Source organism: Arthrobacter tecti, assembly GCF_054511355.1.
The window spans coordinates 1-56464 of the sequence record NZ_JBTNCT010000004.1 but is presented as its reverse complement, the minus strand read 5'-3'; the positions used below and the strand labels follow the sequence as shown (position 1 = coordinate 56464).

Genomic DNA, 56464 nt, shown 5'->3' with positions numbered 1-56464 from the left:
GGCGACAACAGCGTCCAGCCCGCCGCCGACCAGGCCAGCCGCCGGAAGGACATCGAAACAAATGGGAGGGCCAGCAGAAACAGCACTCCGTAGTGGAAGAGAATGACCGCGATATTGGTCTCCAGGCCGCCGAGCATGAGCCCAACCATCGCGATAACGACGGCGCGCGCCGCGATACCGCGCCTGTCCCGGGTGAGCGCGGTGCCCTGGTGCGGCCGGTTACCCCCGGTCAGCAGCGCGAGTCCGATGCCGGCCACGACGGCGAACAGGGCGGAAGAACGTCCTGAGAACGTTGCGCCTATCCACGATGCGGAGGAAGTTCCCTCGACGTACAGCGGAAACACATGCGTGGACATCATGCCGAAAAGGGCGATTCCCCTAGCCGCGTCGATACCGCTCAGTCGGCCGGAGGTTTGCGTGATGGCCATGATGGAATGTTCTCACGTGCGCTGCAAAGGGTAAGTTTGACCCATGGCTGACTCCGATATTCGTTCGCTTCCTTTCGGCTCCCTCGTAACTGCGATGGTCACCCTCTTCACCCCGGACGGAGCGGTGGACCTGGACGCAACGGCCGCACTCGCGGTGCGCCTGGTCGACAACGGATGTGACGGCCTGGTGGTGTCAGGAACCACGGGTGAGACCTCAACCCTGGAGGACCAGGAAAAGGAAGACCTGTTCCGAGTGGTAGCCGAGGCGGTCAGCGGACGTGCCAAGGTCATCGCTGGTACAGGCACCAACCACACCTCCCATTCAGTCGAGATGGCCGAGCGCGCCCGGCGTGCCGGCGTGGACGCCCAATTGGTGGTTACGCCGTACTACAACAAGCCCACCCAGGCGGGAGTGCTGGCGCATTTTGATGCGGTGGCGGCGGCAACGGACCTACCGATCATGATCTATGACATCCCCGGCCGGGCCGGGATCCCGATCAGCACCGAAACCATGATCCGGCTCGCTGACAATCCGAAGATCCTGGCCCTCAAGGACGCCAAGGCTGACTACGCAGCCGTGACGCGGGTGTTGGCGAATACTGCGCTGGACGTTTACGCAGGTGATGACGGGCTGACGCTTCCGTGGATGGCGGCGGGGGCCGTCGGCGTCGTAAGCGTAAGCGCGCATGTGGCGACTGCGCAGTTCCGCGCGCTCGTCGACGCGGCTGCGGCTGGCGACTTCGGCACTGCCCGCAAAATTCATTTCGAACTGGACCCGGTTGTCAGGGCAGTTATGACCCACGTCCCCGGCGCGGTGTCGGCCAAGCAAATCCTGCGCATGCAGGGCGTGCTGTCCAATGCGGTGGTGAGGCTGCCGCTTGTGGAGCCCACCGCCGTCGAAATGGAACCCGTGCTCACCGACCTCGCTGAAGCCGGCTGGGAATTTTGAGGTCAGTCGTAGTCGGCAACATCCGAAAGGTTGAAGTATGACCGAATCCGCAGGTACCGCACTCATCGCCCCACCACCGCTCTCCGAGGGAACCTTGCGGATTGTCCCGCTCGGCGGACTCGGGGAAATCGGCCGCAACATGGCCGTCTTCGAAATCGGTGGAAAGCTGCTGATTGTGGACTGCGGCGTTCTGTTTCCTGAGGAAACCCAGCCGGGCGTCGACCTGATCCTGCCGGACTTCTCCTACATCGAGGACCGGCTGGATGACGTGGTAGGCGTTGTCCTCACCCACGGCCACGAGGATCATATAGGCGCGGTCCCATACCTTCTGCGGCTCAAGAACGACATCCCGCTGATCGGTTCGCAGCTGACGCTTGCGCTGATCGAAGCCAAGCTCCAGGAACACCGGATCCGGCCTTTCACCCTTACCGTGGCCGAGGGACAGGTGGAGCAGTTCGGCCCCTTCGAATGCGAGTTCGTCGCTGTCAACCACTCCATTCCCGACGCACTGGCCGTCTTCATCCGCACTGCTGCCGGCACAGTTTTGCACACCGGCGACTTCAAGATGGACCAGTTACCCCTCGATGGCCGTATCACCGATCTCCGCGCATTCTCCCGGTTGGGTGAAGAGGGAGTCGATCTGTTCATGGTCGATTCAACCAACGCTGACGTCCCGGGGTTCACAACCGCTGAGCGCGAAATCGGCCCTGAACTTGATCGGCTCTTCGGACAGGTGCGGAAGCGGGTCATTGTGGCGTCCTTCTCATCCCATGTGCACCGGGTTCAGCAGGTTTTGGACGCGGCAGAATCCCACGGGCGTTTTGTGTGCTTCGCCGGCCGTTCCATGGTCCGCAACATGTCGATCGCTGCCAAACTGGGTTACCTGCGGGTGCCGGAAGGCATCCTCGTGGACGTGAAGAACGTTGACAACCTGCCGGATGACAGGGTTGTCCTCATGTCCACAGGATCCCAGGGAGAACCTATGGCCGCGCTATCCCGCATGGCAAACGGCGATCACCCAATCAGGGTGGGTAAGGGAGATACCGTCATCCTCGCCTCGTCCCTGATCCCGGGCAACGAGAACGCCGTGTTCCGCGTCATCAATGGTCTGCTCAAACTGGGGGCGGATGTCATCCATAAGGGCAACGCACGTGTTCATGTGTCAGGCCATGCGGCGGCGGGGGAGCTGCTCTACTGCTACAACATCCTCAAGCCGCGCAACGTCATGCCTGTCCATGGGGAGACAAGGCACCTGATAGCCAACGGCAAGCTCGCCATCCAGACGGGCATCCCGAGCGAAAACGTCCTGCAGACGGACGACGGATCTGTTGTGGACCTGTTGGACGGGGTCGCGCGGGTAGTCGGGGCGGTGGAATGCGGATATGTCTATGTGGACGGCTCGAGTATCGGCGAGATCACCGATGCGGACCTCAAGGACCGCCGCATCCTCGGCGAAGAAGGCTTCATCTCGATCATCACGGTTGTTAACCGGAGCACCGGCAAGGTTGTCTCCGGGCCGGATATCCATGCCCGCGGGTTTGCAGAAGATGACTCCGTCTTCGATGACATCAAACCGAGGATAAATTCCGCGCTCGAGGAAGCCGTCATGAGCAACAAGGACCACACCACCTACCAGTTGCAGCAGGTCGTCAGGCGCGTCGTCGGAACGTGGGTCAACCGGCGCCACAGACGTCGTCCCATGATCATTCCTGTGGTGCTGGAGGCCTGAGCGGGCGCGCAAATCCACGGAACCGGGGGTGGGGTCCGGTAGCGTAGCCAGTATGGCGACTCGTACTTCCCCCACAGCGCCGCGAGGTTCTAAACCGCGAGGTTCACAACAGTCGCGCACCCGTAACACTCCGACGGGCGGCCGCGGAACTTCGAGCCGAGGCGCCACAAAGGCACAGCCGGTGCAGGATGAGCGTCCCGCGCTGCCGTTGCGCGCCGTACGCGGAATGTGGATGGGCATGGCCCACCTTGTTGCCGGCGGGATCCGCAAATTCGGGCACGACGTACAGCCGCAGAAGGATCTGCGTCGAGACGGAACCGGATTCTTTCTGTTCCTGTGCGCAGCGGCCGTCGCGACCGTTGAATGGTGGGCTCTCAGCGGCCCCGTCGCGGACGCTGTGCATGCCGTAGCAGGCGGATCCCTGGGCTGGATGGCATTGCTGCTGCCCAACATGCTGCTGATCGGTGCAGTGCGGCTCTTCCGTCACCCGGAGAGCCCGCGAGCGAACAACCGCGTCGGCATTGGCCTGACCGTGATGGCGTTCGCCGGAGCGGGCATTGGGCATCTGGTGGGTGGGCAACCTGAGCTGTCCGCAGGACTTGATCCCTTGTGGCAGGCCGGGGGAGTGATCGGTTACCTCGTCGCGGGTCCGGCCACCGCCATCCTCCCGGTGTGGCCAGTCGCCGTCGTTCTTAGTTTCCTGCTCTTCGTCAGTGTCCTGATCGTCACAGCGACACCGTTCCGCCACATTCCAGAGCGGCTGCGGGCGCTGTACGAGCACCTGATGGGACAGGATCTCTCCGACCGCGAGCAGGCAGAGCAAGACGAACACGACCAAAGCTACCTCTCCGACCGCGAGCGTGCGGCGCGTGAGAAGCCGAAGAGGAAATCCCGCTTCTTCGGAGGTAGGAAGAACACCGTGCAGGACGAGGAACCTGACGGTTTCGTGGGGGACGAGGCCTTTGAGCGGGCTGTGCTCGACGACGACGACGCCTCTGCCGCCGCCCCTGCTGCTCCTCCGGCGATTCCACCCGGTGTGCGCCGCCCCACCCAGCAGGAACTCACCACGCAGAAGATCAAGCAAAACCAGGGCATTGGGGGCGCCGAGCCGGAGACCGAGGCCATGGCGGTGTTGCCGGCAGCGGCCAACACCGCGCCCGTCCCGTCCAACCCGGTGCAGCCGCAGGCGCCGCTCACTCCCATTCCGCAGCGCACCGAGCAGCTGTCCCTTGCCGGGGACGTTACGTACACGCTACCGCCGTCGGATTACCTGCCTGCGGGCAGTCCGCCGAAGGAGCGCTCTGAAGCTAATGACGCCGTCGTCGCCGCGCTGACGCACACGCTTGAGCAGTTCAATGTCGATGCGAAAGTGACCGGGTTCTCCCGGGGTCCCACGGTTACCCGTTATGAGATCGAGCTTGCTTCGGGCACAAAGGTGGAACGGGTCACCGCTCTCTCCAAGAACATTTCCTACGCCGTCGCCAGCTCGGATGTGCGGATTCTTTCCCCCATTCCCGGCAAGTCCGCGATCGGCATCGAGATCCCCAACACAGACCGCGAGACCGTTTCCCTCGGCGACGTTCTGCGGTCAGGCAACGCGCGCAAAACGGACCATCCCATGGTGATGGGCGTCGGGAAGGATGTCGAGGGCGGCTTCGTCGTCGCGAACCTCGCCAAGATGCCCCACCTCCTGGTTGCAGGTGCAACGGGAGCAGGAAAATCTTCGTTCGTGAATTCGATGATCACGTCCATCCTTATGAGGTCCACGCCTGATGAGGTTCGCATGATCATGGTGGACCCCAAGCGGGTGGAACTTACAGCCTACGAAGGCGTGCCCCACCTCATCACGCCCATCATCACGAACCCGAAGAAAGCTGCCGAAGCACTGCAGTGGGTTGTACGTGAGATGGACACCCGGTATGACGATCTCGCGAACTACGGCTACAAGCACATTGACGACTTCAACAAGGCCGTACGCAACGGCAAGGTTGTTCCGCCCCCGGATTCCAAGCGGGTCGTGCGGCCATACCCGTACCTGCTGGTGATCGTAGACGAGCTGGCGGACCTGATGATGGTGGCCCCGCGCGACGTCGAGGATTCGATCGTCCGGATCACGCAGCTTGCCCGCGCGGCCGGTATCCACCTTGTGCTGGCTACACAGCGTCCATCCGTTGACGTGGTCACCGGACTGATCAAAGCCAACGTACCGTCGCGGATGGCGTTCGCTACCTCGTCCGTCACGGATTCCCGCGTGGTCCTGGACCAGCCGGGAGCCGAGAAGCTCATCGGCCAGGGTGACGCTCTCTTCCTCCCGATGGGTGCGTCGAAGCCGATGCGTGTCCAGGGCGCCTGGGTCACTGAGTCCGAAATCCATCGTGTGGTGGAACACGTCAAGGAACAGTTGAAGGCCGTCTATCGGGACGACGTTGCCGTTGAGGCGCCCAAGAAGCAGATCGACGACGACATCGGCGACGACCTGGAGGTACTGCTGCAGGCCACGGAGCTGGTTGTGACTACGCAGTTCGGATCCACTTCCATGCTCCAGAGAAAGCTGCGGGTTGGCTTCGCCAAGGCCGGACGCCTGATGGACCTCCTGGAATCCAGGGGAGTTGTCGGCCCTTCGGAGGGGTCCAAGGCCCGTGACGTGCTGGTGAAGCCTGACGACCTCGCTCCGGTGCTCGCAGCAATGCGTGGTGATGAACCGCCGGCGCCCGCCGCTGCATCGAGCCCGCCTGCTGGACAGGGGACGCCGGACCTGGTTGCAGAGGATCTGGATTCCCGCCCCCAGGCAGTTGACTATAACGACGACGTCGAGGATGAAGACGGGTCCGAAGACGCCTGGGGACTGACCGGCAGGTAGCCTTGTCGCGTGAGCAATTCAGACGCTGCACCGGTCCCGGTCCTCAACGTAGCGAACATCCTTACTGTCGTGCGCATTGTCCTGGTGCCCTTCTTTGTCTGGTTCCTCCTCGTCGACGCAGGTGAAGGCGGACTGTTTCGATGGCTGGCGGTTGTGACGTTCGCTGTAGCCATTTACACGGATAAACTCGATGGTGACCTGGCGCGCAGCCGCGGGCTCATCACTAACTTCGGGAAGATCGCCGACCCGATCGCTGACAAGCTCCTCATCGGCTCGGCTCTCGTCCTGCTGTCGGTGCTCGGTGAGCTCTGGTGGTGGGTAACGGTCGTTATCCTGGTTCGTGAACTCGGCATCACACTGCTGCGATTCGCAGTTATCCGGTACGGCGTCATGCCTGCCTCACGCGGCGGGAAGCTAAAAACCGTGATTCAGACGCTTGCAATCTTCCTGTATCTGATACAGGCCGCGCTCGGTGAATGGGCATGGTGGCCGGCCGTCTTGGTGATGATGGTCGCTGTGCTGGTCACGGTCGTGACCGGCGCCGACTACGTTCTGCAGGCCATTCGTCTCCGCCGAAGCGCGCAGAGAATGGGCTCTTGATACCGGTGGGCGATGGAAAAACCGCGCATAGCGCAGTGGACCTTGCCCGCAGACTCGGATTCACCCTCGCAACCGCGGAGTCGCTTACCGCCGGGATGGTTTCGGCCCTGCTCGCAACAGTTCCTGGCGCATCAACCGTACTGCGAGGTGGGATCGTCTCCTACCATCGTGATCTGAAGGAGACCCTGCTCGGAGTTGATCCTGACCTTCTTGACTGCGTAGGCGCCGTCGATCCGCAGGTGGCGACACAAATGGCCGAGGGCGCCCGGAAGATCTGCGGTGCCGACGTCGGTATTGCTACAACGGGAGTCGCCGGGCCCGAGCCGCACGAGGGCAAAAGCGTTGGTACGGTCTTCATTGCCCTCGCCATTCCGGGTGGGTCAGTGGTGCGTGCGTTCAGCTTTACCGGTAATCGCAGCCAAATCCGCGAAGCTTCCTGTGAGGCGGCTCTGAATACGCTGTATGAAACCCTCACAGCGAGCGCCGCAGGAACAAACGTAGTACCGCAATAGTTATCAATACTGTCAGCCGCTCGCAGTGGCGACCGGCTAGGCTTAAAAGCAGAAGGCTGCTCCTGCAGCCAGAAGAAGGAGTTGGGCGATACACATGGTTAAGCAACCCGTATCCGTAAACGGTGTGGTCCGTTGGCGCGATGTGGGGTTGGCAGAAGATCCGCAACGTAAGCCGAAGGAGCGCAAGATGGTCGTACTACGCCACGAAATCGGAGACGTCCTGCGTGACGTGCGCCAGCGCCAGGGCCGCACCCTCCGGGAGGTGTCGCACAGCGCACGAGTGTCTCTGGGATACCTCAGTGAGGTGGAACGAGGCCAGAAAGAAGCCTCCTCGGAACTGCTTTCCTCAATCTGCACCGCGTTGGACGTGCCCCTTTCCCTGATGCTCCGCGAGGTGAGTGACCGCCTGGCAGAGGCCGAGGGAGTTGCGGTACCCGACACGGTTCCGCAGGAATTTGCACAGGAGTTCGGCGGCGATATCCCTGAGGGGTTCAAGGACGGGTTCAGCCGTGACCTCGCGGCAAGCAAAAGCTAACCGCGTTCTATCGCCTGTATAACATGCAAAGGGCCCGCTAATGCGGGCCCTTTGCATGTCAGGATACTTATTCGCCTCGATCTTCCGACGGAGTACGGGCTTTCACCAGTTGTCCTTGGTGTAGGTCTCGTTGAGCTGGGCTATGAGATTGCCGAGGGTTGTTACATCCCCAAGACTCCAGTCTTCCATCAGGTGATGGAAGGCCTCTTTTCGGGCCGACTGCGCAGTGGAAAGCTGACGGGAGCCGTCTTCCGTGAGACTGATGGATTGGGCGCGGCCATCGAGCGGATCGGCAGTCTTCTCCACCAAACCAAGTTGTTCCAGCATGGCGATTTGCCGGCTGACTGACGGTTTTCCTACGCCGATGCTCGCTGCGAGGTCAGTCAGGCGCATGGAACCCTCCCGCTGTAGGATGACGAGCAGCCCGTAGGCGGCTGGCTCCATGTCTGGATGCACGCGCCGAGCTACCTTGTAGGAGTTGGACCGCGCACGCCTCCAAAGCATGCTGAGCTGTTGTTCCAATGCCTGAATGGCAGCATCAACGGAGGCATCGGGTTCATGGCGGTCTGCAGTCATGCGTTTCATTCTATGGTTTATGTACGAAAGGGCTGATTTGGCATGCGTATCAGTGATTTCTGGCGTTTGATGGATGATGAGTTCGGGCCCGCCTATTCGCGTACGCTCGCGTCCACATTGCACCTGGCGGAGTTGAAAGACCGTACACCCGAGGACGCCTTGCGTGCAGGTATTGACCCCAGGACCGTGTGGCTGTCAGTGTGCGCAATGCAGGAAGTTCCCGAGCACCGCCGGCTAGGGCGCGATGTGAAGCCCCGGTGACCCTGCGTTTATGCCGAACACGCCGATTGATTCAATCGAATATGTGTTCGGTTCAAGGATATGCTTGAGTCAGCAGAAACCGAGTGCACTTGTTCTCCACAATCACGCAAAATGCTGCGAGATGTCCACATGCGCCGAGATGCTCGGCAAATTGTCGGAGGCGTTCACTACGGTCAAGAGGAACATAAAACGGGCCCTGGAGGCCATGAGAAAGCCGAGGTAGATGATGGCCGCACCAGCGGATCGAGAAAAGGCTCTTGAAGCAGCTCTTGCCCAGATTGATAAGCAGTACGGCAAGGGTTCCGTGATGCGACTGGGGGATGAGACCCGTGCACCGATAGAAACAATTTCCACCAGCTCCATTGCACTGGATGCTGCCCTCGGTATAGGAGGCCTTCCCCGGGGGCGGGTTGTGGAAATTTACGGTCCTGAATCCTCCGGTAAAACCACAGTGGCGCTTCATGCCGTGGCCAATGCGCAGCGTAACGGCGGCATAGCCGCGTTCATCGACGCTGAGCATGCTCTGGACCCGGAGTACGCCAAAAGGCTGGGTGTCGACACTGACGCGTTGCTTGTGTCCCAACCGGACACCGGAGAACAGGCTCTGGAGATCATGGACATGCTCGTGGGCTCGGGATCCATTGACATTGTGGTCATCGACTCCGTGGCAGCGCTTGTTCCCCGTGCCGAGATTGAAGGCGAGATGGGGGACAGCCACGTCGGGTTGCAGGCGCGGCTGATGAGCCAGGCGCTGCGTAAGATCACTGGGCGGCTGAGCCAGACCAAGACCACGGCTATCTTCATCAACCAGTTGCGCGAGAAGATCGGTGTCTTCTTTGGCAGCCCGGAAACCACCACGGGCGGTAAGGCACTGAAGTTCTACGCTTCGGTGCGAATTGACGTGCGCCGGATCGAAACCCTGAAGGAAGGCACCAATCCCGTTGGCAACCGGACCCGCGCCAAAATCGTAAAGAACAAGATGGCGCCGCCCTTCAAGCAGGCTGAATTCGACATCCTGTATGGCCACGGAATTTCCCGCGAGGGCGGTCTGATTGATGTCGGCGTTGAGAACGGCCTTGTAAAGAAGTCTGGAGCCTGGTTCACCTATGACGGAGATCAGCTGGGACAGGGTAAGGAGAACGCCCGCAAGTTCCTGATGGATAACCCCGACCTCGCTGACGAGCTGGAGCAGCGCATTCGGGAGAAGCTTGGCGTTGGTGGTGCTGTGGAAGCTGAACCCGCGCCGGACGGCCCCAAGCTGAAGGCTGTAGGCGGCGAAGGTCGCTAGCAGGCAAAGTGGTCGGTGAGGAGGAAGTTATCTGGGGCGCCGCGGTAGAACGCGGCGCCCGCTCTGGCCGAACTAGTCAGCGACGTGGGTCGCAGCGATCCCGGCCGCGTGCCGCTGACGCCGACGCGAAGCGCGACGAAGATCCGTACGAAGTCGCGAGGTCCATCGTCCTCAGGCAGCTCTCGATGGCGCCCCGGAGTCGCCATCAACTGTTCGGCAAGCTCGCGGAGCGTGGCGTGTCCGAACACATTGCGGTGGAGATCCTCGACCGTTACGAGGAAGTGCAGCTGATTGATGACGCTGAATTTGCGAGGATGTGGGTGCGAAGCAGGGCACAAACACGCTCGCTTGCCCGAGGCGCACTCAAGCGTGAGTTGACGGAGAAGGGCATTGCCGGCGACATTGTCGAAGATGCTCTCGCGCAGCGGACGGATGAGGATGAGCTGGCTGCTGCTGAGGAACTCGTGCGCAGGAAATTACGTCCGCTAGCGGATCCTGGCGACCGCGCCGGCCGCGACAAGCAGGTGCGTCGGCTTGTCGGCATGCTGGCCCGCAAGGGATATCCACCCGGGATCGCTTTCTCTATCGTGAAGCGCGTGATGGCAGAAGGCTGAACGCGGGCACTGCTGACCTTTCCGCAGACCTAGCAGTTCACAGTGCGGCGCTGTAGTGTAAACCTTCGTGTTGAAGTTGAGCTTGAATCTGTTGCGGTGTGTCGCGTCGGCGGCGATCTTGGTGATGTTCCTGGGGTCGGTCTGGATGCCTTCTGCTGTGGCTGCATCCGATGACACTTTTCCCACCTGGGACCAGGTACGGGCCGCGAAGGGCGATGAAGCCGCTGTCCGCGAACAAACCGCGACGCTCGATGAGCTCATGGGCACGCTACGGTCAGAAGCCGGTGCACAAGGCGACGCAGCGGTTGATGCTGCCGCACGTTTTTCGCAGGCGAGGGCTGCTCGCGAGGCTGGTGAGCGTGCTTTGCAGACTTTGGATGAGCGTCTCCAACGGGCTGAGGCCGAATCTGCAGCGCTGTTGCAGGAAGTGGCGGCTGCCGCTGCCGCTTACTACAAGACGGGTCAACCGGTCGACGGGCCGCTGCTCGTTCTGGCCAATCCCGGGCGCGTGCTCGACGTGCTTGACGGCATGCGAACGTTGCAGGTCGTCGGAGAGCACCGCTCCGTTTCATATTGGGAGGCCGAGGAAGCCGTACAGGCGGCAGAGGCCCTTCGCGCGCAGGTTGAGGTGGCCACCGTAGAGCGCGAGAGGCTCGCGGCGGAAGCTGCATCACAACGTCAAACGGCTGAGCAGAAGGCTGTCTTGGCTAATGAGGCCGTGCAACAGTACGAGCAGCGGGCGAGCCAACTGCTTCAGCAGTTAGCTGAGTTGAAAGACACAACAGTTGCCCTGGAAGCTGAACGTCAGCAGGGTCTCGCGGCAGAGGCTGCCTATGCAGAACAGCAGCGCCTCGCCCAACTCGCAGCGCAGCAGGCATCCTCGCGTGCATCAGCCGAGAGTCAACCCGTTACTGTGGTGAACCCGCTGCCGCCGGTGTCCGGTCCGCTTCCGGAGCGCCCTGAGGGTGTGCCCGGCCCGCCGGTCAACAACACTCCCTCGGAACCGGTACCCCCTCAACCCCCCACACCGATTCCGCAACCAACCGATCCACCTGTTGTCCAGGTCCCGGCACCGCCGCCAAGTAGCTCGCCCACTGAACCCCCTGCGCCGGAACCACCGCCCGCACCGGAACCGCCGCCGATCGTCGTAGTGGATGACCCCGCGGGCGCCCAGGCCTACGCGGCCGGCCGGGTTGCGGCATACGGGTGGGCATCGGACGAGTTCACTTGCCTGGTGAACCTGTGGAATCGGGAATCGGGCTGGCGGACAAGCGCAGACAATCCCTACAGCGACGCCTACGGGATTCCGCAGGCGCTACCCGGAAGCAAAATGGCCAGCGCTGGGCAGGACTGGCGTACCAGCTACCGCACGCAGATTGAATGGGGGCTCGGCTATATCGCCCAGCGATACGGGACGCCCTGCGCTGCGTGGGACCATTCCGAACGGAACAACTGGTACTGAGTCCGATGAAGTCCGCGTGTCCAGATCGGCCTCCGGTTGGGCACAGGGGTACAGGGCCGTACCCTTAACTGGTGAGTTTCACCCCGCTAACCGCAACAGTCCAACCGGACGAGCAGACGCATGCACCGCAACGCACCTACGAGGTGCGCACTTTCGGTTGCCAGATGAACGTGCATGACTCCGAGCGCATCGCGGGGCTCCTGGAGGACGCCGGATACGCCGACGCCGCAGGAGGCCAGGCCGACGTCGTTGTTTTCAATACGTGCGCGGTGCGCGAAAACGCAGACAACAAGCTGTACGGCAACCTGGGTATGCTGGCGTCGGTCAAGGACGCCCGCCCCGGGATGCAGATAGCCGTCGGCGGGTGTCTGGCGCAGAAGGACCGCGAGACTATTCTCCGCAAGGCACCGTGGGTGGACGCTGTTTTCGGTACCCACAACATCGGCGCACTTCCCGCCCTGTTGGATCGGGCACGCCACAATGACGAGGCACAGCTTGAGATCCTCGAATCTCTCGACGTTTTTCCTTCCACTCTGCCCACCAAACGCGACTCGGTGTACTCCGGCTGGGTATCGATCTCAGTGGGGTGCAACAACACGTGTACCTTCTGCATCGTCCCGTCTTTGCGCGGCAAGGAAAAGGACCGGCGGCCCGGAGAGATCCTGGCTGAAATCGAAGCACTTGTAGCGGACGGCGCGATCGAAGTTACGCTGCTGGGCCAGAACGTGAATTCCTACGGGGTCGAGTTCGGCGACCGCGGCGCTTTTGCCAAGCTGCTGCGTGCCTGTGGAGATATCGAAGGGCTGGAACGCGTCCGCTTCACGAGCCCCCATCCGGCAGCCTTCACCGATGACGTCATCGACGCTATGGCTGAAACGCCCAACGTCGCTCCGCAATTGCACATGCCGCTGCAATCGGGTTCGGACCGGGTTCTGAAGGCGATGCGCCGGTCCTATCGCTCGGAGAAGTTCCTTGGAATTCTGGACCGAGTACGTGCGCGGATGCCGCATGCGTCCATTTCCACGGATATCATCGTCGGCTTCCCCGGTGAGACAGAGGAGGATTTCCAGGAAACCCTTCGCGTCGTCGAGCAATCACGCTTCGCCACCGCTTTCACGTTCCAGTACTCGAAGCGCCCGGGTACGCCCGCCGCTGACCTCCCGGATCAACTGCCGAAGGCCGTGGTCCAGGAGAGGTATGAACGGTTGACCGCGCTGCAGGACCGGATCTCCGGGGAAGAGAACGCGGCCCAGATCGGGCGGCAGGTGGAAGTGCTGGTCACTGCCCAACAGGGCCGCAAGGCACATGAAACTCATCGGTTGAGTGGGAGGGCGCGGGATCAGCGCCTGGTGCACTTCTCGGTGCCCGAAGGTGCGGAGCAGCCGCGTCCCGGTGACCTCGTTACCGTTCCGGTCACACAGGCTGCGCCCTTCCACTTGATCGCTGACCCCCAAGCGGCGGACTACGTGTTGAGGCGATCCCGTGCGGGCGATGCGTGGGATCGCGCACAGGCAGACAGTTGCGGAGCGCTTGCACCGGGAAGCGGCACGGGAGTTTCGCTGGGTATGCCGTCGTTGCCGTTACGCACAGCTTCCACGTGACCGAAGGCGCAGCTGTGTGGACATTACCGCCCCTGATCGCCGTTGTCGGGCCGACTGGGTCCGGTAAGTCGGACCTGGGCGTTGCGCTGGCACAGGCCCTGCAGGGCGAGATCATCAATGCCGATGCCATGCAGTTTTATCAGGGCATGGATATCGGCACCGCCAAACTGCCGCTCGAGGATAGGCAGGGCGTACCGCATCACCTGCTCGACATACTCGACATCCGGGAGGAAGCGAGCGTAGCGAAGTATCAGCGTCAGAGCAGGAAGCTGATAGGGGAGATCCGGTCCCGCGGGAACGTGCCGATTCTCGTTGGCGGATCGGGGCTGTACGTCCGGGCTGCCCTCGACGAGCTGGAGTTTCCGCCGACTGACGCAGCGGTGCGGTCCCGTCTCGAGATGGAGAAGTCTGAGGACGGCCTAGGCGCGCTCAGGCAGCGCCTCGCGCAGGTGGACCCAACCTCGGAGGCACGCCTGCACGATGAACGCCGTGTCATCCGCGCCCTGGAAGTTCATGAGCTGACTGGAAGACCCTTCAGCTCATACATGCCTAGCCGCATCTACCATCAACCGGCCCTCCAGTTGGGCCTACGGGTGGACCGCGAGATAATCCGTGCCCGCCTGGCCACGCGGGTTCACGCAATGGTCGAGAGTGGGCTCCTGGACGAGGTGCGTGCCCTCGATCACAGAGGACTGCGTGAAGGACGAACCGCTTCCCGTGCACTCGGCTACACCCAGTTCCTCCGCGTGCTCGACGGCGAATGGTCGGCTGCGGAGGCAGTCGAGGACACCATTGGGGCGACCCGCCGCTTTGCCCGCAGGCAGCTCACCTGGTTCAGGGCGGACGAGCGTGTGCAGTGGCTCGACTGGCAGGATGCGGCGCTTCACGAACGTGCACTGGAAGTTCTCCGGCAAACTCTCCGCCTATCCTAGAAGGGTGAGCACACAACCCGACGCAGCACTGGCTGCCAGCACGCCACTGTCCGGCCTGTCCTTCAGCAAGGGTCATGGAACAGGAAATGACTTCCTTCTGCTGGCTGACCCGGATGGTTCCATCGAGCTCGGCGTGGAAGAAGTCGCCGCGGCATGCGACCGTCACCGTGGCTTAGGGGCAGACGGGCTGATCCGGGCGGTGCCGTCGTCGTTGGTTCCCGAAGGTCGTGCCCTGCTCCAGAACAACCCGGAAGCCGAGTGGTTCATGGATTACCGCAACGGTGACGGGTCCGTGTCGGAGATGTGCGGCAACGGCGTCCGCGTTTTCGTGCACTTCCTCATTGATCGCGGGTTGCTTTCCCTGGACGAGGGGGCGGCCGCTGCTGTCGGAACCCGCGGCGGTATTAAGGTGATCGAACGCTCGCCCGACGGTTATTCAGTGGACATGGGCCCCTGGGAGTTCATTCATCCCGAGAAGGCTGCCGCGCGGGCGATGGACGCCCTCGTGGAAGCAGATGGTCTCGAAGTTCCCCGGCCCGGTCTCTCCATCAGCATGGGCAACCCGCACACGGTAGTGGCGTTGGCGGAAATGGCGGAACTGGACGCCACGAGCCTCAGCGCTGCGCCGCGGGTGGACCCGGTTCCACCGAACGGCACCAATGTCGAATTCGTCGTTCCGCACGATCCGCTGGTTCATGACGGCATCGGCCAGGTCACCATGCGCGTTCACGAGCGCGGTGTGGGCGAGACACTTTCCTGTGGCACGGGAGCATGCGCGGCAGCGGTGGCCACGAGATACTGGGCAGGAGCGGATGCCCCTGACCATTGGGCAGTCTCTGTCCCAGGGGGGCAGGTAGGGGTGCAATTCCACGTCGGCCCGGATGGCCGGGAACACGTACACCTGAGTGGTCCGGCGGTTCTCATCGCCAGCGGGACGTTTGCCTAGAGTCGCGAGTCGCGCCTGATTACGCGCAGGATTCGGAAGGATTTCGAGGTAGCCGCGCGGTCGACGTCGTACCCTTCACCCAATTCGGCGGCAAGCCAGCGCTGCAGCGAGTCGGCCCCCAGGTTTTTCTGTACGACCAGCCATGCGGTGCCGCCTGGCGCGAGGCGCGGCAGCCAGGTCAGCAGCAATCCGTGCAACGCCTCCTTGCCTATTCGGATCGGTGGGTTTGACCAGATTGTGTCGAAGATCTGGTCGGCGGCAACATCGTCGGGCACAGCGGCGCTGAGATTGTCCAGTCCCAGGCGGGAAGCGTTCTCGCGGACAAGGTCGAGTGCGCGCTCGTTCACATCGACGGCAACCACGCGCGCTTTGGGTTCCTGCAGCGCCATGGTCAGCGCGAGCGGACCCCAGCCGCAGCCGATATCCAGGAGAGTTTGTCCTTCCGGCGGCGACACCTCGGCGAGGAGGATCGACGTCCCCTTGTCCACGCCGTCGGGACTGAAGATCCCCCCTGCAGTCACCAGTTCGCGCAGGCGGCCGTCGAGGACCACCCGTAGGGGCCGTCGCTGCTCCGGCCCGGCGGGTGTCGCGCTGAAGTAGTGCTGCGATTCCATAGTGCTCCAGCGTAGTCGGCCTACCGCACGGCTTCTTCCAGGCCGAAGCCGATTGTGTTGCGCGCTCAGAGAATTTGAGGACCTAATCGGGCTGTACGGACTACCATGGGAGGACAGTCACCAAGGGAGAGCATGACCACACATCACGGAGCGTCGTCAACGCCCGAGCCGGAAATGGGTCCGGAAGAAATCCAGGCAGTCATTGACCGGATACTTGCCAAGGATCCCGCGGCATCCCCGTCGGCGGGTAAGGCCGGGTCCGGAGTTGCCAAGCGCGGCAAGGCGCAGGCCCTTTCGGAGCTCGACGAAGAGCATTCCGCATACGACGGCGAACAGCAGGACCTTCAGGAGCGCCGCGCGCTTCGCCGCGTTGCAGGGTTGTCCACGGAACTTGAAGACGTCACAGAGGTCGAGTATCGGCAGCTCCGTCTTGAGCGGGTGGTTCTCGCCGGAATCTGGAGTGAAGGTACCGCGGAGGAAGCCGAGAATTCGCTCCGTGAGCTCGCCGCACTCGCCGGGACGGCCGGGTCGGAAGTACTGGACGGAATTATCCAGCGCCGGTTGAAGCCGGATCCCGGCACGTTCCTGGGTGCGGGTAAGGCTGAAGAGCTCAAGACCATCGTCACGGCCACAGGGGCGGACACCGTCATCGTCGACAGCGAGCTCGCACCCTCCCAACGGCGTGGGCTCGAGGACATCGTCAAGGTGAAGGTCATCGACCGTACCGCACTGATCCTGGATATTTTTGCCCAGCACGCCAAATCGCGTGAGGGCAAGGCGCAGGTCGAACTGGCCCAGCTTGAGTATCTCCTTCCGCGCCTGCGCGGTTGGGGCGAATCGATGTCGCGTCAGGCCGGCGGTCAGGTAGGCGGTGCCGGCGCGGGTATGGGTTCGCGCGGCCCCGGTGAGACGAAGATAGAGCTCGACCGGCGAAAGATCCGCACCCGCATGGCAAAGCTGCGGCGCGAGATCGCGGGCATGAAACCGGCCCGCGAAACCAAACGGGCCAACCGTCGTCGTCGGGAGGTTCCTTCCGTCGCGATTGCCGGCTATACCAATGCGGGCAAGTCCTCGCTGTTGAACCGTTTGACCGATGCCGGAGTGCTGGTTGAGAACGCCCTGTTCGCAACCCTGGATCCGACAGTCCGGCGTGCAGAAACCCCGGACGGCCTGGAATACACGCTCGCCGACACCGTCGGATTCGTTCGCTCACTGCCTACGCAGCTGGTCGAGGCATTCCGCTCCACGCTTGAGGAGGTGGCGGATTCCGACCTCATCCTCCACGTGGTGGATGCGTCGCATCCTGATCCCGAGGGGCAGATCGCAGCTGTGCGGCAGGTCCTTGCGGACGTCGACGCCCGCAAGGTCCCTGAGATCATCGTGTTGAATAAGGTGGACGCGGCGGATCCGTTCGTCATCGAACGACTGCGCCAGCGCGAACCGCGCCATGCGATCGTCTCCGCGCGTACAGGGCAGGGGATCGAGGAGCTGCTCGCACTCATCAGCGATTCGATTCCGCGGCCGAGCGTCAAACTGAACCTTCTGGTTCCCTATCAGCGCGGCGATGTCGTCAGTCGCCTGCACCAGGCGGACGCGGAGATACTGCACCTGGAGCACGTTGAGGACGGCACGCAGGTGGACGTCATGGTCCGCGAAGGACTCGCAGCGGAACTGGAACCGTTCGTCAGGCATGGCTGAGGGGCGAATAGACCCCCTGGAACTGCTTGACCATGTCGTTGAATCGATGGGCGGTCAGCGGCGCAGCGGGCAGCACGAGATGGTGCGGCACGTTGCACAGGCCATCACGGAGGGGGACCACCTGCTGGTGCAGGCGGGCACTGGAACCGGTAAGTCGCTCGCCTACCTGGTACCGCTGATTGCGCACGCGATGACAAGCGACACCGCCTCAGTGGTATCCACCGCAACTCTTGCCCTGCAGGCACAGATCGTCAAACGGGATCTTCCGCGCCTCCTGGATTCACTGGGGGATTCGCTTCCGCGGCCGGTGGACGTGGCGCTTCTGAAGGGGCGCGGAAACTACGTGTGCCGCCACAAGACAGCCGGCGGCTTCCCGGAGGAGGACGACGCCGGCGCCCTCTTCGCGCTGGACGGTGACCCCGCGTCGCCCCATCCGGCCTCCGGCCCCTCTACCCCGCTTGGGCGGGAAATTGTCCGGCTGCGCGAATGGGCAGAAGAGACGGAAACCGGCGACCGTGACGAGCTGATGCCCGGCGTCGGTGATCGGGCGTGGAGGCAAGTATCGGTGTCCAGCATGGAATGCCTCGGCGCCCAGAAGTGTCCGGTCGCGGCGGAGTGTTTCAGCGAGCGCGCCCGCGAAAAGGCAGGGAAGGCTGACATCGTCATCACCAACCATGCCCTGCTCGCAATCAGTGCTTTCGAGGGGCTGGCTGTCCTGCCGGAGCACGACGTCGTCGTCATCGACGAGGCTCACGAGCTACATGACCGCGTCACCTCCGCGGTATCCGGGCAGCTTTCGGGAGCGCTGATAGGTACGGCGTCCTCCGCCGCGAGGCGGCACCTCGGCACGGACACGGAGCCGCTTGCGGCAGCGCAGCGAGCCTTCGAGTCAGCGTTCGACGCCGTGCCCAGCGGTTTGATGTCCGGCGGTCTGAACGAGCCGCAGGAGTCGGCTCTCGGCCAGGTAAGGGAGGCGTGCAGGGCCGCGCTCTCCGCATCCAACACGGATACCTCTCCGCAGCCCGCAGATGGCGGACGGCAGATGGCACGCTCACGGCTCCTGGTCATCCTTGAGCTGTGCGAGCGGATGCTCGGCGCAGGTGGTGCCGGCGAAGTGCTGTGGGCAACACGCCCAAGTACCTTCACACCCGGGAGCGGCTACGTGGCGGCTGCCGACTCATCGCCCGCAACCATCAGCATTGCACCCCTCTCGATAGCCGGGCGGCTTCGGCATGGATTGTTCGAGGAACACACAGTCGTTTTGACCTCCGCCACGTTGGCCATCGGCTCTGAATTCGGGCCGGTTGCCGGTTCGTTGGGGCTCACCGGCGAAGGCGCACCGAGCTGGACCGGCATTGATGTGGGCAGCCCCTTCGACTACCCGAAGCAGGGCGTTCTCTATGTCGCCAAGGATCTTCCCAAACCGGGCAGGGGCACCTCAGAGGAGCAACTGGCGGAACTCGAGGCATTGATCCAGGCCTCCCGTGGAGGAACGTTGGGCTTGTTCTCATCCCGGCGTGCAGCGGAGGAGGCAGCCGATGCACTTCGCACCAGAGTTGATGTAGAGATCCTGTGCCAGGGGGAATCGTCCATGGCATCCCTCGTGAGCCAGTTCTCGGATGAACCGGACACCTGTCTCTTCGGCACCATGTCCCTCTGGCAGGGTGTGGATGTGCCGGGCAGGTCCTGCCGTCTGGTGGTTATTGACCGCATACCTTTCCCCCGCCCGGATGACCCCTTGATGACGGCGCGGACCAGGGCGGTTGCACAGGCTGGCGGGAACGGCTTCATGAGCGTGTCGGCAACCCACGCCGCAGTCCGCCTTGCACAGGGCGCGGGCCGTCTCATCCGTTCCGGCGACGATCGAGGAATGGTGGCAATCCTCGATTCACGTCTGGCAAGCGCCAGATATGGCGGCTTCCTGAGGGCGGCACTTCCGCCGTTCTGGCCCACCACCGACCGTGCGACGGCGCTTGCTGTGCTCTCGCGGTTAGCCGCGGCACAGCCCGTATAGCCGAAGCTGACCAGTTAGAGCGCGCGCATCACTGATACGACTTTGCCCATGATGGCGGCGTGGTCCCCCAGGATGGGTTCGTAATTGGTGTTCTGCGGGAGCAGCCAGGTGTGCCCGTCGCGCTGGCGGAACGTTTTGACCGTTGCCTCATCGTCAAGAAGGGCCGCGACGACGTCGCCGTTGTCCGCGGTACTCTGTCGCCGCACCACAACCCAGTCACCGTCGCAGATCGCGGCGTCGATCATCGAATCTCCGGAAACGCGAAGCATGAACAGTTCGCCGTGACCCACCAACTGACGGGGGAGCGGCATGACGTCTTCGATCACCTGGTCAGCGAGAATCGGTCCGCCTGCCGCGATGCGGCCGACCAGGGGGACCATTGCTGCGTCAACAGCCGCGTTGACCGGTTCGTCACCCTGCTCCGGAGAACTTGGCAGTGGGCGCGGTGAGTCCTGACCGAGCGTGAGCGGAAGCAGAATTTCCATTGCCCGCGGACGCTTCGGATCGCGCCGGATGTAGCCCATCCGTTCAAGTTGTGACAGCTGGTGCGTGACGCTGGAGAGGCTGGCAAGACCGACGGTGTCACCGATTTCCCTCATCGACGGCGGGTAACCGTGTGCGGCAACGCTGCGCTGGATGGTCTCCAGGATCTTTTTCTGACGTGGGGTGAGGCCCTTGGGCGTGGCACGTCCACGTGGACGGCCGCGTCCGCGCTTGACCGCGGCCTCCGGTGCCTCGGTGGTCTCCTCTGCCGCACTGAGATCTCCCACGAAACGTACATCCCTTCGCTGTGGTGGAGGTGCTTCTGCGACCGTCCCACCAGTTTTGTCAGTGGCGGGTGATGAGCTGGTTTTCGAAGCGGCCGGACCATTCACCCTTGCCAGCAACGCTAGGGGACATGGGAGGTCTTTTCAAACATTTGTTCGAGCGAGTCTCGACAGTATTAGTCCAAAGATGCTAAAAATATAACGGGAAGAATAGAACACAGCTTCGAATCGAAGCTGTCCTTCATATTCAGCAGTAGAAAGGCAGACGTTATGTCAACGCTACAACTTGAAGGGTCGGGCTCGGCCGGACACACCATGGAACGCCTGAATGCCGGCGTTCCGCGGCTTCACCTGACACGTCGAGGCTGGTTGCTCCTCGTGGCCGTGCCGCTAGCTCTGGTCGCGGCAGCCGCCATGATCCTTGCGGCATCACTTACTTCCGAGGCGAAGGCTGCCGGGAGTGCGGGTGGCGTTACCGAAACGGTTCAGGTTGATGTCGCGCCTGGCCAGACGTTATGGGGCCTTGCTGCTGAGTACGCGCCGGACCGGGATCCCCGTGAAGTCGTGTCCGAAATTGCCGAATTGAATGCGCTGACCACTTCAACCGTCCAGGCGGGCCAGGCGCTGCACGTCCCTGTCGGCACGCCGTAGTCGCCATGCGTGCCACGTAACATCACGGCCGCCGCTTCCGGCGGATTCCATTCCGGCGACGTAGCTCCCTTAAACTCTGTTGGTGACCGATCAGCTTGAACGCCTCAACCGTCTGCCGCTTCGAGAGAACCTCCGCGGATTGCAGCCCTATGGCGCGCCGCAACTGGACGTGCCCATACTGCTGAACGTCAACGAAAACACCCACGGCGTTCCCGAAGACGTTCGGCAAGCAATAGTTCTGGCCGTGGAACAGACGGTTGGCGGGCTGAACCGTTACCCGGATCGGGAGTTCACGATTCTGAGGGAGCAGCTCGCCGGTTATTTGGGCCACGGGCTCACGGCCGAGAACATCTGGGCGGCGAACGGCTCCAACGAAGTGCTGCAGCAAATCCTCCTTGCCTTCGGCGGCCCGGGACGAACCGCACTCGGGTTCCCTCCCACCTACTCGATGTACCCGCTGCTCGCGGGCGCCACCGGCACCGGATATGAGTCCGGATCGCGTGCGGGAACCTTCGACCTGACTCCGGAATCGGCCGCTGAGCAAGTTGCTGCGACGGGCGCGAATATCGTTTTCCTGTGCAGCCCCAACAACCCAACGGGCACAGCTCTGTCGCTCGACGTCGTCGCCGAGGTCTATGAGGCGGGATCGGCGGCGCAGGCGATCATCATCGTCGATGAAGCCTATGCCGAGTTTGCGCACCGCGGCACTCCGAGCGCGTTGGAGCTGCTACCCGGGAGGGAGCGACTGATTGTCTCCCGGACCATGAGCAAGGCCTTCGCTCTTGCTGGAGCGCGGGTCGGCTACCTCGCAGCCGCTCCGGAGGTGGCTGATGCCCTTCGACTGGTGAGGTTGCCTTACCACCTGTCGGCGATCACGCAAGCCACGGCTGTGGCCGCTCTCACACACTCGGACCGGCTCCTTGAGAACGTGGACGAGATCAAGCGCCAAAGAGACCGCATCGTCGAAGGACTCACGGAGATGGGGCTGCCCGCAGCCCATTCGGATGCGAACTTTGTTCTGTTCGGCGGCATCGAGGAGCCGCGCACAGTATGGCAGGGTCTGCTGGATGCGGGAGTCCTCATTCGCGACGTCGGTATCCCTGGTCACCTGCGGGTCACGGCGGGCACTGAAGCGGAGATCACGTTTTTCCTCGAGACACTCCGCTCATTGATCCGGCCAGACGTCTCCTAGACTTGATGCAGGACCGGCTGCTGAAACCCATCCGGTGCCGCGATGACCGGCGTCACGATTCTCATTTCCCCTCGACATTAAGGACCAGCCATGACCGCGGAAGCTACAGCTGCTCGCATTGCGCAACGCGAGCGGACCACGAGCGAATCGTCGGTCTACGTTGAACTCAACCTTGACGGGACCGGCCGCTCGGAAATCGCAACGTCCGTGCCGTTCTACGATCACATGCTCACGGCCCTCGCGAAGCACTCACTCGTTGATCTCACCGTTCGGGCGAGCGGAGATACGCACATTGACGTTCACCACACGGTCGAGGACGTAGCTATCACGCTCGGGGAGGTTCTGCGCGAGGCACTTGGCAACAAAGCCGGAATCCGCCGTTTCGGTGAGGCCACGGTGCCGTTGGATGAGGCGATCGCCAGTGCCGTCGTCGACATTTCCGGACGGCCCTACCTGGTGCACGCAGGGGAGCCTGCAGGCCAGGAGTATCACCTGATCGGGGGCCACTTTACTGGGTCCCTCACCCGTCACATCTTCGAGGCAATAACCCTTCACGCCCAGATCTGCCTGCACATGAACGTGCTCGGTGGTCGGGATCCACACCACATCGTGGAGGCGCAGTTCAAGGCGTTCGCGCGTGCGCTTCGCAGCGCCGTTGAACCGGATCCCCGCGTAACGGGAATTCCGTCGACAAAAGGGGCACTATGAGCGCGCCGAAGGTGACCGTACTGGATTACGGTTCCGGCAACATCCGATCGGCAGTTCGGGCCCTTGAGCATGTAGGAGCCGATGTCACGCTGAGCGCTGCGCCGGAGGACGTCCTCAACGCGGATGGGCTGTTGGTCCCGGGAGTCGGCGCATTCGCGGCCGTCATGCAGGGACTGAAGGATGTCGACGGACTTCGCATGATCGGGCGCCGTGTCGCAGGCGGCCGTTCAGTACTCGGTATCTGCGTCGGGCTCCAGGTCCTTTTCGAAGAGGGCGTGGAACACGGTGTGCGCACGGAAGGCATGGGTGAATGGCCGGGAAGGGTTGAGCGGCTCAAGGCAGACGTAGTCCCGCACATGGGTTGGAACACGGTCCAGGCGCCGCAGGAGTCGACGCTCTTTGAAGGCATCCGAGACGAGCGCTTCTACTTCGTCCACTCGTACGGCGTCCAGGACTGGAATTTCGATGTGACCCAGCCGGCTATGCGGCCACCGATCGTCACGTGGTCCACCCACGGCGGGCCATTCATAGCTGCTGTGGAAAACGGCCCACTCACGGCCACCCAGTTCCACCCGGAGAAGTCCGGCGATGCCGGCGCACAGCTGTTGCGCAACTGGATCAAGGGTCTGCGCTGACAATGTGGAGCGTACTCCTGATGGGGCTGGCCGGGTTGCTGATCGGAGGGGCAGTCTCATTCCATCGCCAGAAACTGCCACGCGTGTTTGTCATCAGCTTCGGTGTACTGGCCGTGCTGGCCCTGGTTGCCGCCTATCTGCTGACCCTCGCGCCGCAGTAGATGAATAAGCGTTTTCGAACCCTGAACAGTTTTCAAACCCTGAACAAAGGAAGTGAATGAGTCCCTTCACAGAATCTCCCATCCTCGAACTGCTGCCTGCCGTTGACGTCTCTGACGGCCAGGCAGTGCGCCTGGTACAGGGCGCTGCCGGCAGTGAAACCAGCTACGGGGACCCGCTTGACGCCGCAATGCAGTGGCAGAACGACGGCGCCGACTGGGTTCACCTGGTAGACCTGGACGCGGCGTTCGGTCGTGGGTCCAACCGTGAGCTTCTCCGGAAGGTTGTCGCGGAGCTGGACATCAAGGTGGAGTTGTCCGGGGGTATCCGCGATGATGCTTCCCTTGAGGAAGCCCTCGAGCTGGGAGCGGAGCGCATCAACCTTGGGACTGCGGCGCTTGAGAATCCGGAGTGGACCGCAAGCGCCATCGCCCGCTATGGTGACGCGATCGCCGTCGGGCTCGATGTCCGCGGGACCACACTGGCAGCACGGGGCTGGACGGAGGAAGGCGGCGATCTCTGGGAGGTACTTGCCCGCCTCGAGGACGTTGGCTGCGCCCGTTACGTGGTGACCGACGTTACGAAGGACGGCACGCTGAGGGGCCCCAACCTCCAGCTGCTGCGCGATGTCCTCGAAAAGACCACCCGGCCGGTTGTCGCCTCCGGCGGGATCTCCAGCCTCGATGACCTCGCGGCGCTGCGTCAGCTCGTACCGGAGGGACTCGAGGGCGCAATCGTCGGTAAGGCCCTCTACGCCGGCGCCTTCACGCTCCCGCAGGCACTGGACATCGCCGGACACCCGGAACGATAAGCGTGTCCGACCGCCGTTTGCCCGGGCACATCGAAGCAGCGCTCAGGGCAAGCAGGGCAGAAGGGGGAAACACCACCGACTCCGCCGGGCAACCCTGGAAGGGGCGGGATCTCTCCGGTGAGGACAATCCGCTCCATGCATTCGACAACGACGACGGCGGTGTCCCGGCGTCGTACGAAGCCGCAGTATCCAGCCTGGTGGCGGGGCGGGCGGATGAAACGGCCGTTGTGCGCGTCCTCGCGACCGTGCGTGTGTTCGTTCCGATTATCGCGGAACTCGGCGGAACCGACAGCCAGCTGCCGGCAGAAGCGGACGGTCACCACCTCGGTGACAAGGAGGCCGATATGGCCTTGATCACTATCAAGGCCCCGGACGGACGCCGTGCACTTCCTGTGTTCACCTCTACGGCGCGCCTGGCGCACTGGCATGAAAGTGCACGCCCTGTCGCTGTGTTCGCTCCGCGGGCCGCGCTGTCCGCCGTTGCCGAGAAGGCTGATCTGATGGTTGTGGACCCGGGAGCGGAGGTGACCTTCGTTGTCCGTCGTCCTGCACTCTGGGCGCTGGCACAGCAGACCGACTGGGTGCCGTCCTATGCCGATCCCGTCCTCGCCGAGCTCATAGGGCGGGCCGTGCAGGTAGTCGCACCGATCCGTAGGGTCGAAGTCGGGCCGGGTTCCGGAATTTCCAGTCGCACAGCGGACGGTACAGTATTCGGAGGCGGTGGTGCCGGTCCCGAACTGCGCCTCAGCCTCGCGCTGGAGGACGGACTTACCCAGGAAGAGGTCCGATCCACCACACGAAATCTTCAGCAGACCCTTCAGAGCCTGGAGGAGTTTGTCGAGCGGGTTGACTCGCTCGAAATCCGGCTCACGCGTTGATACCCACGCGGTGCGAGCCCGCGTGAAAGTGATTGACGTTGAACTTTGCCATCTACCGGGAGCTGTTGAGAATAGTCCCGGTTCGCCGGTTGCTCCTCGTGGGCATGATCGCCCGCTTCCCACACTCCGCGGCGGGTGTACTGCTGACCCTGCATGTAGTGCAAACCCTTGAGCGGGGGTATGCGGAGGCCGGCGCAGTAGCTGCGGTCATGACGATCGGCATTGCCGTCGGCGCGCCCTGGCGTGGACGCCGGGTGGACCTGGCCGGTCTGCGCCGCGCGCTCATCCCGTCTGTGATTGCCGAAGCCATCATCTGGTCCATCGCTCCGCACCTGCCCTATGAGTGGCTGCTGTTGGCGGCTCTGGTTGGCGGCATCTTCACCCTGCCCGTCTTCTCAGTGGTCCGGCAATCACTCGGCGTCCTGGTCAGCGGTGAATCGCGCCGGACCGCCTTCACGCTGGACGCTGTATCCACCGAAGTGATCTTCATGGGTGGGCCCGCGCTCGGCGCAGTTCTGGCAACTCAGGTTTCCACCGTGCTCGGCCTGACCGTCGTCGGGCTTTCCACAGCGGTGGCCGGGTTGTTCCTGATGTGGTTCAACCCGCCCACCCGTAGCAGCCAGCCCGGTGCTGTGGCTGGATCTCCGTCAGCAGCCGACGACGACGAAGCAGCGGTGGAGGCAATGGTTGCGTCCGCGCCGGCGCGTGTGTTCGAGGCGTCCGCCGAGCTGGTGCCCGGGGCACGACCGGCGCGAGGGGTCCGCGCCCGTGCGCGCGTTGCCCACAGCTTCGGGTGGCTGACTCTGCCCGTGGGTGTTGTGATGGTTGTGGCGGCCGGCGCCGGGTTGGTGCTTGCGGGCACGGACGTTGGCATCATCGCTGTGCTGGAGGACAACAACCGGGCGCTCGAACTCGGATGGGTTTTCCTCGCCTGGTGCGCCGCGTCTGTAGTCGGCGGACTGATCTACGGTGCAATGCACCGCCCGGTCTCACCGCTGGTGCTCCTGCTTCTGATGAGCTTGCTCACCATCCCCATGGGGTTTGCCGACAGCACCTTCGCCCTTGCGTTGCTGTCCCTCGCTCCGGGACTGCTGTGCGCGCCGGTTCTCTCCGCAGCCTCTGAGAAGATTGCCCACCTCGTGGAGGAGGACCGCCGCGGCGAAGCGATGGGGTGGTACGGATCGGCGCTGACGTCAGGGGTCGCGCTTGGAGCGCCGCTTGCGGGGTTGCTGATCGACTCCGTTGGTCCGTGGGGCGGATTCGTCGCCGTGGGCGGTGCTGCCGCCAGCCTTAGTCTGCTCTGTCTGGCGTCACAACAGGTTCGACGACGGCGGCGCAGGTGGGTCAGTTGACGGGGCCGGTGAATTTCTCCCCGGGACCCTGACCGGGAGTATCCGGTATCAGCGACGCCTCGCGGAATGCAAGCTGCAAGGAGCGCAAACCGTCGCGCAACGGGCCGGCATGCTGACTCCCGATCTCCGGAGCCGCCGCGGTGACAAACCCTGCCAGGGCAGTGATCAGCTTCCGGGCTTCATCCAGGTCCTTGAACTCCTCCGCGTCCTTGCCCTCGGCCAGCCCGCACTTTACTGCTGCAGCGCTCATCAGGTGGACAGCCGCCGTCGTAATGACCTCTACGGCCGCCACCTCCGCAATGTCCCGTACATGGTCACTGCCGCTGTGGGCACCACCGGTGCCCGAATCAACGGTGCCGGGGAAGGTATGGCGGGAGGGATCGGAATTACGGTCTGCTGTGCTCATGCTGGTAAGCTTGTCACAGACCGACTGGGGGTCGTTATTTTTTGTGGCCTGGAAAGGCATGAAAAAGATCACCCAGTATGCAAGCGGAGTCCTCTCCCACCCGCGATTGCCGGATTGCCCATGGGGCAGTTGGAGGCAGCCGGGTTCAGGTCGGTGCACGTTATCCATTTTCCGGATACGGCCGCACTGATGCCCGAGGCCTTCGATTGCGCATGCGATCGGGGGCCTTCTTCTTTTGCACGCGGTCCAGGTTTTCGACTGACATCAGGAGCAGCACATTAGCGAGCCAAGAATCAATGATCGTATCCGCGTCCCAGAGGTGCGGTTGGTAGGCCCTGCGGGCGAGCAGGTTGGAATCGTCCGTATTGAAGACGCCCTCCGACTCGCCGCTGAGTCCGACCTTGATCTTGTTGAGGTGGCGCCCCAGGCCAAGCCTCCGGTAGCCAAGCTCATGGATTTTGGTAAGTACAAGTACGAAGCCGCTGTGAAGGCGCGCGAAGCCCGGAAGAATCAGACCAACACGGTGCTGAAGGAGATTCGTTTCCGGCTCAAGATCGACACCCACGATTATGAGACCAAGCGCGGCCACGCCCTCCGGTTCCTCGGCGCCGGCGACAAGGTGAAAGCGATGATCCAGTTCCGCGGCCGCGAGCAGCAGCGCCCGGAGATGGGTATCCGTCTGTTGCAGCGGTTCGCGGAGGATGTCGCGGAAGTCGGCGTCGTTGAGTCCACACCGCGTATTGACGGGCGAAACATGGTCATGGTTATCGGGCCTGTCAAGAATAAGGCCGAAGCCAAGGCCGAGGCCCGCCGTGCGGCCCAGCGCGCTGAGTCGAAGGCGGCCAACGAGAAATCCAAGGTTGATACGACGGGTGCTGAGCCGATGACCCAGAGCATCGGTGATTTGCTGCCGGAGGGCCTGCGTTCCGGTGCGGATGCCGAGACAGACGTCGCCGAGACAGCTCAGGCTGAGCCCGCGTCGACCGAGACAGCTCAGGCTGAACCCGCTTCGACCGAGACGGCTCAGGCTGAGACTAAGCAGACGGCGGATACGTCGGCTCAGAGTTCGGCTGAAGAGACCTCGAACGAATCGGCCGAAGTGCCGAAAAAGGCCACGCAAACTTCCAGCGGGGCGGCGAAGACGGCTGAAAAGCCCGCCGCGACTGCAACGGTGAAGTCGCCCGCAGCAACGAAGGCAACTGCACCTGCGAAGGCCGCCGCAGCGCCTGCGCCGGAAGCGAAGGAAGAGCCTTCGGCGCCGTCCAAGCCCGCAGCAGCACCCAAGCCGCAGGCTTCTCCGAAGCCAAGCGCTTCGGCCAAGCCGGCTGCCGCACCGAAGCCGTCAGCAGCAAAACCTGCTGCGACACCAAAGCCTGCCGGAAAGGCGGTCCCCGCCAAGGGGTCGTCGAGCCGGCCGAAGCCGGGAGGCTCCAGCTAGGGAGCCGGTTGCCCTTCTCGAGGGCACCGAGGCGTCACGTAATCACCGCAGCCAGCTGCGGAAACCGCAAGAGCCGTCGGCAAAGCGCCGACGGAAACCAAAGGAGATCGGTTTCAATGCCGAAGATGAAGACCCACAGTGGCGCCAAGAAGCGCTTCAAGCTCACCGGAAGCGGCAAGCTCAAGCGCCAGCAGGCTAACCGCCGTCACTACCTGGAGCACAAGTCCTCCACTCTGACGCGCCGTCTTGCCAGCGACAAGATCGTATCGAAGGCAGACACCAAGGCCATCAAGAAGATGCTCGGCGTCTAATAACCACCCAATAGCAAACGGGCAGGGTTCCGCGGTTCAGGACCGCGGACGTAAGTCCTGTCCGGGACATCAATCTAAGGAGTACGCACGTGGCACGTGTGAAGCGGGCGGTCAATGCCCACAAGAAGCGTCGGGTCATCCTTGAGCGCGCCAAAGGCTACCGTGGTCAGCGTTCGCGCCTGTACCGCAAGGCAAAGGAGCAGCTGCTCCACTCGTTCGTTTACAGCTACGGCGACCGCCGCAAGCGCAAGGGCGACTTCCGTCGTCTATGGATCCAGCGCATCAACGCTGCCTCCCGCGCGAACGGGCTCACCTACAACCGCCTGATCCAGGGTCTCAAGGCTGCAGGTGTCGAGGTGGATCGCCGCATGCTTGCCGAACTTGCAGTGTCCGACGCCAACGCATTCGCTGCGCTGGTGCAGATCGCCAAGGACTCCCTGCCGTCCGACACTTCGGCACCCGCAGCACGCGTCTAGTCTGAAGGACCGTGTGACCCGGCCGACCTCATCATGAACCACTCCGAACGCCCCCAGGCGCCGCTACTGTCCAACCCCCGATCCGATCGGGTCCGTGATGTAGCAAAGCTTGCGGGGCGTTCGGTGCGTCTGCGGCAGGGGCGTTTCCTGGCAGAGGGACCGCAGGCCGTCCGTGAGGCGCTGCGGCTCCATCGCGATCGCCTCGCTGGAGGGCAGGCAGGTGTCATCGACGAGGTCTATGTCACCGAGGACTGCCTGCAGCGCCACCCCGAACTGGGGGAAACTGCGTTGCCCCGGTTGGTCACACCCGAAGTTCTTGCCGCCATGAGCTCGACGGTCACCCCGCAGGGAGCGATCGCGGTCTGCCACTTCCTGGACGTGCCGCTCGATGCAGTACTGGACAGTTCTCCCCGGCTGATTGCGGTTTTAGTCGAAGTCCGTGACCCCGGGAACGCCGGCACCATCCTGCGCGCTGCAGATTCCGCCGGGGCGAACGCCGTTATCTTCACCGATGCCAGCGTGGATGTCTATAACCCGAAAACCGTTCGCTCAACGGTTGGCTCCCTTTTTCATCTCCCGGTGGTGATCGGCGCGGACGCCGGTGACTTACTTGCCCGCCTGACGGCCGGGGGGATGAATATCCTTGCCGCCGACGGCTATGGAGACCGCAACCTCGACGAGCTTCAGGACAGCAGCGCCCGACGGCGGCTCGCACCGTCATCCGGTGAAGCACTGGGTCCCGCTGGAGCGTCACCGAAGCTGGAAGCGCCTACGGCGTGGTTGTTTGGAAATGAGGCGCAGGGGCTTCCCCGGGACGCGCTCGACGCCGCACACCACCGCGTTGCAGTGCCCGTCTATGGCCGGGCGGAGAGCCTGAATGTGGGTACCGCCGCGACGGTGTGCCTTTACGCCTCAGCACGGGCACAGCGGGGCTGAGACGCTCAAGGGGCCCTATTTGGAGCCGGCAAGCACCGGTTCCGTTGCCCTCGCCGCTGTCCGCTCCATCCTCCCGCTCAGAAGCGCTACACCGAGCCCGAAGGCAGCCAGCACGGCGCCGACCAGTGCTGGAGCGGTGTAACCCCACCCAAGCGCGATAACCGCTCCGCCCAGGAGCGCTCCGAGCGCGTTCGCTGTGTTCAATGCAGCGTGGTTCATCGACGATGCCAGCGACGGGGCGTCCGGTGAGACATCCATCAGCCGGACTTGAAGGGATGGAATCAGTGAAGACCCGATCGCGCCCACGAGAAAGACGAAGAGCAGTGCAGTCGGCGCCCACTGCACTGCCAGCGCAAACACAAGGAGGCACGCGGAGATGGCACCCATCACCCAGTAGATGGTGCCCAGTACCGAAATATCGGCCAGTCGGCCCCCGACGATGTTCCCGGCGACCATGCCCAGTCCGTAGAGTGCGACGACGATGGGCATCAGGTCTTTGGGGACACCCGCTACCTCGGTCATGGTGGGTGTGATGTAGGTGTAGACGGCAAAGAAGCCACCGAAGCCGACGGTCCCGATGAGCAGGGTCATCCATACCTGTCCGCGCTTCAGGGCGCCCAGTTCCCGGCTGATGCTTGCGCCTTCGCGAACGTTTTGGTGGGGTACGAACCGGGCCACCATCAGCAGTGTCAGCACACCGATCACGCCGACCAGGATGAACATGGTCCGCCAGCCGAACTCCTGACCGAGCCAGGTGGCGAAGGGCACGCCGATGACGTTGGCGACGCTGAGTCCCATCATCACCATTGCGACCGCCTGCGCCCGGCGGGTAGGCGCCGACAGCGACGCCGCGATAACCGCAGCGACGCCGAAGAACGCGCCGTGGGGGAGGCCCGAGATGAAGCGGGAAAGCAACAGCCAGCCGTATTCATCGGCGATGTATGAGGAGAGGTTGCCGACCGTGAACAATGCCATCAGGCCCAAAGCCAACCGCTTGTGCGGAAGCTTGGCGCCGAGCGTGCTGAAGAGCGGCGCCCCGACAACGACGCCAACCGCGTACGCCGAGATGATGTGTCCGGCAGTAGGGTTGTCGACACCAACGTCTGCTGCCATGTCCGGTAGCAGGCCCATGATCGCGAATTCGGTGGTGCCGATACCGAAGCCACCGACGGCCAGGGCCAGGATCGCCAGCACGAGCTTACGTGTAGGCAGTTGTGCGGGTGCGGCTGACATTGAACTCGTTTCGACGTGGGGCGGCGCCGGGTGACGGCGGACTGGAATATGTGATCGCGCGTCGTTGAGCCGGCGGCTCGGCGAAGACCCAAGAGGTCCACTCGTTGGAGACAACGTGGCGGAGCAACCGTTTATTCACTCTACGCTCGCCGGTCCGAATTCCTACTTACAAGACTGGTGCGCGGTTGCTCACAATCTAGACTGGCTCAATGTCGAACTCCCATCGTAGGCAGATTGTCGGTGCGGCCATCATGGATTCGCTGCAGTCGCCGTCCCGCATGCTCGCGGCACGGCGTACGGCACCGGAGCAGTTTGCGGGCCAGTGGGAATTTCCGGGGGGCAAAGTTGAACCCGGTGAGGAGGATGTGGAGGCCCTCCATCGCGAATTGCGCGAGGAACTGGGTGTGGACGTGCAGATCGGCGCTGAGCTCGTGGGTCCGGACGAGGATGGCTGGCCCTTGAACGGTACAGCCGTCATGAGGGTATGGCGTGCGGTGATCACCGCCGGGGTTCCTGCGGCGCTCCAGGACCATGATGAACTTCGCTGGGTTGACCTGACGGATCCGGGGGAGCTGACCTCGCTGCCTTGGATTCCGGCTGATCGGCCGATAGTCGATGCCCTGCTCGAAACGCTGATTTCTGTGAACGACCCGGGCTAGAAGAGTGTGGGCTCCACTGGCGCGGCCGTCCCGCCGTGAGAAGCGGGTGTTGACGCAGATCCGGGCTCGTCCCGGAAGAAGCGTGCCCCGGCACCAAGACCATGACGACGGCGATGCATCCGCACGCGCTCGGTGAGCCATCCGCGGTACTCGGCTGAAGCGTAGCTCCCCCCGCGGTACAGCCTGCTATAACGGCCTACCAGGGTGGGGTGCGTTTTGGCTAGCCATTCCATGTACCACTCCCGAGCGCCGGGGCGCAGGTGCAAGGCTCCAGTACTCACGCCGGTGGCCCCGGCGGATGCGAGGGCGCCGAACAACTCGTCCAATGCCTCATCGCTATCGGTCAGCCAGGGCAGGATGGGCATGGCCATGATCCCGCAGGGGAGCCCAGTGTCCCGTAACCGACTGATCAGGTCCAGGCGTGCCCGCGGCGTAGGGGTGCCGGGCTCTACCGCATGCGCGAGCGCGGGATCGATCACCGCGAGGGAGATTCCCATGCCGACGCTCACGCTCGCCGCTGCCTCCTTGAGCAAGGGAAGGTCCCTGCCCAGCAGAGTGCCCTTGGTGAGGATCGAAAACGGGGTGCCGCTGTCGGTGAGCGCCCTGATGATGCCGGGCATCAGGCGGTAGCGTCCCTCAGCACGCTGATAAGGATCCGTGTTGGTCCCCATCGCAACGTGCTCCCGGCTCCAGGAAGGTTTGGTCACTTCGCGCCGGAGTACCTCGCCGACGTTCGTCTTCACCACGAGCTGGGAATCGAAGTCCAGCCCCGTGTCGAGGTTGAGGTAGCTGTGGGTATTCCGGGCAAAGCAGTACACACAGGCGTGTGAGCAGCCGCGGTACGGATTCACAGTCCATCCGAAGGGCATGCCCGAGTTCTTCGGTACCCGGTTTAGCGCGGACTTCGCCAGCACCTCATGGAAGGTGACACCCGCGAACTCGGGAGTACGCACTGATCGCACCAGTCCGGATAGTGGCAACAGCGCGTCGCCACCTTCGGACGCCGCCGTCGTCGCTTTCTGGGTGTCCCAACGCATGTAAAAATTAGAACATACATTCCAACAGAAGTGGCGGATTCCTGCGCGCGGCGTAGGCTTGGAGCATGATTCTCATCACCGGTTTTGAGCCTTTCGGGGGCGAAACGGTAAATCCCTCGTGGGAGGCCGCAGAGCATGCCGCAAGCAGGCTCCTGGCGCAGGACGTCCCCGCTGTAGCGGTCCAGTTGCCCTGCGTATTCGGGCAGAGCATCGCGGCCCTGCGGGACGCTCTCCGTACTCACAGACCGGAGCTCGTGTTGTGCGTCGGCCAGGCAGGTGGACGAGCGGAAATCTCTCTCGAGCGGGTCGCCATCAATGTGGACGATGCGCGTATCCCGGATAACGCGGGCAACCAGCCGGTTGATCAGCCGGTGCGGAAGGACGGTCCGGCCGCCTACTTCAGTACGCTGCCGATCAAACGAAGCCTGCAGGCGCTGGGCGGCGCCGGCATCCCGGCGGCCGTGTCACAGACTGCGGGGACCTATGTCTGCAACCATGTCTTCTATGGACTGATGGACTCGCTGGCGGATGGGATGGCCGGGGCTGCGGGCGTCCGTGGAGGTTTCGTCCATGTGCCGTTCTCAAGCGAGCAGGCTGCCGTCCACGGCACGGCAGGACTCCCGATTGAAGAGATGGCGTCAGCGCTTGCCACTATTGCGCTGGTCAGCGCGGCGGAGGCAGTAGACATTCCACTGTCCGCAGGCGCCGAACACTAGTGATGCGCCATTGGGCGTTTGCGCCGCAAAGCCAGCCTGACGGGCCGCTCCACATATCCGCCGTCGCTCAGCCCGGCGCCGCGTTCAAAAGGGTTCCGCGATGCCGGATCACCGGTCAACAGAACCGAAATGCCCGCCGCCAGAAAATAGAGCGGTAGGAAGGGCAAACCGAGGCACAGCGCGTACTGGGTACTGTGCCGAGCCTCATGGGCAACCAGCGCCGGCCTCGTTGCGATGGTTCCCGGTCCGGCCCGAAACAGTACAACGTTGCCGAGCGTGAAGGCCGAAGCATGGGGAAGTGACAGTGAGTAGCGGTGGGCGAAGATCAAGCCGTGGGTACCGGACCGCAACTCGCAGCGGCCCACCCGCGCCACTGCCAGTCCAAGGAGGGTCGACCCATTGAGCCAGTTGAGCGCCGCACGCGCAATATCGCTGCCCTTCATGCCCCCAGTCTAGGGATACGCACTGCACAATTACCGGCAACGCATTCGGGGCTGCTGCGCCCAGTCCTCTAGACTGGCTAGGCCGCTGGATCCGGAAATCCGGTAGTCCGTAGCGGCACCCACTGCGCTCACAACCCGAGGTATTGCACTCTCATGTCTGAACCCACCACGCCCGCCCATCCAGTGGAAACCCAGGCGGCGGCTCCCATCGTCGCACCCGATCCACTGGACGCAGCGGCCATCGGCGAGGCAGTCGACCGCGCTCTGAGCGATATTTCGGCAGCGCAGGACCTCGACGCCCTCAAATCCGTCCGGCTGGCGCACACGGGGGACAAATCCCCCTTGAGCCTCGCGAACCGCCAGATCGGCGCACTGCCGAAGGATCAGAAAGCGCTCGCCGGGAAGAACATCGGGCCCGCTCGCGGACGGATCAACCAGGCCCTCGCCGGGCGTGCAACGGAGCTTGAAGCCGAGCGGGATGCCCGCATCCTCGTCGAGGAGGCGGTGGATGTGACGGCGGCTCCGCGCCGTCGTCGTGCCGGTGCCAGACACCCGCTCTCCATCCTTCAGGAGCGCGTGAGCGACATCTTCGTCGGTATGGGCTGGGAAATCGCCGAAGGCCCGGAGGTGGAGTCGGAGTGGTTCAACTTCGACGCACTGAATTTCAAGCCCGATCATCCGGCACGGGAAATGCAGGACACGTTCTTCGTGGAACCGCCGGAAGCGCACCTCGTGATGCGTACCCACACCTCGCCCGTGCAGGTGCGGGCCATGCTTGAACGGGACGTGCCGATCTACGTGCTCTGTCCGGGCAAGGTTTTCCGGACCGACGAACTGGACGCCACGCACACCCCGGTTTTTCACCAGTTCGAGGGTCTCGCCATCGACAAGGGCCTGAGCATGGCCGATCTGCGCGGAACCCTGGAACACTTCGCCCGGCTCATGTTCGGTGACGACGCCGGGATCCGCCTTCGCCCCAACTACTTCCCTTTCACTGAGCCTTCCGCCGAGCTCGATATCTGGCACCCGGGCGCCAAGGGTGGTCCTCAATGGATCGAGTGGGGAGGATGCGGCATGGTTCACCCCAACGTGTTGCGCGCCGCGGGCATCGACCCGGAGGTCTACTCGGGTTTCGCCTTCGGCATGGGTATTGAGCGCACGCTCATGTTCCGCAACGAGGTCGGGGACATGCGCGACATGATTGAGGGCGACGTACGTTTCAGCGAGCACTTCGGGATGGAGATCTAACCGTGCGAATACCACTATCCTGGTTGCGCGAATACGCGCAGGTACCGGCCGAAGCAACGGCCGAAGACGTCTTGGCCGAGCTCGTGAAGGTGGGTCTGGAGGAAGAGGCTGTCCACCGTCCCACGGACACCCTCTCGGGGCCGATTGTGGTGGGCCAGGTGCTCTCCGTCGAGAAGGAACCGCAGAGCAACGGCAAGACCATCAACTGGTGCCAGGTTCGTGTAGTCCCTGAGGGGGCAGCGCAAACCCTGACCGGCGACGGCATCGATCCCTCCGGTGTGCAGGGGATTGTCTGCGGTGCCCATAATTTCGTCGAGGGGGACAAGGTCGTCGTGACCCTTCCGGGTTCGGTTCTGCCGGGCGACTTCCGGATCGCCGCTCGGAAGACCTACGGCCACGTCTCGGCCGGCATGATCGCCTCGGTCCGTGAGCTCGGCATCGGAGATGACCACGAGGGAATCCTGGTGCTGGCCACCCTTGGGCTGGACCCGGAGATCGGTTCGGACGCCATGGAGTTGCTCGGGCTCTATGACCAGGCAGCCGAAGTCAACGTCACACCGGACCGCAGCTACTGCTTCTCGATTCGCGGGATCGCGCGCGAGTACGCCCACGCCGCCGGCGGGAAATTCACTGACCCTGCCGGCGCCGTCGTCGTCGATCCTGCCGGCGGCGACGGATATCCGGTGCGGCTCGAAGACCAGACGCCGATCTACGGCAGGCCCGGCTGCGACCGGTTTGTGGCGCGGGTGGTGCGCGGCGTCGACGCCGCGCGCCCGACCCCGCAGTGGATGATTTCCAGGCTCCGTCTCGCAGGGATCCGCTCCATCTCCCTGCCCGTGGACATCTCCAATTACGTGATGCTCGAGCTCGGGCAGCCCACCCACTGCTACGACCTCGGCAAGTTGACCGGTGACATCGTTGTGCGCCGGGCCGAAACGGGTGAAACGATCGTCACCCTAGATGACCGCAAGCGCGAGCTGCATCCCGAAGACCTCCTGATAACCGACGCCTCGGGCGCCATCGGCATTGCCGGCGTCATGGGCGGTGCGGCAACCGAGGTATCCGGGGCCACAGCCGATGTGTTGGTGGAGGCCGCGCACTTCGACGAGGTGTCCATCGCCCGCGCCCGGCGGCGTCACAGACTGCCCTCGGAAGCCTCCAAGCGGTTCGAACGCGGAGTGGACTGGCACATCGCTGACGTCGCCGCGCAGCGGGTCGTGGATCTGCTCGAAAGTCTTGCCGGCGGAACCGCAGACAAGGCTGTCACCGACGTCGGGACCGCACCGGAACCGGTGGTGATCGATCTCCCGGCCACCTACGCCTCCGAGCGGATCGGGATCGACTTCGCCCCGGAGCAGGTAGCCGGCGCCCTCACGGATCTGGGTGCTGAGGTTGAAGAGTACGACGGCGGCTGGCGGGTCACGGCCCCAAGCTGGCGTCAGGACCTTGCCATCAAGGACGACGTCGCCGAAGAGGTAGCCCGGCTGGTGGGTTACGACCAGATTCCCTCCCGGCTTCCCGTCGCACCGCCCGGGCGCGGCCTTACCCGGTCGCAGCAGCAGCGGCGACGGGTTCTGGGGGCGCTCGCCGACGCCGGGCTTACCGAGGTGCTGTCTTACCCCTTCGTCTCCCAGAAAGCGAATGACTCCTTCGGCGCAGCGGAGGGGACCGGTCCGTCGGTGAAGCTGGCCAATCCGTTGAGCGCGGAGTTCGGTTACCTGCGACGTTCAATCCTTCCCGGGCTGATCGAGGTGGCGAAGCGGAACTCCTCGCGTGGCTTCCGTGACTTGGCACTGTTTGAAGCCGGGCTGGTGTTCCTGCCACTGGAAAAGCTCGGTACCGCTGACATTCCGCCGCTCGGTGCGTTGCCGGATGACGAAACCCTCGATGCGCTTTACACGGGCCTGCCACAGCAGCCGCTCACCATTGCGGCCGTCTTCCTCGGCAACGATTCACCCGCCGCGGCGGGTCATTCGCCTCGTGCATGGGATTGGGCGGATGCGCTGGACACCGTCCGGCTCATGGCCGACGTCGTCGGCGTCGATCTCGTGGTCGAGCAGGGCGAGCACCAGGCGTTCCACCCCGGACGTACCGCGCGGGTAAGCCTTCGCAACGGTGACGTACTCGGCTACGCGGGCGAGCTGCACCCCAAGCTCCTCGCGGCGCAGGACCTGCCGCCCCGGACGGTAGCGCTGGAAATCAACGTCGGCCTGCTGTTCGATGCCGCGCCGGACGTCATCGTTGCCCGCCACCTGTCCACCTTTCCCGCGACCACGCAGGATGTCGCGCTGGTGGTCAATGGGCTGCTTCCCGCTGACACGCTCCTCGAAACCCTGCGCGAAGGCGCAGGTGAGTTGCTGGAAGAGGTGCACCTCTTCGACGTCTACTCGGGGCAAGGAATCGAAGATGGCAAGAAATCGCTGGCCTTCGCCCTGCGGTTCCGCGCGACGGACCGGACGCTCACCGCTGATGAAGCGAGTGCCGCCCGCGACCAGGCGGTCCACCTCGCGGCTGTTCGCCACGGCGCCGTCCAGCGCTGACCTATCGAGTTGGCAGGACACGCCGCAAATGCACCGCGAAATCGGGCGTGTCCTGCCAAGTCGGGGATCAGGGGATCAGAAGAACCTTCCCCGTGGTGTTGCGTGCCTGGAGGTCCTGGTGGGCCTGGGCCGCATCCTCGAGCGGATAGCGCTGTCCTATGCGTGCCTTGAGGGTTCCGTCCGCCACGGCGGAGAAGATGTCGCCTGAGCGCCAACGCCGCTCCTCGGCGGTGCGAAGGTAGAAGCCAAGGCTCGGGCGCGTCACGTACAGCGAACCGGCGCCGTTGAGCCGCTGCAGATTGAAGTCCGGAACCGGCCCTGACGCGGCACCGAAGAGGACAAGCGTTCCGCGTACGCGCAGCGACTCCAGTGAGCCGTCGAAAGTGTCCCTGCCGACGCCGTCGAACACCGCATGCACGCCTTCACCGTCCGTCAGTTCACGCACCCGGCCGGGGAAATCCTCGTACCTGAGTACGACGTCGGCGCCCGCTTCGCGTGCAAGGTTTTCCTTCTCATCGGTGGAGACGGTGGTGATGACCCGTGCTCCCTTGGCCTTGAGGAGTTGGGTGAGGAGCAGCCCGGTGCCGCCCGCGCCGGCATGCGTGAGCACAGTCTGGCCGGCCTGGACGGGGAAGGTGGAATTGATGAGGTAGTGGGCCGTCATGCCCTGGAGAGGGAGGGCCGCCGCGGTTTCAAGGTCCACGCCACTCGGTACAGGCAGGGCCTTTGCCTCGTCGATGAGCGTGAACTCGGCGTAGGTGGCCGATCCCTCGGCGAAGGCAACGCGGTCTCCTGTGGAGAAGTCCCGGACATCAGGTCCAATCTCCACTACCTCGCCGGCGGCCTCAGCTCCCGGCACGAACGGATAGTCGACGGGATAGATTCCCGACCTCTGATAGGTCTCGATGAAGTTCACGCCGACCGCTGCGACTTTGACCAAAAGCTGCGAACCGGTAGGGCTTGGCTTGTCCACTTCGGCAGGCTTCAGAACTTCCGGTCCTCCAGCGCTTCGGGCAACAATGGCTATGGGCATGTCGGGTTTTCCTCTCCTTGGTGGTCTGGTGTGATCAACCCAAGGAATCGGCGGCTCATTCCTCGCGTGAATACTTATGTGATGGAGTGAATAGATTTACTGTACGATTGACCGCATGAGTATTTCGGTAGCGGTTTCCGGGGCCAGCGGCTACGCGGGCGGAGAAGTATTGCGCCTGCTCGGGAATCACCCGGGTGTCACCGTCGGAGCGATCACCGCCCACAGCAGTGCAGGCAGCAGGCTCGGCGAGGTCCAGCCGCACTTGCATTCGCTCCGCGACCACATTCTGGAAGAGACCAGCGCGGAAAACCTCGCGGGGCACGACGTCGTCTTCCTCGCCTTGCCGCATGGCGCGAGCGCGGACATCGCCGCGCAACTGCCCGAAAAGACGCTGGTAATCGACGCCGGGGCCGATCACAGGCTCGAAGACCCCGCCGCGTGGGAACGGTTCTACGGATCTGACCATGCGGGCACCTGGCCGTACGGACTCCCTGAACTGCCGGGCCGGCGGGAGGCTCTCCGTGGCGCCCGCCGCATTGCTGTGCCGGGCTGCTACCCGACGAGCGCGCTGCTTGCGCTCACTCCCGGTTTCACGGCTGGTCTGCTGGAACCGCACGACGTCGTCATCGTCTCTGCCTCGGGCGCCTCCGGCGCCGGCAAGTCACTCAAACCCCACCTCCTCGGTTCGGAGATGATCGGTGGGATGAGCCCCTACGGCGTAGGTGGGGGGCACCGGCACACGCCGGAGATCGAGCAGGGCCTGGGCTGGGCAGCCGGCAACCCGGTCACTGTGTCCTTCACACCGACCCTGGCCCCGATGTCGCGAGGCATCCTCACCACCGCCACTGCCCGGGTGGTTCCGGGAACAACTGCGTCGCGGTTGCGTGAGGCCTGGGAACACGCGTACGACGACGAACCTTTCGTCACGCTGCTGTCCGAGGGCCAGTGGCCGGCAACCAAGTCGGTTCTCGGATCCAACATGGTCCAGCTCCAGCTCGCGTTTGATGAGCACGCGGGCCGGGTGATCGTGAGCTGCGCGATCGATAACCTCACCAAGGGAACAGCCGGCGGCGCCGTGCAATCCATGAACATCGCCCTCGGACTTGATGAGACCGCGGGCCTGACCGGGGCAGGAGTTGCACCGTGAGCGTCACCGAACCAAAGGGTTTCCGTGCGGCAGGAGTAGCGGCGGGACTGAAGTCCACCGGCGCGCGCGACGTCGCCGTCGTCGTCAATGATGGCCCGCTGCATCACGCCGCCGCCGTCTTCACCTCCAATCGCGTGGCCGCGGCGCCCATTCACTGGTCCCGCCAGGTGGTAGCGGACGGCCGGGTTGACGCCGTCGTGCTGAATTCGGGCGGAGCGAATGCGTGCACCGGCCCGCAGGGCTTCCAGAACACCCACAAGACTGCCGAAGTCACCGCCGAGACACTGGGGATATCGGCTACGGACGTGTTCGTGTGTTCCACCGGTCTGATCGGGGAGCAACTTCCCATGGATAAGCTGCTCGCAGGCGTGGGAGAGGCGGTACAGCACCTGTCCGACGGCGGGGGACCGGCTGCCGCGGAAGCCATCATGACCACGGACTCGATTCCGAAGACGGCGTCCTACCCGCCTTCACCCGATGAGCCAAGCGAGGGTTATTCCATCGGCGGCATGGCCAAGGGGGCGGGGATGCTGGCACCCGGGCTGGCGACCATGCTCGTGGTGCTCACCACCGACGCCCTGACGGACTCCGAAACCCTCGACACCGCGCTGCGCGCCGCCACCCGGGTGACCTTCGACCGGACCGACTCCGACGGCTGCATGTCCACCAACGACACCGTCGTGGTCCTCGCCTCAGGCGCCAGCGGCGTGAAGGCGGACCCTGCACAGTTTGCTGAAGCGCTCACGGGTGTCTGCTCCGAGCTGGCCCACCAGCTGATCGAGGACGCCGAAGGTGCCAGCCACACAATCGCCATCCGCACGGTCAACGCGGCAACTGAAACTGATGCCGAGACCGTTGGCCGCGCCGTCGCCCGTTCCAATCTCTTCAAGGCCGCAATCTTCGGCAAGGACCCGAACTGGGGACGCGTCCTGGCAGCCGTGGGTACAACAGACGCCGCCTTTGAACCCGACCGCCTCGACGTCGCGATGAACGGGGTCCAGATCTGCCGGGACGGCGGGATCGGGGAACCACGCGAACTGGTTGACCTCACCCCGCGGCTCGTCACGGTCGAGATCAACCTCAACGCCGGATCAGAGTCGGCGACCATCTGGACCAATGACCTTACCCACGACTACGTGCACGAAAACTCGGCCTACTCGAGCTGAGCTTCGAAGGACAACATGAATTCTTTGAACACCGCACAGGACAAGGCGGCAACGCTGATCGAGGCTCTGCCCTGGATCCAGCGCTTCGCGGGCACCACCATGGTCATCAAGTACGGCGGCAACGCCATGGTCAATGACGAGCTGCGACGCGCTTTTGCCGAAGATGTCGTCTTCCTCCACCATGCGGGCATCCGACCCGTGGTCGTCCACGGTGGAGGCCCCCAGATCAACGGGATGCTGGACCGCCTCGGTATCACCTCGGAGTTCAAGGGCGGTCTCCGTGTGACCACTCCGGAGGCCATGGACGTTGTCCGCATGGTCCTGACGGGACAGGTGAGCAGGGAACTCGTCGGTCTGATCAATTCCCACGGACCCTATGCCGTCGGGCTCTCGGGTGAGGACGGAGGTCTCCTGCGGGCTGTGCGCACCGGTACGGTCGTTGACGGTGAGGAAATTGACCTCGGGCTCGTGGGCGAAGTGGTTGGAGTGAACCCGTCGGCGATCCTCGACATCCTCGAAGCAGGGCGTATCCCGGTCATTTCGACCGTCGCCCCTGAGATCGATCACGTCGGCAGCGGGACCAACCAGGTGCTCAACGTCAATGCCGACACAGCCGCCGCCGCGCTCGCCGATGCACTGCAGGCCTCCAAGCTGGTCATCCTCACGGATGTCGAGGGCCTGTATTCGGACTGGCCCGATCAATCAAGCCTGATCTCTTCGCTCACCGCCACCGAACTGCGCGAGCTTCTGCCGGGCCTTGAATCCGGGATGATCCCGAAGATGACCGCCTGCCTGAAAGCGGTCGACGGTGCAGTGGAACGCGCACACATCGTTGACGGGCGCCAGGCACACTCCATGCTGCTGGAGATATTTACGACGGCGGGAATCGGCACCCAGGTGGTACCGGACGAGGACGTGATCGCGTGAACGAAGACATAACGACGACGGGATTCACCGCGTCAGCCCTCGTTGAGCCGGCTGTAGGAGCGGAGTGGCTTCGGCGGTACTCGAACTCCGTGCTCGGCGTGTTCGGGACGCCGCAGCGTGTGCTCGTGCGCGGTGCCGGCTGCCTGGTCTGGGACGCTGACGGCAAACAGTACCTGGACCTGCTGGGCGGCATCGCGGTGAACGCGCTCGGCCATGCGCATCCCTTCGTCACGTCGGTGATCTCCTCGCAGTTGGCAACGCTGGGGCACGTCTCGAACTTCTTCACGAGCCCCACGCAGGTGGCCCTCGCCGAGAGGCTCCTGCAGCTCGCAGATGCCCCGGACGGCTCAAAGGTGTTCTTTGCAAACTCAGGCACCGAAGCAGTCGAGGCCGCCTTCAAGCTCGCACGCCGCAACAGTACATCGCCCCAAAATGGAAAACACCGCACCCGTATCCTGGCCCTTGAGGGCGGATTCCACGGCCGTACCATGGGAGCCCTGGCGCTCACGTCGAAACAGGCCTACCGTGAACCGTTCGAGCCGCTCCCGAGCGGGGTGGAGCACCTTCCCTTCGATGATGTGGACGCTCTGGAGGCCGCGGTCGATGAGTCTGTTGCCGCCGTCGTCCTCGAACCCATCCAGGGTGAGGCGGGAGTCCGCCCACTGAGCGCCGACTACCTCCAGCGGGCACGCGAACTCACCACGCAAGCGGGCGCACTGTTGATCCTCGACGAGGTACAGACCGGTGTTGGACGTACCGGACGGTGGTTCGCGCACCAGGGCAGCGGCATCACACCGGATGCCATGACCCTGGCCAAGGGGCTTGGCGGCGGCTTTCCCGTCGGAGCCCTGATCACTTTCGGCCCGCATGTCTCAGGGCTGCTGACCGCTGGTCAGCATGGCACCACTTTTGGCGGCAACCCGGTCGCCACGGCTGCGGCACTCGCAACCCTCCATGCGCTTGAGGCGGGCGCGGTCCTGCAGAGTGCCAACGACGTCGGCGCGTTCCTGCGAGAGCACCTTGCCGCCGTCGGGGGTGTGGTCGATGTCCGGGGTGACGGACTGCTCATCGGATTCGACCTCGACGGCGAGTATGCTGCGGCCGCGGTGCAGGAGGCGCTTGCGCAGGGGTTCATCATCAATGCGCCCACACCGCGCACACTGCGTCTGGCACCGCCGTTGATCCTGACCAGGAGCGAAGCGCAGGGTTTCCTCGACGCGCTGCCCGCCATCCTGACAACCGCCAAGGAGAGACCAGCATGACCCGCCACTTCCTGATTGACACGGACCTTACGCAGTCCGAGCAGACCGCGGTGCTCGACCTCGCCCTTGAGCTGAAGAAGGCGCCCTATTCGAGTGCCGTCTACGCGGGGGAGGGCGAAGGGCGCAAAACCGTTGCCGTGATCTTCGACAAGACGTCCACACGAACCCGGGCGTCGTTCGCCGCGGGCATTGCCCATTTGGGCGGCGTGCCGCTCATCATCGGTGCCGGCGAATCCCAGCTTGGCCACAAGGAGTCCATCTCCGATACGGCGAAGGTCCTTGAGCGGATGGTCGCAACGATCGTCTGGCGCACCTACGCGCAGGCAGGGCTCGAGGAGATGGCCGCTGCGTCGCGCGTGCCCGTCATCAACGCGCTCTCGGACGACTACCATCCCTGCCAGCTGCTTGCGGATCTGCTCACCATCCGCGAGCACAAGGGCACGCTGGCCGGACTCACCATGACGTATCTGGGAGATGCCGCCAACAACATGGCAAACTCCTACCTGCTGGCGGGCGTGACGGCCGGGATGCACGTCAGGATCGCCGGTCCGGAGGGGTTCCTCCCTGAGCAGCGGATCATCGACGCCGCCAACCAGCGCGCGGCCGAGACCGGCGGCTCAGTGCACGTCACCACGGACGCCGGAAAGGCCGTAGCCGGAGCCGACGTCGTCGCGACGGACACCTGGGTCTCGATGGGCCAGGAAATCGAGGACGACGCCGCGAAGGCCGCCCGGTTCGAGTTGTTCCGGCCCTACGCCGTGGATGAGGCGCTTCTGGAGCAGGCCGATTCCGACGCCGTCGTACTTCACTGCCTGCCCGCCTACCGGGGCTACGAAATTTCGGCGGGCGTGCTGGACGGGCCGCAGTCAGTCGTCTGGGACGAGGCGGAAAACCGGTTGCACGCACAGAAGGCGCTGATGGTGTGGCTCGTGGAGCGATCATGACCGTCGGGCAACCGAGCATCCAGCCGACGACGAAGACCGCACGGCAGGCCAGGATCACGGCGCTGTTGACCGCGGAGTCTGTAAAGTCCCAGTCCGAGCTTGCAGACCTTCTCGCCGACGACGGCGTGCAGGTCACCCAGGCCACCCTCTCGCGTGACCTGGTGGAACTGGGTGCCGTGCGGGTACGTGGCAAGGAAGGTGCCCTCGTCTATGCAGTGCCGGGTGAGGGTGGCGGCAGGGCTCCGCAGAGCGGGGTGACACAGGAAATCCTGGACAGCAGACTATCCCGGCTGTGCGGGGAACTGCTCGTGACAGCTGAGGCGTCGGGAAACCTTGTTGTCCTGCGAACCCCTCCGGGAGCAGCGAATTTCCTCGCCCTGGCGATCGACCATTCCGTGATGCCATCTGTGCTCGGTACCATCGCCGGTGACGACACCATCCTGCTGGTTACCCGCGACCCGGCAGGCGGCGCCGACCTGGCCGAGCGATTCCTGCGGTTTGCCCACGAAGCCGCGTCCTGAACACATTCTTTTACAACCTGACCAACAAGAGGAGCTTTGAAGTGACCGAACGCATTGTCCTTGCCTATTCCGGCGGACTCGACACATCGGTAGCCATCGGATGGATCGCGGAGGCGACCGGCGCGGAAGTTGTTGCTGTCGCCGTCGACGTCGGACAGGGCGGCGAGTCGCTGGAGACCATCCGCCAGCGTGCTCTGGGCTGCGGCGCCGTTGAAGCCTATGTGGCAGATGCCCGCGACGAGTTCGCCAACGAGTACTGCATGCCTACCCTGAAGGCGAACGCCCTCTACATGGACGCCTACCCGCTGGTGTCGGCGATCTCGCGTCCGGTCATCGTCAAGCACCTGGTGGCCGCTGCCCGCGAATTCAACGCCTCGACCGTCGCCCACGGTTGCACCGGCAAGGGCAACGACCAGGTCCGTTTCGAGGTGGGCATCCAGACCCTCGGACCGGATCTGAAGTGCATTGCCCCGGTCCGGGACCTCGCACTCACCCGGGACAAGGCGATCGCCTTCGCCGAGGAAAAGGGCCTGCCGATCGAGACCACCAAGAAGAACCCTTTCTCGATCGACCAGAACGTCTGGGGACGCGCCGTTGAGACCGGTTTCCTCGAAGACATCTGGAACGGCCCCACCAAGGACGTCTACGACTACACGGACTCGCCGGAGTTCTCCCCGGCGTCGGATGAGGTCACGATCACCTTCAAGGAGGGCATTCCGGTGGCGATCGACGGCAACGCCGTCACGCCGCTGCAGGCGATCGAAGAATTGAACCGCCGGGCCGGTGCCCAGGGCGTTGGCCGGATCGACATCGTCGAGGACCGCCTGGTCGGTATCAAGAGCCGCGAGATCTACGAGGCACCCGGGGCGATGGCCCTCATCGCCGCCCACCGCGAACTGGAGAATGTCACCATCGAACGCGAGCAGGCACGGTTCAAGAAGACGGTGGACCAGCGCTGGACCGAACTGGTGTACGACGGCCAGTGGTTCTCGCCGCTGAAGCGCTCACTCGAAACCTTCATCGACAACACCCAGCGCTACGTTTCCGGCGACATCCGGATGGACCTGCACGGCGGTCGCGCCACGGTGACCGGCCGCCGGTCCGACGTCGGACTGTACGACTTCAACCTGGCCACCTATGACACCGGCGATAGCTTCGACCAGTCGATGGCCCGCGGCTTCATCGAGATCTTCGGGCTGTCCTCGAAGGTGGCCTCGGGCCGCGATCAGCGGGCCGGGAGCTAGCACTATGACCGCTACGAACGAAGGTTCGTTGTGGGGCGGCCGGTTCTCCGGCGGCCCCGCGGACGCCCTCGCCGCACTCAGCAAATCGACCCATTTCGACTGGCGGCTTGCCCGGCATGACATCGCCGGCTCCCGGGCGCACGCGCGTGTGCTGCACCGTGCCGGACTGCTTGACGACGGCGAACTCGCCGGCATGCTCGCCGCTCTGGACGCTCTCGACGACGACGTCCGCACGGGGGCTTATGTACCGTCAGAGTCGGATGAGGACGTGCACGGATCGCTCGAACGTGGGCTGATTGAACGCGCAGGCCCGGCGTTGGGCGGAAAGCTGCGCGCGGGACGTTCGCGCAACGACCAGGTGGCCACCCTTGGCCGAATGTACCTGCGCGAGCATGCGCGCATTATTGCCGGCGGAGTGCTTGCCACGATCGATGCGCTGATCAGTCAGGCGGAAGAGCACCTAAAGGTGCCGATGCCGGGGAGGACTCACCTGCAGCATGCCCAGCCGGTGCTGCTGAGCCATCACCTGCTGGCACACGCGTGGGCGCTTCTGAGGGATGTGCAGCGCCTGACGGACTGGGACCGCCGCGCGGCTGTGTCCCCGTATGGTTCGGGTGCGCTGGCGGGGTCATCGCTCGGCCTGGACCCGGAAGCCGTTGCGACCGAGCTTGGCTTCGACTCTGCGACGCACAACTCGATCGACGGCACCGCCGGGCGCGACGTCTACGCGGAGTTCGCGTGGGTGGCGTCGATGATCGGCGTGGATCTTTCCCGGATCAGCGAGGAGGTGATCATCTGGGCAACCAAGGAGTTCTCTTTTGTCACCCTGCACGATTCCTTCTCCACCGGCTCCTCGATCATGCCGCAGAAGAAGAACCCCGACGTCGCCGAACTCGCACGTGGCAAGGCCGGAAGGCTCATCGGAAACCTGACCGGTCTGCTCGCAACCCTGAAGGGACTGCCGCTGGCGTACAACCGCGACCTCCAGGAGGACAAGGAACCGGTGTTCGACGCCGTTGACACCCTCGAGGTGTTGCTCCCCGCTGTGTCAGGCATGATTGCGACGCTGACCTTCAACACTGAGCGGATGGCGCAGCTCGCACCACTGGGCTTCGCGCTGGCCACCGATGTGGCCGAGTGGCTGGTGCGCCAGGGCGTCCCGTTCCGGGAGGCACACGAGCTTTCCGGTGCGGCGGTCAAACTCGCGGAGAGCCGCGGCGTCGAGCTATGGGATCTGAGTGATGAGGACTACGCCGGCATCTCCGGGCATCTGACGCCCGGCGTCCGGGAGGTTCTGACCGTTGAAGGGTCACTGAACAGCCGCGACTCCCAAGGCGGAACAGCCCCTGCTGCCGTGCGTCGTCAATTGGAGGCACTGCGCAACGAACTCGCCGGGCTGCGGAACGGCCTGGCGGGATAGCGTTTCGGGCTTGGCTGGGGTCAGCGGGTTAACGGTAATGTCGGGAAAACTGCCCGAGACGATGCGAGGATGCCCGTGAATACACTCCAGCCGGCCGTACCCGAGAACCTTCCAGAGCGACTGGCGGGTGCCGCACGCGACCTGCTCGCCGCGGCCGCGGGGCTCGACGACGCCGGCCTCGCAGCGCCGTCGGTCCTTCCGGGCTGGAGCCGGGCGTACGTCGTCGCGCATGTGGAGGGCGTAGCCCGCGCAATCAGCCGCCAGGTCGAGTATGCGGCCCGTGGTGAGTTGATCGCGTTCTACGACGACGGTTCCGAGGGGCGCATGCGGGACATCGAGATGCGCGCGCAGCGACCGGTGGATACCCAGCTTGAGTCGCTGACAGACGCGGTCACGCAGGCAGTCCAGGCACTCGCGGGTGTGGCTGGCGAGGAGTGGGAAGCCCGGATCTCCTACCGGGACGGCACTGTGCGGGATGGCGCGCTCGCATTGTGGCGTGAGCTTCTCATCCACGCTTCGGATCTTGGGACCAGCCGCACCTCGCTGGACTGGGACCCTGCATTCTGCCAGTATCTCTTCGGATTCCTGAGCGCGCGGGTCCCGGACGGCCTGGCGCTGTTGCTGCAGCCGCTGGGCGAACAGCCACGGACCCTCTCCAACGGTGCCGGCGCCGTGGCGCGGACCATTGTTGTGACCGGGCTGCTGCAGGACATTGCGGCGTGGCTGGCCGGACGGAAGCCGCTCGGCGGCCTGAATGCCAGCGCTGCGGCCGACGCCGTGGACCTCCCGGACCTGCTGCCATGGCCTGCCGCCGTCGCGCCCTTGAAGTAGATGGAACCCCTGCTGGCCTTATCAGCGCCGTGTCGCTGCGCTAAGTTGGAAAGCAACCAAGCACGAGCAGTACCTAAGGTGGGCGGTCGATGAAGTCCGATGTTGATCCATCCGCAGCACAGACTGTGATGCCCCTGGGCCGGATTGAGCGCCTGCGGGACGGCTACGTGCTGGCTTTCGACCGGCAATTCGACTACCCGCGGTCCTACATCTGGAACCTCCTGACAGATCCTGCGAAGGTTCGTCGGTGGCTTGGGACGTTGGAGTCAAGTTGGGAGTTGGGGAAGGAATACTCACTCGATATGGGTGGGGGTGCGAGCACAGGGACTGTGCTGCAGCTTAATCCGCCCACGAGCCTGCAGATCACGTGGGATGACGAATTGGGATTGGAATCGATCCTCGAGTGGCGGGTCCTGGAGAGCGACGGCGGTGCCCTGCTCCAGTTGAGGGCACGATCCGAGACCGCCGATTTCCTCACTGAGGGCGCCGCCGGCTGGCAGCAGATCCTGGCCGCACTCCTGGACGTTGCCGCAGGCCGGGAGCCCGAGCTGCCGGGTGATTGGGCAGCCCTGCGGGATGCCTACGCGGCGGAGTTCGGCGTGTCGAACACCATGGGCTCGCTCGAGACCGACGACGGCGTCCAGATGGTGCACTTCGATCGTCGCCTCAACTCCACGCTGCCGCTCGTTAAGGACGCGCTCACCGCCGACCCGGAGCAGCAGCCCCGCGTGGAGCAGGCCGAGGTGGACTTCACCGCCGACGGCGACTCGACAGTCCTGACCGTGCGGCATGTCATCGATGAATCCTCGGAGGCAGCGGCGCTGCTGGCCCAGTGGCACGCGCACCTGGACGCCGTTGCTGTCTCGATCAACGGCGACCAGCCGCACCTCAGTGTCCGGAAACTCCACGCACTCGAGGAGTTTTACCGGGCAACCCTGAATACCGGCCAGTAACCTGGTTAGCCGGCTGCACGTTCACGTTCCAGCAGGCTTGTCTTGACCTCCAGGCCCCACCGGAAGCCGCCGAGGCTTCCGTCGGTGCGGATCACGCGATGGCAGGGAACGAAGAGTGCAGCAGCATTCAGTGCACACGCGCCGGCTGCCGCGCGAACTGCAGCCGGCCTTCCAGCCAAGGCTGCGTACTCCGAATACGTAACGGGCCGGCCGGGCGCCACAGTCCGGAGCACATCCCAGGCGTGGCTGCGGAAAGGACCGGAAAGCTGGTGCACGGGGACGCCCTCGATCGCCGTGAGTTCGCCGTCATAGTATGCGTGGACGGCGTCCGTGATTGGCCCCAGATCATCGACGGGTTCGATCTCCGTGGCAAGCAGTGCGGGGTGAATCTGCCCAATGAGCTCCGCCGTGTCGGTTGTCCAGCCGGAGGCAAGAACCGCGCCGTCCCGCTCGATGACCGTGAAGGGTCCGTCGGGTGTGGTGATAGTGGCTGTGCGGGTGGTCATGATGCAAGGGCCTTCCTGGTTGTCTTTCGGGTGGACGCCGTGTCGGAGCCGGCGGCGGTCTTCACAGTGGTTTTCTCAGCGGCGAGCCGCCTGAGATGCATGGTTGCGTAGGAGCGCCACGGGCTGAACTGTTCCATCCAGGATGGTGCCGGACGCAGGTCCGGGGCAGCCTTGGTGAGTTTCGACCAGCCGTTGCGCACAGCGGAGTCGTTGTCGAGCTGGATGTCGGTGGCTCCCAGCACGCGCATCGCGACGTAGCGTACGGTCCATGGGCCGATTCCCGGCAGGGGCAGAAGCTTTTCGGCCAACTCGACGGGGCTGTCCTCGACTCCGATCGTCAGGGCGCCCGCGGCTAGTGCTTCCACAGCCCTAAGCAGGCTGGAGGTCCGGCGTCCGGGGCCCTTGAGCAGTGGGCGTGCACCCTCGACGAGAGCGGCAGGCGTAGGGAAGAGCCGGTCGAACCCGGGCTGGTTGAGCACCGACGGCGAACCGAGAACGCTCAGGGTGTTCAGGATGCCGGTGGCAGCGGCGACGGTGATCTGCTGCCCGATCATCGCCCGAACAAGGATTTCCTGCGGATCCATCGCGCCTGGGAGCCTGATGCCTGGAGCCACGCGGACTCTTTCGGCCATCTGTTCATTCCTGGAAAGCACCGAATCGACGGCCTCCGGATCTGCATCGAGGTCGAACAATCTGCGGATACGGGACAGGAGCACCGGCAGGTCCTTCAGCTTCTCCACCATGACCGAAACGTCCAGCACACCAGCGCCGGGACGGGCACTGAACCAGCCCTCGCCGCCCGGTAACCGGACGAGTCGCGCGTAGCTGTCCGCTGTCGCCTGCTCTACTCCCTTCACTGCACGCGCTTGCAGGAACGCGAACACGCCGTCGTCGTACGGGGGCCGGAGGGGAAGCGTCAGGTTCAGCGATGTCGGCGCGCCGCCGGAAGTCGGAGCATGCGACGTCCGCCGGCTGCGCTCACGCAGTTGAGTGGGGGAGAGGTCATACACTTCCTGGATGGTCTCGTTGAACTGCCGGATGCTGTTGAAACCGGAAGCAAAAGCCACGTCAGAGAGAGCCATGTCCGTGGCAGTCAAGAGGGCCCGCGCTGTCTGGGCGCGATAGGCCCGGGCCAGGGCGAGCGGACCGGCCCCCAGCTCCTGTCCGAGGATCCGCCCGAGTTGCCGGGTTGAGTACCCCACCCGCCGCGCCAGTCCAGGCACACCGCTGCGGTCGATCTCGCCGTCCGCAATCAGCCGCATCGCCCGGGCTGCGGTGTCGGAGCGCAAATTCCATTCCGGTGTGCCGGGAACGGCTTCCGGAAGGCACCGTTTGCATGCCCGGTAGCCTGCTTCGTGCGCCGCCGCCGACGTGGGGTAGAACCTTACGTTCGACGGCTTGGGCGTCCGGGCGGGGCAGGATGGGCGGCAGTAGATGCCTGTGGTCGCGACGGCCGTGACGAACTGCCCATCGAAGCGGGTGTCCCTCGAATCGATCGCCCGGTACCTCTGCCAAAAGTCCATTCCCCCATCCTCGCAGGCTGCGACGGGTCGCTGCCAGCGGAAATCGGACATCGCCGTCAGCGGTCCCGGACAGGTATTGATACGGTCGATCCGTGGAATCAGCCTCCGAACGCAGCCGGCTGGCGCATCCGGCCATCGACGTAGCGCCGTTACTTTTGGGTGCGCTCATTACGCACGACGACGGCGCCGATCCGGTCACCGTCCGTGTGACCGAAGTAGAGGCGTACATGGGCTCGGACGATCCCGGTTCCCACGCGTTCCGCGGGCAGACCGCCCGCAATGCCACCATGTTCGGCGGGGCCGGGCACCTGTACGTCTACTTCACCTACGGAATGCACTACTGTGCCAACGTCGTGTGCGGCGTGCCCGGACAAGCGACCGGTTTGCTGTTGCGCGCGGGCGTCGTCGTCGGCGGCCTGGAAACAGCACGACGACGGCGCGGCCACCCGAAGGCGGATCGCGACCTCGCGCGAGGCCCGGCCCGGCTCGCCCAGGCGCTGGGTATCGACCGTGAGCTCAACGGCGCCGACGTTTTCGGCGAACGTCTCCGACTCGAATTTCCCGAGCGCCCGACCGATGCTTCCACGATCGCGACCGGGCCGCGCGTCGGCGTCAGCGGTTCCGGCGGTTCCTCCTCCTACCCGTGGCGGTTCTGGCTCGCGGGCGATCCCAGCGTGTCCGTGTACCGGGCGGCGAAACCACGTGCGCGCCGGACACCGGTGGTTCCGTGACAGGCACGTTCATGGAAATTCAGTGCGCCCGGGATAGAATTGACGGTCCGCCTTGGCGAGAGGGAACGCACAATGCCTGAATTGTCTTCAGCCCACAATGAGCTGGAACACGAGCGCGCCTACGTGGCCGGCCTGTACCGGCGGCTCGATGAACTGCGCGCCGAAAAACAACGCCAACTGGACCAGGTCCGGCGGACGATTGCCGCGGGCTCACACCAGAACCGGTCCGAACGGGACGCGTTCGCCACCATGTACGAGGACCGCCTTGCGCAGTTGAACGCGGTTGACGACCGCCTGGTTTTCGGCCGCCTGGACCTCGATTCCGGTGAGGAACGCTACATCGGGCGAATCGGTCTCTCCACCGAAGACCTCCAGCAACTCATGGTCGACTGGCGGGCACCCGAAGCCGGCACGTTCTACCAAGCGACGGCTTTCGAACGGATGGGAGTACGACGACGCCGGCACCTCATCCTCTCAAGGCGGAACGTAGCAGCCATCGAGGACGACGTCCTGGATGCCTCCATGCTGACCGACTCGGGCTCCCTCCAGGGGGAAGGGGCGCTGCTCGCCGCACTGAACTCGCGACGCACCGGCCAGATGTCGGACATCGTCGGAACCATCCAGGCCGAACAAGACCGGATTATCCGCGCTCCGCTGCCTGGCGTCGTCGTCGTCCAGGGTGGTCCCGGTACCGGAAAGACGGCCGTCGCCCTGCACCGCGCGGCCTACCTCCTCTATACGCACCGGGAACGGTTGAAGTCCGCCGGTGTTCTGTTGGTGGGGCCCACTGACGCGTTCATGAAGTACATCGAGCGGGTGCTTCCATCCCTCGGCGAAACCGGCGTGGTGATGGCGAGCGTCGGCAACCTGATGCCCGGAATCCATGCCGAACCGGAGGCTGACGAGGCGGTTGCGGAACTCAAGGGCAGGCTTGAGATGGCCGCGGTGGTCAAGCAAGCTGTCGCGAACCGTCAACGCATTCCCGCGGAGAACCGGAAGCTCAACGTCGAGGGAAGCATCCTCACGCTGACCCCGCGCCAGGTGCGCCGCGCACGCGACCGGGCGCGGGCAACAGGCAAGCCGCACAATGAAGCGCGGGCCACCTTCGTGAAGATCATGCTGCGTGAACTGACCGAGCAGCTGACTGAGCAGCTGGAGGAATCGTCAGGGGCGGGCAACACGGCCGACCGTTCATACCTGGCGGAGGACGTCCGCACGTCCCGCGACGTGAGGATCGCGCTCAACCTTGCCTGGATGCCGATGACGCCGGAGAAGCTCCTTCGCGACCTCTTCAGCAAGCCGGCTCAACTTGAAGCGGCAGCCCCCCATCTGACGGAGGCCGAACGGTTCCTTTTGCAGCGCCCGGAGGACGCCGCGTGGACGGAGGCCGATGTCCCGCTGCTGGATGAGGCGGCTGAGCTGCTTGGTGAGCTGGATGCTTCGGCCGGGCGAAACGCTGCGGAAAAGGAACAGGAACGACGCCGCGACCTCGCCAATGCGGAACGCGCGCTTGAGAACGTGAGCGCTTCACTTGCTGACGCGGGCGTCGACGGCGTGCTGACTGCGGAGGCGCTTGCCGAACACAACGTGGTCACTGACGCACGCCTCACCGCCGCGGAGCGGGCGTCCGGTGACAGGACGTGGGCATACGGTCACGTTGTCGTGGATGAGGCGCAGGAACTTTCGCCCATGCACTGGCGCCTGCTGATGCGCAAGTGCCCCATCAAATCGTTCACCATCGTCGGCGATATCGCGCAGACCAGCTCCACGGCCGGATCACACTCGTGGCAGCAGGCGCTCGAACCGTTCGTGGGGGACCGCTGGCAGCTGGAGGAGCTGACGGTCAATTACCGTACGCCGGCCCAGATCGCCGAGGCCGCGGTGCGGATGGCCAACGCTGCGGGGCTCGTCGTGTCGGCGCCGAAGGCAGTCCGGGAAGGGCGCTGGGATCCGGTGGTCGACCGGGCTTCGGAGCTTGTGCCCGCTTTGCTCGACGCGCTGCCTAAGGAGCTGGAAGTTGCTGCGGACGGATTGCTGGCAGTGATTGCGCCCGTGCGGTTGATCGGCGAGGTGCGCTCCGCGGTGAGAAGTGTCTATGGCGACCGCGTGGGCCATGGTGCAGGAGGGCCGGGCCAGGACATCGTGGTGATAACCCCCCGTGAGGCCAAGGGACTCGAGTTCGACGGCGTGATCGTGTTGGAGCCCGCGGAGATGCTGAAAACCGATTCGGTCAGGGTCGGCGATTTGTATGTCGCGATGACCCGCCCAACGCAGCGGTTGCGCCTCATTGCGACCGGCGAAGTTCCAGAGGGCATTGAGGGCTGATATTTTGATTCTGTGCGTCAACCAACAGAAACTCCTGGCTCAGCCGTGACCGATCAACATAATGACAGCTCCTTCGAGACCCTCTGGCAGGAGTTGAAGTGGCGCGGTCTGGTCCACGTTTCGACCGATGAAGTGGAGCTCGAGAAGCTTCTGGCCGGTGAGCCGATCACCTACTACTGCGGATTCGACCCGACCGCGCCGAGCCTGCACCTGGGAAATCTAGTGCAACTCCTGACCATGCGGCGGTTGCAGTTGGCGGGTCACAGGCCGCTTGGTCTGGTTGGCGGGTCCACCGGTCTTGTCGGGGACCCGAAACCCTCCGCAGAACGGACCATGAACACCAAGGAAACCGTCGCCGAGTGGGTCGGTTACCTGCAGGGCCAGGTGCAGCGGTTCCTCAGTTTCGAGGGGGTCAACGCCGCGCAAATGGTCAACAACCTTGACTGGACGGCGCCCATGAGCGCCATCGACTTCCTGCGGGACATCGGGAAGTACTTCCGTGTGGGCACGATGCTCAAGAAGGATGTAGTTGCTTCGCGGTTGAACTCGGATGAGGGCATCAGTTACGCGGAATTCAGCTACCAGATACTTCAGGGCATGGACTACCTTCACCTCTACCGTGACTACAACTGCGTCCTGCAGACCGGCGGATCCGATCAGTGGGGCAACCTAACCAGCGGGACCGAGCTGATCCGGAAGGTCGAAGGCAAGTCGGTCCATGCGATCGGCACGCCCCTGATCACCAATTCAGATGGCACCAAGTTCGGCAAGAGCGAAGGGAACGCCATCTGGCTGGATCCGGCGATGACAACGCCTTACGCCATGTACCAGTTCTGGCTCAACGCTTCCGACGCCGACGTCATTGATCGGCTCAAGATCTTCACGTTCCGCAGTCGTGCAGAGATTGAGGAACTTGCCGAGGAAGTGGTGAGCCGGCCGCATCTACGAACTGCCCAGCGGACGCTTGCCTACGATGTGACTTCGCTGGTCCACGGAGTGCAGGCGACAGAGAAGGCCATTGCGGCTTCGGCGGCGCTATTCGGCCAGGGCGATCTACGGGAACTGGATGAGGGCACCCTCCTGGCCGCGACCGCCGAACTCCCGAACGCGACGGTGAGCCGTGACGCCCTCGACATCATCGAGCTGCTTGTTGCAAGCGGCCTGGCCGCGAGCAACTCGGCTGCGCGACGCACTGTTACGGAGGGTGGCGCCTACGTGAACAATGAGAAGGTCTCCGTTGCCGAGACGGCAATCAGCCCGGACAGGCTGCTGCACGGTCGGTTTTTGCTGCTTCGACGCGGAAAAAGGAACCTTGCAACTGTCGAGGTCCGGCCCTAGCCAGAGGGATTTGCACGGAACTGACTGTCCGTGTAAAGTTTTCTGAGTTGCCGCCGGTGAGTGGCAACAACCCCCTCCTAAAACCAAACGGTTCGGGCGTGCGCTGAGTGCAAAAGCCCAAAGTTCCGGTGTTTTTTGGTGGGTGGATTCGAATTTGTTTCATCGAATTCCGGCCTGGCGGCCGATTTGACAGAAAGAATTCGGATGAATTAGATTTAGTAACAACGCAGCACGGAAATGTAAATAAGAATTACGGATTATGTGAATTGCTTCTGTTGTTTGAGAACTCAATAGTGTGCCATGTTTGTTGATACCGATTGTTTTTTGATTGGTTGATTTGCTGGTCGCCTCACTTTGTGGGGTGGCTGGTTTTTTGGC

General features: G+C 63.9%; 57 protein-coding genes (1 of these 57 cut by a window edge). 44 read left to right on the top strand and 13 right to left on the bottom strand.

Translation table 11 applies throughout. The features are described 5' to 3' along the window. Positions 1–428: the beginning of a heparan-alpha-glucosaminide N-acetyltransferase domain-containing protein gene (locus ACX80C_RS06680; protein WP_459325563.1), read on the bottom strand. 754 nt of this gene lie to the left of the window's left edge; only the first 428 of its 1182 coding nucleotides appear in the window; the start codon lies at positions 426–428; the stop codon falls past the left edge of the window. A gap of 43 nt (positions 429–471) precedes the next feature. On the opposite strand from ACX80C_RS06680, the gene dapA reads away from it, so the two are divergent. The 6 genes from dapA to ACX80C_RS06650 all read left to right on the top strand — a co-directional run bounded on the left by dapA (position 472) and on the right by ACX80C_RS06650 (position 7613). Further along, positions 472–1377: a 4-hydroxy-tetrahydrodipicolinate synthase gene (gene dapA / locus ACX80C_RS06675; protein WP_459325561.1), complete on the top strand. Its 906-nt coding sequence runs from the start codon at positions 472–474 to the stop codon at positions 1375–1377. 37 nt (positions 1378–1414) lie between these two features. Next, the gene (locus ACX80C_RS06670; RefSeq protein ID WP_459325560.1) at positions 1415–3106 is read left to right on the top strand and encodes a ribonuclease J; all 1692 of its coding nucleotides are present in this window, start codon (positions 1415–1417) and stop codon (positions 3104–3106) included. Between the two features lie 52 nt (positions 3107–3158). Beyond that, entirely contained in the window at positions 3159–5966 is a 2808-nt protein-coding gene (locus tag ACX80C_RS06665) for an FtsK/SpoIIIE family DNA translocase (protein WP_459325559.1), read from the top strand. A gap of 9 nt (positions 5967–5975) precedes the next feature. Beyond that, complete coding sequence (gene pgsA / locus ACX80C_RS06660) at positions 5976–6566, top strand: CDP-diacylglycerol--glycerol-3-phosphate 3-phosphatidyltransferase (RefSeq protein WP_459325558.1); 591 nt, start codon at positions 5976–5978, stop codon at positions 6564–6566. A 35-nt stretch (positions 6567–6601) separates the two neighbouring features. Beyond that, entirely contained in the window at positions 6602–7078 is a 477-nt protein-coding gene (locus ACX80C_RS06655) for a CinA family protein (RefSeq protein ID WP_459325557.1), read from the top strand. 94 nt (positions 7079–7172) lie between these two features. Continuing rightward, a complete protein-coding gene (locus ACX80C_RS06650) occupies positions 7173–7613 on the top strand; it encodes a helix-turn-helix domain-containing protein (protein WP_167992200.1) in 441 nt (146 codons plus the stop codon). 102 nt (positions 7614–7715) lie between these two features. Here ACX80C_RS06650 and ACX80C_RS06645 read toward each other — a convergent pair whose 3' ends face one another. Continuing rightward, a complete protein-coding gene (locus ACX80C_RS06645) occupies positions 7716–8189 on the bottom strand; it encodes a MarR family winged helix-turn-helix transcriptional regulator (protein ID WP_459325556.1) in 474 nt (157 codons plus the stop codon). Between the two features lie 42 nt (positions 8190–8231). On the opposite strand from ACX80C_RS06645, the gene ACX80C_RS06640 reads away from it, so the two are divergent. Together ACX80C_RS06640 and recA are read left to right on the top strand one after the other, a co-directional pair. After that, complete coding sequence (locus tag ACX80C_RS06640) at positions 8232–8450, top strand: DUF3046 domain-containing protein (protein ID WP_459325554.1); 219 nt, start codon at positions 8232–8234, stop codon at positions 8448–8450. A 226-nt stretch (positions 8451–8676) separates the two neighbouring features. Continuing rightward, entirely contained in the window at positions 8677–9738 is a 1062-nt protein-coding gene (gene recA, locus ACX80C_RS06635) for a recombinase RecA (RefSeq protein WP_167995870.1), read from the top strand. Here the strand turns inward: recA and ACX80C_RS06630 are convergent. After that, entirely contained in the window at positions 9735–9986 is a 252-nt protein-coding gene (locus ACX80C_RS06630; protein WP_459325898.1) for a hypothetical protein, read from the bottom strand. The two genes, recA and ACX80C_RS06630, sit on opposite strands and share 4 nt — an antisense overlap. Between ACX80C_RS06630 and ACX80C_RS06625 the strand changes: the two genes are divergently transcribed. From ACX80C_RS06625 to dapF, 5 genes are all read left to right on the top strand, one after another. Then, positions 9924–10352, top strand: a complete 429-nt coding sequence (locus tag ACX80C_RS06625; RefSeq protein ID WP_459325553.1) for a regulatory protein RecX — start codon at positions 9924–9926, stop codon at positions 10350–10352. The genes ACX80C_RS06630 and ACX80C_RS06625 overlap by 63 nt on opposite strands. A gap of 157 nt (positions 10353–10509) precedes the next feature. After that, positions 10510–11814, top strand: coding sequence for an aggregation-promoting factor C-terminal-like domain-containing protein (locus tag ACX80C_RS06620; protein ID WP_459325552.1), 1305 nt, complete (start codon positions 10510–10512; stop codon positions 11812–11814). Between the two features lie 71 nt (positions 11815–11885). Beyond that, positions 11886–13415, top strand: a complete 1530-nt coding sequence (miaB, locus tag ACX80C_RS06615) for a tRNA (N6-isopentenyl adenosine(37)-C2)-methylthiotransferase MiaB (protein WP_459325550.1) — start codon at positions 11886–11888, stop codon at positions 13413–13415. Further along, positions 13412–14347, top strand: a complete 936-nt coding sequence (gene miaA / locus ACX80C_RS06610) for a tRNA (adenosine(37)-N6)-dimethylallyltransferase MiaA (RefSeq protein WP_459325549.1) — start codon at positions 13412–13414, stop codon at positions 14345–14347. Before miaB ends, miaA begins: the two co-directional genes overlap by 4 nt. A 4-nt stretch (positions 14348–14351) precedes the next feature. Further along, positions 14352–15293, top strand: coding sequence for a diaminopimelate epimerase (dapF, locus tag ACX80C_RS06605; protein ID WP_459325547.1), 942 nt, complete (start codon positions 14352–14354; stop codon positions 15291–15293). On the opposite strand, the gene ACX80C_RS06600 is transcribed toward dapF, so the two are convergent. Next, positions 15290–15907, bottom strand: a complete 618-nt coding sequence (locus tag ACX80C_RS06600; RefSeq protein WP_459325546.1) for a class I SAM-dependent methyltransferase — start codon at positions 15905–15907, stop codon at positions 15290–15292. The two genes, dapF and ACX80C_RS06600, sit on opposite strands and share 4 nt — an antisense overlap. Before the next feature lie 132 nt (positions 15908–16039). On the opposite strand from ACX80C_RS06600, the gene hflX reads away from it, so the two are divergent. Together hflX and ACX80C_RS06590 are read left to right on the top strand one after the other, a co-directional pair. Beyond that, complete coding sequence (gene hflX / locus ACX80C_RS06595) at positions 16040–17605, top strand: GTPase HflX (protein ID WP_459325544.1); 1566 nt, start codon at positions 16040–16042, stop codon at positions 17603–17605. After that, complete coding sequence (locus tag ACX80C_RS06590; RefSeq protein ID WP_459325543.1) at positions 17598–19619, top strand: ATP-dependent DNA helicase; 2022 nt, start codon at positions 17598–17600, stop codon at positions 19617–19619. Before hflX ends, ACX80C_RS06590 begins: the two co-directional genes overlap by 8 nt. A 14-nt stretch (positions 19620–19633) precedes the next feature. Here ACX80C_RS06590 and lexA read toward each other — a convergent pair whose 3' ends face one another. Next, the gene (gene lexA / locus ACX80C_RS06585) at positions 19634–20389 is read right to left on the bottom strand and encodes a transcriptional repressor LexA (RefSeq protein ID WP_459325541.1); all 756 of its coding nucleotides are present in this window, start codon (positions 20387–20389) and stop codon (positions 19634–19636) included. Positions 20390–20656: 267 nt separating this feature from the next. Here lexA and ACX80C_RS06580 point away from each other — a divergent pair, with 267 nt between their 5' ends. The 8 genes from ACX80C_RS06580 (at position 20657) to ACX80C_RS06545 (ending at position 26772) form a co-directional block, all read left to right on the top strand. After that, on the top strand, positions 20657–21037 hold the full coding sequence (locus ACX80C_RS06580; protein ID WP_459325539.1) for a LysM peptidoglycan-binding domain-containing protein: 381 nt from the start codon (positions 20657–20659) through the stop codon (positions 21035–21037). An 82-nt stretch (positions 21038–21119) separates the two neighbouring features. Beyond that, complete coding sequence (locus tag ACX80C_RS06575; protein WP_459325537.1) at positions 21120–22229, top strand: histidinol-phosphate transaminase; 1110 nt, start codon at positions 21120–21122, stop codon at positions 22227–22229. Between the two features lie 90 nt (positions 22230–22319). Then, positions 22320–22937, top strand: coding sequence for an imidazoleglycerol-phosphate dehydratase HisB (hisB, locus tag ACX80C_RS06570; RefSeq protein ID WP_459325535.1), 618 nt, complete (start codon positions 22320–22322; stop codon positions 22935–22937). After that, a complete protein-coding gene (hisH, locus tag ACX80C_RS06565) occupies positions 22934–23572 on the top strand; it encodes an imidazole glycerol phosphate synthase subunit HisH (RefSeq protein WP_459325534.1) in 639 nt (212 codons plus the stop codon). Before hisB ends, hisH begins: the two co-directional genes overlap by 4 nt. 2 nt (positions 23573–23574) lie before the next feature. Continuing rightward, positions 23575–23733 carry a hypothetical protein gene (locus ACX80C_RS06560; protein ID WP_459325532.1) on the top strand — a complete coding sequence of 53 codons (159 nt, stop codon included), beginning with the start codon at positions 23575–23577 and terminating at the stop codon, positions 23731–23733. Between the two features lie 56 nt (positions 23734–23789). Beyond that, complete coding sequence (gene priA, locus ACX80C_RS06555; protein WP_459325531.1) at positions 23790–24542, top strand: bifunctional 1-(5-phosphoribosyl)-5-((5-phosphoribosylamino)methylideneamino)imidazole-4-carboxamide isomerase/phosphoribosylanthranilate isomerase PriA; 753 nt, start codon at positions 23790–23792, stop codon at positions 24540–24542. Between the two features lie 2 nt (positions 24543–24544). Beyond that, the gene (locus tag ACX80C_RS06550) at positions 24545–25420 is read left to right on the top strand and encodes an SseB family protein (protein ID WP_459325530.1); all 876 of its coding nucleotides are present in this window, start codon (positions 24545–24547) and stop codon (positions 25418–25420) included. Positions 25421–25458: 38 nt separating this feature from the next. Then, entirely contained in the window at positions 25459–26772 is a 1314-nt protein-coding gene (locus tag ACX80C_RS06545; protein ID WP_459325528.1) for an MFS transporter, read from the top strand. Here the strand turns inward: ACX80C_RS06545 and ACX80C_RS06540 are convergent. Then, positions 26765–27178, bottom strand: a complete 414-nt coding sequence (locus ACX80C_RS06540) for a DUF1844 domain-containing protein (protein WP_459325527.1) — start codon at positions 27176–27178, stop codon at positions 26765–26767. The two genes, ACX80C_RS06545 and ACX80C_RS06540, sit on opposite strands and share 8 nt — an antisense overlap. Positions 27179–27497: 319 nt before the next feature. Between ACX80C_RS06540 and infC the strand changes: the two genes are divergently transcribed. The 4 genes from infC to ACX80C_RS06520 all read left to right on the top strand — a co-directional run bounded on the left by infC (position 27498) and on the right by ACX80C_RS06520 (position 30339). Next, entirely contained in the window at positions 27498–28616 is a 1119-nt protein-coding gene (gene infC, locus ACX80C_RS06535) for a translation initiation factor IF-3 (RefSeq protein WP_459325525.1), read from the top strand. Positions 28617–28732: 116 nt separating this feature from the next. Beyond that, positions 28733–28927 carry a 50S ribosomal protein L35 gene (gene rpmI, locus ACX80C_RS06530; RefSeq protein WP_167992231.1) on the top strand — a complete coding sequence of 65 codons (195 nt, stop codon included), beginning with the start codon at positions 28733–28735 and terminating at the stop codon, positions 28925–28927. 89 nt (positions 28928–29016) lie between these two features. Beyond that, positions 29017–29403, top strand: coding sequence for a 50S ribosomal protein L20 (gene rplT / locus ACX80C_RS06525; protein ID WP_167992232.1), 387 nt, complete (start codon positions 29017–29019; stop codon positions 29401–29403). 33 nt (positions 29404–29436) lie between these two features. Continuing rightward, positions 29437–30339: a TrmH family RNA methyltransferase gene (locus ACX80C_RS06520; protein WP_459325522.1), complete on the top strand. Its 903-nt coding sequence runs from the start codon at positions 29437–29439 to the stop codon at positions 30337–30339. A 15-nt stretch (positions 30340–30354) separates the two neighbouring features. Here the strand turns inward: ACX80C_RS06520 and ACX80C_RS06515 are convergent, their stop codons facing one another. Next, complete coding sequence (locus tag ACX80C_RS06515; RefSeq protein ID WP_459325521.1) at positions 30355–31572, bottom strand: MFS transporter; 1218 nt, start codon at positions 31570–31572, stop codon at positions 30355–30357. Between the two features lie 209 nt (positions 31573–31781). Between ACX80C_RS06515 and ACX80C_RS06510 the strand changes: the two genes are divergently transcribed. Next, on the top strand, positions 31782–32231 hold the full coding sequence (locus tag ACX80C_RS06510; RefSeq protein ID WP_459325520.1) for a (deoxy)nucleoside triphosphate pyrophosphohydrolase: 450 nt from the start codon (positions 31782–31784) through the stop codon (positions 32229–32231). On the opposite strand, the gene ACX80C_RS06505 is transcribed toward ACX80C_RS06510, so the two are convergent. Beyond that, positions 32228–33268 (bottom strand): Rv2578c family radical SAM protein, encoded by a 1041-nt coding sequence (locus tag ACX80C_RS06505; protein WP_459325519.1) that lies wholly within the window; start codon positions 33266–33268, stop codon positions 32228–32230. The two genes, ACX80C_RS06510 and ACX80C_RS06505, sit on opposite strands and share 4 nt — an antisense overlap. 65 nt (positions 33269–33333) lie before the next feature. On the opposite strand from ACX80C_RS06505, the gene pcp reads away from it, so the two are divergent. Further along, the gene (gene pcp, locus ACX80C_RS06500; RefSeq protein ID WP_459325517.1) at positions 33334–33984 is read left to right on the top strand and encodes a pyroglutamyl-peptidase I; all 651 of its coding nucleotides are present in this window, start codon (positions 33334–33336) and stop codon (positions 33982–33984) included. Here the strand turns inward: pcp and ACX80C_RS06495 are convergent. Next, positions 33981–34427 carry a hypothetical protein gene (locus tag ACX80C_RS06495; protein ID WP_459325516.1) on the bottom strand — a complete coding sequence of 149 codons (447 nt, stop codon included), beginning with the start codon at positions 34425–34427 and terminating at the stop codon, positions 33981–33983. The two genes, pcp and ACX80C_RS06495, sit on opposite strands and share 4 nt — an antisense overlap. Positions 34428–34580: 153 nt before the next feature. Here ACX80C_RS06495 and pheS point away from each other — a divergent pair, with 153 nt between their 5' ends. Both pheS and pheT read left to right on the top strand, forming a co-directional pair. Continuing rightward, positions 34581–35675, top strand: coding sequence for a phenylalanine--tRNA ligase subunit alpha (gene pheS / locus ACX80C_RS06490; protein WP_459325515.1), 1095 nt, complete (start codon positions 34581–34583; stop codon positions 35673–35675). Positions 35676–35677: 2 nt separating this feature from the next. Continuing rightward, positions 35678–38215 carry a phenylalanine--tRNA ligase subunit beta gene (gene pheT / locus ACX80C_RS06485; RefSeq protein ID WP_459325514.1) on the top strand — a complete coding sequence of 846 codons (2538 nt, stop codon included), beginning with the start codon at positions 35678–35680 and terminating at the stop codon, positions 38213–38215. A gap of 67 nt (positions 38216–38282) precedes the next feature. Here the strand turns inward: pheT and ACX80C_RS06480 are convergent, their stop codons facing one another. Beyond that, complete coding sequence (locus ACX80C_RS06480; protein ID WP_459325513.1) at positions 38283–39248, bottom strand: quinone oxidoreductase family protein; 966 nt, start codon at positions 39246–39248, stop codon at positions 38283–38285. A gap of 115 nt (positions 39249–39363) precedes the next feature. On the opposite strand from ACX80C_RS06480, the gene argC reads away from it, so the two are divergent. The 10 genes from argC (at position 39364) to ACX80C_RS06430 (ending at position 49663) form a co-directional block, all read left to right on the top strand. Further along, positions 39364–40395, top strand: coding sequence for an N-acetyl-gamma-glutamyl-phosphate reductase (gene argC / locus ACX80C_RS06475; protein WP_459325512.1), 1032 nt, complete (start codon positions 39364–39366; stop codon positions 40393–40395). After that, entirely contained in the window at positions 40392–41561 is a 1170-nt protein-coding gene (gene argJ / locus ACX80C_RS06470) for a bifunctional glutamate N-acetyltransferase/amino-acid acetyltransferase ArgJ (protein ID WP_459325511.1), read from the top strand. Before argC ends, argJ begins: the two co-directional genes overlap by 4 nt. A 15-nt stretch (positions 41562–41576) precedes the next feature. Next, the gene (argB, locus tag ACX80C_RS06465; RefSeq protein ID WP_459325510.1) at positions 41577–42488 is read left to right on the top strand and encodes an acetylglutamate kinase; all 912 of its coding nucleotides are present in this window, start codon (positions 41577–41579) and stop codon (positions 42486–42488) included. Continuing rightward, a complete protein-coding gene (locus ACX80C_RS06460; RefSeq protein ID WP_459325508.1) occupies positions 42485–43750 on the top strand; it encodes an acetylornithine transaminase in 1266 nt (421 codons plus the stop codon). The genes argB and ACX80C_RS06460 overlap by 4 nt, the downstream gene beginning before the upstream one ends. Beyond that, on the top strand, positions 43747–44694 hold the full coding sequence (argF, locus tag ACX80C_RS06455; protein ID WP_459325506.1) for an ornithine carbamoyltransferase: 948 nt from the start codon (positions 43747–43749) through the stop codon (positions 44692–44694). The genes ACX80C_RS06460 and argF overlap by 4 nt, the downstream gene beginning before the upstream one ends. Then, complete coding sequence (locus ACX80C_RS06450; RefSeq protein WP_459325504.1) at positions 44691–45215, top strand: arginine repressor; 525 nt, start codon at positions 44691–44693, stop codon at positions 45213–45215. The genes argF and ACX80C_RS06450 overlap by 4 nt, the downstream gene beginning before the upstream one ends. 41 nt (positions 45216–45256) lie before the next feature. Further along, a complete protein-coding gene (locus ACX80C_RS06445) occupies positions 45257–46459 on the top strand; it encodes an argininosuccinate synthase (RefSeq protein WP_459325503.1) in 1203 nt (400 codons plus the stop codon). Positions 46460–46463: 4 nt separating this feature from the next. Next, positions 46464–47879, top strand: coding sequence for an argininosuccinate lyase (argH, locus tag ACX80C_RS06440; protein WP_459325501.1), 1416 nt, complete (start codon positions 46464–46466; stop codon positions 47877–47879). 75 nt (positions 47880–47954) lie between these two features. Next, complete coding sequence (locus tag ACX80C_RS06435; RefSeq protein ID WP_459325500.1) at positions 47955–48710, top strand: maleylpyruvate isomerase family mycothiol-dependent enzyme; 756 nt, start codon at positions 47955–47957, stop codon at positions 48708–48710. 89 nt (positions 48711–48799) lie between these two features. Then, a complete protein-coding gene (locus ACX80C_RS06430; protein WP_459325498.1) occupies positions 48800–49663 on the top strand; it encodes an SRPBCC domain-containing protein in 864 nt (287 codons plus the stop codon). Between the two features lie 5 nt (positions 49664–49668). Here ACX80C_RS06430 and ACX80C_RS06425 read toward each other — a convergent pair whose 3' ends face one another. Further along, positions 49669–50169, bottom strand: a complete 501-nt coding sequence (locus tag ACX80C_RS06425; protein WP_459325497.1) for a methylated-DNA--[protein]-cysteine S-methyltransferase — start codon at positions 50167–50169, stop codon at positions 49669–49671. Further along, positions 50166–51692, bottom strand: a complete 1527-nt coding sequence (locus tag ACX80C_RS06420; protein ID WP_459325495.1) for a DNA-3-methyladenine glycosylase 2 family protein — start codon at positions 51690–51692, stop codon at positions 50166–50168. Before ACX80C_RS06420 ends, ACX80C_RS06425 begins: the two co-directional genes overlap by 4 nt. A 92-nt stretch (positions 51693–51784) precedes the next feature. Here ACX80C_RS06420 and ACX80C_RS06415 point away from each other — a divergent pair, with 92 nt between their 5' ends. The 3 genes from ACX80C_RS06415 to tyrS all read left to right on the top strand — a co-directional run bounded on the left by ACX80C_RS06415 (position 51785) and on the right by tyrS (position 56086). Then, positions 51785–52423 carry a DNA-3-methyladenine glycosylase gene (locus ACX80C_RS06415; RefSeq protein WP_459325494.1) on the top strand — a complete coding sequence of 213 codons (639 nt, stop codon included), beginning with the start codon at positions 51785–51787 and terminating at the stop codon, positions 52421–52423. Positions 52424–52495: 72 nt separating this feature from the next. After that, positions 52496–54748 (top strand): HelD family protein, encoded by a 2253-nt coding sequence (locus ACX80C_RS06410; protein ID WP_459325493.1) that lies wholly within the window; start codon positions 52496–52498, stop codon positions 54746–54748. Positions 54749–54793: 45 nt separating this feature from the next. After that, positions 54794–56086 (top strand): tyrosine--tRNA ligase, encoded by a 1293-nt coding sequence (tyrS, locus tag ACX80C_RS06405; protein ID WP_459325492.1) that lies wholly within the window; start codon positions 54794–54796, stop codon positions 56084–56086. A gap of 159 nt (positions 56087–56245) precedes the next feature. On the opposite strand, the gene ACX80C_RS06400 is transcribed toward tyrS, so the two are convergent. Then, a partial coding sequence (locus ACX80C_RS06400) for a hypothetical protein (protein WP_459325490.1) occupies positions 56246–56464 on the bottom strand: 219 nt, incomplete at its 5' end.

Excerpts from the sequence above, each read along its gene's own strand:
- dapA (WP_459325561.1), top strand. The coding sequence starts at position 472 with ATGGCTGACTCCGATATTCGTTCGCTTCCTTTCGGCTCCCTCGTAACT.
- ACX80C_RS06670 (WP_459325560.1), top strand. The coding sequence starts at position 1,415 with ATGACCGAATCCGCAGGTACCGCACTCATCGCCCCACCACCGCTCTCC.
- ACX80C_RS06665 (WP_459325559.1), top strand. The coding sequence starts at position 3,159 with ATGGCGACTCGTACTTCCCCCACAGCGCCGCGAGGTTCTAAACCGCGA.
- ACX80C_RS06650 (WP_167992200.1), top strand. The coding sequence starts at position 7,173 with ATGGTTAAGCAACCCGTATCCGTAAACGGTGTGGTCCGTTGGCGCGAT.
- ACX80C_RS06645 (WP_459325556.1), bottom strand. The coding sequence starts at position 8,189 with ATGACTGCAGACCGCCATGAACCCGATGCCTCCGTTGATGCTGCCATT.
- ACX80C_RS06640 (WP_459325554.1), top strand. The coding sequence starts at position 8,232 with ATGCGTATCAGTGATTTCTGGCGTTTGATGGATGATGAGTTCGGGCCC.
- recA (WP_167995870.1), top strand. The coding sequence starts at position 8,677 with ATGGCCGCACCAGCGGATCGAGAAAAGGCTCTTGAAGCAGCTCTTGCC.
- ACX80C_RS06625 (WP_459325553.1), top strand. The coding sequence starts at position 9,924 with ATGGCGCCCCGGAGTCGCCATCAACTGTTCGGCAAGCTCGCGGAGCGT.
- ACX80C_RS06600 (WP_459325546.1), bottom strand. The coding sequence starts at position 15,907 with ATGGAATCGCAGCACTACTTCAGCGCGACACCCGCCGGGCCGGAGCAG.
- hflX (WP_459325544.1), top strand. The coding sequence starts at position 16,040 with ATGACCACACATCACGGAGCGTCGTCAACGCCCGAGCCGGAAATGGGT.
- ACX80C_RS06590 (WP_459325543.1), top strand. The coding sequence starts at position 17,598 with ATGGCTGAGGGGCGAATAGACCCCCTGGAACTGCTTGACCATGTCGTT.
- ACX80C_RS06580 (WP_459325539.1), top strand. The coding sequence starts at position 20,657 with ATGTCAACGCTACAACTTGAAGGGTCGGGCTCGGCCGGACACACCATG.
- hisB (WP_459325535.1), top strand. The coding sequence starts at position 22,320 with ATGACCGCGGAAGCTACAGCTGCTCGCATTGCGCAACGCGAGCGGACC.
- hisH (WP_459325534.1), top strand. The coding sequence starts at position 22,934 with ATGAGCGCGCCGAAGGTGACCGTACTGGATTACGGTTCCGGCAACATC.
- ACX80C_RS06560 (WP_459325532.1), top strand. The coding sequence starts at position 23,575 with ATGTGGAGCGTACTCCTGATGGGGCTGGCCGGGTTGCTGATCGGAGGG.
- priA (WP_459325531.1), top strand. The coding sequence starts at position 23,790 with ATGAGTCCCTTCACAGAATCTCCCATCCTCGAACTGCTGCCTGCCGTT.
- ACX80C_RS06540 (WP_459325527.1), bottom strand. The coding sequence starts at position 27,178 with ATGAGCACAGCAGACCGTAATTCCGATCCCTCCCGCCATACCTTCCCC.
- rpmI (WP_167992231.1), top strand. The coding sequence starts at position 28,733 with ATGCCGAAGATGAAGACCCACAGTGGCGCCAAGAAGCGCTTCAAGCTC.
- ACX80C_RS06520 (WP_459325522.1), top strand. The coding sequence starts at position 29,437 with ATGAACCACTCCGAACGCCCCCAGGCGCCGCTACTGTCCAACCCCCGA.
- ACX80C_RS06515 (WP_459325521.1), bottom strand. The coding sequence starts at position 31,572 with ATGTCAGCCGCACCCGCACAACTGCCTACACGTAAGCTCGTGCTGGCG.
- ACX80C_RS06510 (WP_459325520.1), top strand. The coding sequence starts at position 31,782 with ATGTCGAACTCCCATCGTAGGCAGATTGTCGGTGCGGCCATCATGGAT.
- ACX80C_RS06505 (WP_459325519.1), bottom strand. The coding sequence starts at position 33,268 with ATGCGTTGGGACACCCAGAAAGCGACGACGGCGGCGTCCGAAGGTGGC.
- pcp (WP_459325517.1), top strand. The coding sequence starts at position 33,334 with ATGATTCTCATCACCGGTTTTGAGCCTTTCGGGGGCGAAACGGTAAAT.
- ACX80C_RS06495 (WP_459325516.1), bottom strand. The coding sequence starts at position 34,427 with ATGAAGGGCAGCGATATTGCGCGTGCGGCGCTCAACTGGCTCAATGGG.
- pheS (WP_459325515.1), top strand. The coding sequence starts at position 34,581 with ATGTCTGAACCCACCACGCCCGCCCATCCAGTGGAAACCCAGGCGGCG.
- ACX80C_RS06480 (WP_459325513.1), bottom strand. The coding sequence starts at position 39,248 with ATGCCCATAGCCATTGTTGCCCGAAGCGCTGGAGGACCGGAAGTTCTG.
- argC (WP_459325512.1), top strand. The coding sequence starts at position 39,364 with ATGAGTATTTCGGTAGCGGTTTCCGGGGCCAGCGGCTACGCGGGCGGA.
- argB (WP_459325510.1), top strand. The coding sequence starts at position 41,577 with ATGAATTCTTTGAACACCGCACAGGACAAGGCGGCAACGCTGATCGAG.
- argF (WP_459325506.1), top strand. The coding sequence starts at position 43,747 with ATGACCCGCCACTTCCTGATTGACACGGACCTTACGCAGTCCGAGCAG.
- ACX80C_RS06450 (WP_459325504.1), top strand. The coding sequence starts at position 44,691 with ATGACCGTCGGGCAACCGAGCATCCAGCCGACGACGAAGACCGCACGG.
- argH (WP_459325501.1), top strand. The coding sequence starts at position 46,464 with ATGACCGCTACGAACGAAGGTTCGTTGTGGGGCGGCCGGTTCTCCGGC.
- ACX80C_RS06430 (WP_459325498.1), top strand. The coding sequence starts at position 48,800 with ATGAAGTCCGATGTTGATCCATCCGCAGCACAGACTGTGATGCCCCTG.
- ACX80C_RS06425 (WP_459325497.1), bottom strand. The coding sequence starts at position 50,169 with ATGACCACCCGCACAGCCACTATCACCACACCCGACGGACCCTTCACG.
- ACX80C_RS06420 (WP_459325495.1), bottom strand. The coding sequence starts at position 51,692 with ATGGACTTTTGGCAGAGGTACCGGGCGATCGATTCGAGGGACACCCGC.
- ACX80C_RS06410 (WP_459325493.1), top strand. The coding sequence starts at position 52,496 with ATGCCTGAATTGTCTTCAGCCCACAATGAGCTGGAACACGAGCGCGCC.